42 protein-coding genes and 4 pseudogenes (1 of these 46 running past the window's edge) are annotated in these 57671 nt (G+C 64.1%); 31 read left to right on the forward strand and 15 right to left on the reverse strand.

Annotation, left to right across the window (positions count from 1 at the left end; translation table 11 throughout):
• The 5 genes in view from AC1MFL_RS01080 to AC1MFL_RS01100 are tightly spaced (at most 9 nt apart) and all read left to right on the forward strand, a layout consistent with a single transcriptional unit that may run on beyond the window.
• Positions 1-222: the end of an acetate--CoA ligase family protein gene (locus tag AC1MFL_RS01080; protein ID WP_479812757.1), read on the forward strand. Its footprint begins 1815 nt before the window's first position; the window shows 222 of its 2037 coding nt (coding positions 1816-2037); its start codon lies off the left edge, out of view; its stop codon occupies positions 220-222.
• Positions 219-1892, forward strand: coding sequence for a (2,3-dihydroxybenzoyl)adenylate synthase (locus AC1MFL_RS01085; protein WP_479812759.1), 1674 nt, complete (start codon positions 219-221; stop codon positions 1890-1892). The genes AC1MFL_RS01080 and AC1MFL_RS01085 overlap by 4 nt, the downstream gene beginning before the upstream one ends.
• 9 nt (positions 1893-1901) lie before the next feature.
• A complete protein-coding gene (locus AC1MFL_RS01090; protein ID WP_479812761.1) occupies positions 1902-3038 on the forward strand; it encodes a cupin domain-containing protein in 1137 nt (378 codons plus the stop codon).
• Positions 3035-3859 (forward strand): fumarylacetoacetate hydrolase family protein, encoded by an 825-nt coding sequence (locus AC1MFL_RS01095; RefSeq protein WP_479812763.1) that lies wholly within the window; start codon positions 3035-3037, stop codon positions 3857-3859. Before AC1MFL_RS01090 ends, AC1MFL_RS01095 begins: the two co-directional genes overlap by 4 nt.
• Complete coding sequence (locus AC1MFL_RS01100) at positions 3859-4611, forward strand: maleylpyruvate isomerase family mycothiol-dependent enzyme (protein WP_479812765.1); 753 nt, start codon at positions 3859-3861, stop codon at positions 4609-4611. The genes AC1MFL_RS01095 and AC1MFL_RS01100 overlap by 1 nt, the downstream gene beginning before the upstream one ends.
• Positions 4612-6474: 1863 nt before the next feature.
• On the opposite strand, the gene AC1MFL_RS01105 is transcribed toward AC1MFL_RS01100, so the two are convergent.
• The 5 genes from AC1MFL_RS01105 to AC1MFL_RS01125 form a co-directional block, all read right to left on the reverse strand.
• Complete coding sequence (locus tag AC1MFL_RS01105) at positions 6475-7113, reverse strand: bifunctional 4-hydroxy-2-oxoglutarate aldolase/2-dehydro-3-deoxy-phosphogluconate aldolase (RefSeq protein WP_479812766.1); 639 nt, start codon at positions 7111-7113, stop codon at positions 6475-6477.
• Between the two features lie 44 nt (positions 7114-7157).
• Positions 7158-8117 carry a sugar kinase gene (locus AC1MFL_RS01110; protein WP_479812768.1) on the reverse strand — a complete coding sequence of 320 codons (960 nt, stop codon included), beginning with the start codon at positions 8115-8117 and terminating at the stop codon, positions 7158-7160.
• Positions 8114-9022, reverse strand: a complete 909-nt coding sequence (locus tag AC1MFL_RS01115) for a carbohydrate ABC transporter permease (RefSeq protein ID WP_479812770.1) — start codon at positions 9020-9022, stop codon at positions 8114-8116. Before AC1MFL_RS01115 ends, AC1MFL_RS01110 begins: the two co-directional genes overlap by 4 nt.
• 2 nt (positions 9023-9024) lie before the next feature.
• Positions 9025-10029 (reverse strand): carbohydrate ABC transporter permease, encoded by a 1005-nt coding sequence (locus tag AC1MFL_RS01120; protein ID WP_479812772.1) that lies wholly within the window; start codon positions 10027-10029, stop codon positions 9025-9027.
• Positions 10030-10110: 81 nt separating this feature from the next.
• Complete coding sequence (locus AC1MFL_RS01125) at positions 10111-11400, reverse strand: ABC transporter substrate-binding protein (RefSeq protein ID WP_479812774.1); 1290 nt, start codon at positions 11398-11400, stop codon at positions 10111-10113.
• A gap of 249 nt (positions 11401-11649) precedes the next feature.
• Here AC1MFL_RS01125 and AC1MFL_RS01130 point away from each other — a divergent pair, with 249 nt between their 5' ends.
• The 10 genes from AC1MFL_RS01130 to AC1MFL_RS01175 all read left to right on the forward strand — a co-directional run bounded on the left by AC1MFL_RS01130 (position 11650) and on the right by AC1MFL_RS01175 (position 24710).
• A complete protein-coding gene (locus AC1MFL_RS01130; RefSeq protein ID WP_479812776.1) occupies positions 11650-12696 on the forward strand; it encodes a LacI family DNA-binding transcriptional regulator in 1047 nt (348 codons plus the stop codon).
• A 9-nt stretch (positions 12697-12705) separates the two neighbouring features.
• Positions 12706-13716 carry a Gfo/Idh/MocA family protein gene (locus AC1MFL_RS01135; RefSeq protein WP_479812778.1) on the forward strand — a complete coding sequence of 337 codons (1011 nt, stop codon included), beginning with the start codon at positions 12706-12708 and terminating at the stop codon, positions 13714-13716.
• A gap of 17 nt (positions 13717-13733) precedes the next feature.
• Positions 13734-15368 carry an acyl CoA:acetate/3-ketoacid CoA transferase gene (locus AC1MFL_RS01140; protein ID WP_479812780.1) on the forward strand — a complete coding sequence of 545 codons (1635 nt, stop codon included), beginning with the start codon at positions 13734-13736 and terminating at the stop codon, positions 15366-15368.
• Between the two features lie 33 nt (positions 15369-15401).
• Positions 15402-17669, forward strand: a complete 2268-nt coding sequence (locus AC1MFL_RS01145) for a gluconate 2-dehydrogenase subunit 3 family protein (RefSeq protein WP_479812782.1) — start codon at positions 15402-15404, stop codon at positions 17667-17669.
• A complete protein-coding gene (locus tag AC1MFL_RS01150; RefSeq protein WP_479812784.1) occupies positions 17666-18478 on the forward strand; it encodes an enoyl-CoA hydratase/isomerase family protein in 813 nt (270 codons plus the stop codon). The genes AC1MFL_RS01145 and AC1MFL_RS01150 overlap by 4 nt, the downstream gene beginning before the upstream one ends.
• A 40-nt stretch (positions 18479-18518) precedes the next feature.
• Positions 18519-20036, forward strand: a complete 1518-nt coding sequence (locus AC1MFL_RS01155) for an aldehyde dehydrogenase family protein (protein ID WP_479812786.1) — start codon at positions 18519-18521, stop codon at positions 20034-20036.
• Between the two features lie 55 nt (positions 20037-20091).
• Positions 20092-21306: a glycoside hydrolase family 88 protein gene (locus tag AC1MFL_RS01160; protein WP_479812788.1), complete on the forward strand. Its 1215-nt coding sequence runs from the start codon at positions 20092-20094 to the stop codon at positions 21304-21306.
• Positions 21306-23018, forward strand: coding sequence for a GMC oxidoreductase (locus AC1MFL_RS01165; protein ID WP_479812790.1), 1713 nt, complete (start codon positions 21306-21308; stop codon positions 23016-23018). Before AC1MFL_RS01160 ends, AC1MFL_RS01165 begins: the two co-directional genes overlap by 1 nt.
• Positions 23019-23075: 57 nt before the next feature.
• The gene (locus AC1MFL_RS01170; RefSeq protein ID WP_479812792.1) at positions 23076-24098 is read left to right on the forward strand and encodes a LacI family DNA-binding transcriptional regulator; all 1023 of its coding nucleotides are present in this window, start codon (positions 23076-23078) and stop codon (positions 24096-24098) included.
• A gap of 66 nt (positions 24099-24164) precedes the next feature.
• Complete coding sequence (locus AC1MFL_RS01175; protein ID WP_479812794.1) at positions 24165-24710, forward strand: heme-degrading domain-containing protein; 546 nt, start codon at positions 24165-24167, stop codon at positions 24708-24710.
• Positions 24711-26000: 1290 nt separating this feature from the next.
• Here the strand turns inward: AC1MFL_RS01175 and AC1MFL_RS01180 are convergent.
• Positions 26001-26408: a hypothetical protein gene (locus AC1MFL_RS01180; protein WP_479812796.1), complete on the reverse strand. Its 408-nt coding sequence runs from the start codon at positions 26406-26408 to the stop codon at positions 26001-26003.
• Between the two features lie 255 nt (positions 26409-26663).
• On the opposite strand from AC1MFL_RS01180, the gene AC1MFL_RS01185 reads away from it, so the two are divergent.
• A complete protein-coding gene (locus AC1MFL_RS01185; protein WP_024366175.1) occupies positions 26664-27956 on the forward strand; it encodes an IS256 family transposase in 1293 nt (430 codons plus the stop codon).
• A gap of 449 nt (positions 27957-28405) precedes the next feature.
• On the opposite strand, the pseudogene AC1MFL_RS01190 reads toward AC1MFL_RS01185, so the two are convergent.
• From AC1MFL_RS01190 to AC1MFL_RS01205, 4 genes and pseudogenes are all read right to left on the reverse strand, one after another.
• A pseudogene (locus AC1MFL_RS01190) lies at positions 28406-28704 on the reverse strand (hypothetical protein); the annotation flags it as partial.
• A 295-nt stretch (positions 28705-28999) separates the two neighbouring features.
• Positions 29000-30480: pseudogene (locus AC1MFL_RS01195) on the reverse strand (NAD-dependent succinate-semialdehyde dehydrogenase).
• Between the two features lie 226 nt (positions 30481-30706).
• Positions 30707-31567 (reverse strand): alpha/beta fold hydrolase, encoded by an 861-nt coding sequence (locus tag AC1MFL_RS01200; protein WP_479812798.1) that lies wholly within the window; start codon positions 31565-31567, stop codon positions 30707-30709.
• Positions 31568-31585: 18 nt separating this feature from the next.
• On the reverse strand, positions 31586-31993 hold the full coding sequence (locus AC1MFL_RS01205) for a hypothetical protein (protein WP_479812800.1): 408 nt from the start codon (positions 31991-31993) through the stop codon (positions 31586-31588).
• Between the two features lie 218 nt (positions 31994-32211).
• On the opposite strand from AC1MFL_RS01205, the gene AC1MFL_RS01210 reads away from it, so the two are divergent.
• Positions 32212-33174 carry a LysR family transcriptional regulator gene (locus AC1MFL_RS01210; RefSeq protein ID WP_479812802.1) on the forward strand — a complete coding sequence of 321 codons (963 nt, stop codon included), beginning with the start codon at positions 32212-32214 and terminating at the stop codon, positions 33172-33174.
• Positions 33175-33428: 254 nt separating this feature from the next.
• Here AC1MFL_RS01210 and AC1MFL_RS01215 read toward each other — a convergent pair whose 3' ends face one another.
• The gene (locus tag AC1MFL_RS01215) at positions 33429-34040 is read right to left on the reverse strand and encodes a DUF998 domain-containing protein (protein WP_479815611.1); all 612 of its coding nucleotides are present in this window, start codon (positions 34038-34040) and stop codon (positions 33429-33431) included.
• Between the two features lie 294 nt (positions 34041-34334).
• Here AC1MFL_RS01215 and AC1MFL_RS01220 point away from each other — a divergent pair, with 294 nt between their 5' ends.
• The 9 genes from AC1MFL_RS01220 to AC1MFL_RS01260 all read left to right on the forward strand — a co-directional run bounded on the left by AC1MFL_RS01220 (position 34335) and on the right by AC1MFL_RS01260 (position 45875).
• Complete coding sequence (locus AC1MFL_RS01220; protein WP_479812399.1) at positions 34335-34946, forward strand: hypothetical protein; 612 nt, start codon at positions 34335-34337, stop codon at positions 34944-34946.
• Positions 34947-35172: 226 nt separating this feature from the next.
• Entirely contained in the window at positions 35173-37149 is a 1977-nt protein-coding gene (locus AC1MFL_RS01225; RefSeq protein WP_479812401.1) for an APC family permease, read from the forward strand.
• Between the two features lie 527 nt (positions 37150-37676).
• Positions 37677-37775 carry a potassium-transporting ATPase subunit F gene (locus AC1MFL_RS01230; protein ID WP_084475820.1) on the forward strand — a complete coding sequence of 33 codons (99 nt, stop codon included), beginning with the start codon at positions 37677-37679 and terminating at the stop codon, positions 37773-37775.
• A gap of 7 nt (positions 37776-37782) precedes the next feature.
• Positions 37783-39450, forward strand: coding sequence for a potassium-transporting ATPase subunit KdpA (gene kdpA, locus AC1MFL_RS01235; RefSeq protein ID WP_479812804.1), 1668 nt, complete (start codon positions 37783-37785; stop codon positions 39448-39450).
• Positions 39447-41573: a potassium-transporting ATPase subunit KdpB gene (gene kdpB, locus AC1MFL_RS01240; protein ID WP_479812806.1), complete on the forward strand. Its 2127-nt coding sequence runs from the start codon at positions 39447-39449 to the stop codon at positions 41571-41573. Before kdpA ends, kdpB begins: the two co-directional genes overlap by 4 nt.
• A 9-nt stretch (positions 41574-41582) precedes the next feature.
• Positions 41583-42191 carry a K(+)-transporting ATPase subunit C gene (kdpC, locus tag AC1MFL_RS01245; protein WP_479812808.1) on the forward strand — a complete coding sequence of 203 codons (609 nt, stop codon included), beginning with the start codon at positions 41583-41585 and terminating at the stop codon, positions 42189-42191.
• 25 nt (positions 42192-42216) lie between these two features.
• Positions 42217-44865 (forward strand): DUF4118 domain-containing protein, encoded by a 2649-nt coding sequence (locus AC1MFL_RS01250; protein ID WP_479812810.1) that lies wholly within the window; start codon positions 42217-42219, stop codon positions 44863-44865.
• Entirely contained in the window at positions 44862-45536 is a 675-nt protein-coding gene (locus AC1MFL_RS01255) for a response regulator (RefSeq protein WP_479812812.1), read from the forward strand. The genes AC1MFL_RS01250 and AC1MFL_RS01255 overlap by 4 nt, the downstream gene beginning before the upstream one ends.
• Positions 45537-45683: 147 nt before the next feature.
• On the forward strand, positions 45684-45875 hold the full coding sequence (locus AC1MFL_RS01260) for a hypothetical protein (protein ID WP_479812814.1): 192 nt from the start codon (positions 45684-45686) through the stop codon (positions 45873-45875).
• Between the two features lie 530 nt (positions 45876-46405).
• Here AC1MFL_RS01260 and AC1MFL_RS01265 read toward each other — a convergent pair.
• The 3 genes and pseudogenes from AC1MFL_RS01265 to AC1MFL_RS01275 all read right to left on the reverse strand — a co-directional run bounded on the left by AC1MFL_RS01265 (position 46406) and on the right by AC1MFL_RS01275 (position 49378).
• Positions 46406-46745, reverse strand: a pseudogene (locus AC1MFL_RS01265) (YnfA family protein).
• A gap of 302 nt (positions 46746-47047) precedes the next feature.
• On the reverse strand, positions 47048-47323 hold the full coding sequence (locus AC1MFL_RS01270) for a DUF7144 family membrane protein (protein ID WP_479812816.1): 276 nt from the start codon (positions 47321-47323) through the stop codon (positions 47048-47050).
• A gap of 399 nt (positions 47324-47722) precedes the next feature.
• Positions 47723-49378 (reverse strand): GAF domain-containing sensor histidine kinase, encoded by a 1656-nt coding sequence (locus AC1MFL_RS01275; protein ID WP_479815613.1) that lies wholly within the window; start codon positions 49376-49378, stop codon positions 47723-47725.
• Between the two features lie 576 nt (positions 49379-49954).
• Between AC1MFL_RS01275 and AC1MFL_RS01280 the strand changes: the two genes are divergently transcribed.
• Complete coding sequence (locus AC1MFL_RS01280; protein WP_479812818.1) at positions 49955-50197, forward strand: hypothetical protein; 243 nt, start codon at positions 49955-49957, stop codon at positions 50195-50197.
• A gap of 247 nt (positions 50198-50444) precedes the next feature.
• On the opposite strand, the gene AC1MFL_RS01285 is transcribed toward AC1MFL_RS01280, so the two are convergent.
• Positions 50445-51287, reverse strand: a complete 843-nt coding sequence (locus tag AC1MFL_RS01285; RefSeq protein WP_479812820.1) for a tetratricopeptide repeat protein — start codon at positions 51285-51287, stop codon at positions 50445-50447.
• Positions 51288-51573: 286 nt separating this feature from the next.
• Here AC1MFL_RS01285 and AC1MFL_RS01290 point away from each other — a divergent pair, with 286 nt between their 5' ends.
• The 4 genes and pseudogenes from AC1MFL_RS01290 to AC1MFL_RS01305 form a co-directional block, all read left to right on the forward strand.
• Positions 51574-51846, forward strand: coding sequence for a DNA gyrase subunit A (locus AC1MFL_RS01290; RefSeq protein WP_479812822.1), 273 nt, complete (start codon positions 51574-51576; stop codon positions 51844-51846).
• Between the two features lie 1829 nt (positions 51847-53675).
• Complete coding sequence (locus AC1MFL_RS01295) at positions 53676-53849, forward strand: hypothetical protein (RefSeq protein WP_479812824.1); 174 nt, start codon at positions 53676-53678, stop codon at positions 53847-53849.
• A 458-nt stretch (positions 53850-54307) separates the two neighbouring features.
• On the forward strand, positions 54308-55702 hold the full coding sequence (locus tag AC1MFL_RS01300) for a hypothetical protein (RefSeq protein WP_479812826.1): 1395 nt from the start codon (positions 54308-54310) through the stop codon (positions 55700-55702).
• Between the two features lie 54 nt (positions 55703-55756).
• A pseudogene (locus AC1MFL_RS01305) lies at positions 55757-56773 on the forward strand (ISL3 family transposase); the annotation flags it as partial.
• Between the last annotated feature and the right edge of the window lie 898 nt (positions 56774-57671).

Here is a 57671-nt window from a genome sequence, read left to right on the forward strand (position 1 = left end):
GGCATGCCCGGCGACCTCCAGGCGCGCGAGCTCTTGTACGGTTTCCGTTCCGGCCCGATGCTGGACACGCAGGAGTTGGCAGCCCTGCTGGTCAGGCTCGGCGACGCGCTTGTTTCCAATGACGCAATCGCAGAAATCGAAATCAACCCCCTGCGCCTGACCCATGACGGGCTCGTGGCCCTTGACGCAGTAGTTATCAATGTCGAGGAGGACATGAAATGACCAGCCACACCAGTGAAGGCACCATCCCCTGGCCGGCGGACCTTGCGGCCGAATTCCGCAGCAAGGGCTACTGGGAAGACCGCCCGCTCGGAGCCTACATCCTGGAAACCGCCGACCGGCTGCCGGAAAAAATCGCAATCGTGGACGGTGACGTCCGGCTCAGCTACGCCGAGGTGGCCAACAGAATGGATGCGGCCGCGGAACGCCTCCTGCAGTTGGGCCTAAAACCGGACGACCGCATCATGGTCCAGCTGCCCAACGGCTGGCAGTTCACGGTGCTGACCCTGGCGTGTTTCCGGGCCGGCATCATCCCCGTGATGGCTCTGCCGGCACACCGGCAATATGAGCTTTCGTTCCTCTCAGAGCTCTCCGAATCACGGGCCATCGCCGTACCGGACGTGATCAAGGACTTTGATCACCAGGCTATGGCCGAAGAACTTGCGTCAAGCATTCCTTCGCTGGAAATCATCCTCGTTTCCGGTGCAGCGCACCCCCAAAACGCACGTCTCGAGGAAATCCTGGCACCCGGCAAGGACGTTTCGGGCACCCGCGCACGGCTGGACGCCGGTGCACCGTCGCCTGACTCGCCAGCGCTGTTTCTGCTCTCGGGGGGCACCACCGGGCTGCCCAAACTGATTACCAGGACCCACAACGACTACGCCTACAACATCAAAGCCACGTCCGTTCCCACCGGAGTCACCGAGGACACTGTCTATCTGGGCACCCTTCCGGCCAGCCACAACTTCCCGCTGGCCTGCCCGGGCATCCTCGGAATCCTGTTCGCCGGCGGCCGCGTGGTCATGCTGCCGAGCCCCGAACCGCGGAAGGCCTTCGCCGCTATCGAACGTGAGGGCGTGACACTTTCAACCGCGGTCCCCGCAGTGGCCCAGCGATGGATCGAGTACATGCAGGAAGCAGGCACCCAGCAGCTGGCCAGCCTCGAGGTGCTTCAGGTCGGCGGCTCGCGCCTTCCGGACGAGATTGCCCGAAAAGTGAAGCCAGTCCTGGGCGCGACCCTGCAGCAGGTCTTTGGCATGGCCGAGGGGCTCATCAACACCACCCGGCTGGATGATCCCAAAGACGTCATCTGCACGACGCAGGGCCGCCCCGTGTCCGAAGCCGACGAGGTCCGCATCGTCGATGAGGCCGGCGAGGACCTGCCGGACGGCGTCCCGGGCTCCATCCTGACCCGCGGACCCTACACACCCAGGGGCTATTACCGCGCCCCCGAGGCCAACTCGCGGGCCTTCACCGCCGACGGCTGGTACGCCAGCGGTGACATTGTCGAGCGGCGTCCCGACGGAAACCTCATCGTCCAGGGCCGCGATAAGGACATGATCAACCGCGGCGGAGAGAAAATCTCGGCCGAGGAAATCGAAAGCCTGGTTTACCGGATCGATGACGTGACCATGGCAGCCGCGGTCGCAATGCCGGACCAGATGCTGGGTGAACGGCTCTGCCTTTACATCACGGTCAAACCCGGACGCGAAGTGACGCTTGAACAAATCCAGGAGCTCCTGCGCCGGACCGGTGTTGCTGCCTTCAAAATCCCGGAGCATCTCGTGGTCGTCGACGAACTGCCAACCACCAAAGTCGGCAAGATCAACAAAAAAGACCTCCGCGCCGACATCGCCGAACGCCTGGCTGCCGCCGGCGCCCACGCCAAGTAGAGGATTGCCATGTCTGAGAACATCACCCATGAGTCAGTTGCCGCGGGGCACACTGCCCCGGAGCCGACGCCTGAAGAGGCGGCCCAGCTCAAAGAGCTGTACCGGGATTTTGACCGGGAGAACCTGATCCCGCTCTGGACCGAGATCGCGGATCTGATGCCGATGGTCCCGTCCCCGAAGGCGGTGCCCCATGTGTGGCGGTGGAGCGACCTGTATCCGCTGGCGGCCCGCGCCGGTGACCTGGTCCCGGTGGGCCGCGGCGGGGAACGCCGCGCGATTGCCCTGGCCAACCCGGGCCTGGCCGGGACGCCGTATGCCACCCCGACGCTGTGGGCGGCGATCCAGTACCTCGGTGCCCGGGAGACCGCCCCGGAGCACCGCCACTCCCAGAACGCGTTCCGTTTCGTCGTCGAGGGCGAGGGCGTCTGGACGGTGGTGAACGGGGATCCGGTGCGGATGTCGCGCGGGGATTTTCTGCTGACCCCGGGCTGGAACTTCCACGGCCACCACAACGACACCGATGAGCCGATGGCCTGGATCGACGGCCTGGACATCCCGTTCGTGCACTACGCCGACGCCGGCTTCTTCGAGTTCGGCACCGAGCGTGTCACCGACGAGGCGACCCCGGACATCTCCCGCTCCGAACGTCTCTGGGCGCACCCGGGCCTGCGCCCGCTTTCCGGTTTGGACGACACCACGAGCTCCCCGATCGCGGCCTACCGCTGGGAATACACGGACCGGGCCCTGACCGAGCAGCTCCTGCTCGAGGACGAGGGCCACCCGGCGACCGTGTCCCAGGGCCACGCCGCGGTCCGCTACACCAACCCCACCACCGGCGGGGACGTGATGCCGACCATCCGGGCCGAATTCCACCGGCTCCGCGCCGGCGCCACCACGGAAACCGTCCGTGAGGTCGGCTCCAGCGTCTGGCAGGTCTTCGAGGGCTCCGGCACGGTGGTCCTGAACGGCGAGACCAGGACCCTGGCAAAGGGCGACCTGTTCGTCGTCCCGTCCTGGGCTCAGTGGTCCCTGCAGGCCGACACTGGCCCTCAAACGGAGTTTGATCTGTTCCGCTTCAGTGACGCCCCCATTTTCGAACGGCTGAACTTCAACCGCACCTACATCGAAGGACGCAAGAACGCATGAGACTCCTCACCCTCCGCACCGGGAACGGCACGACGAAGGCTGTCCGCCAGGACGGGACCACCCTGACCGAGATCGACGGTTTCGCCGACGTCGGGGCGCTGCTGCGCTCCGGCAACTGGGAAGGGACCGCGAAGGCCGCCGCCGGTGCCACGCACCCGCTGGCGGGCGCGGACCTGGCCGCCGTGGTCCCCTTCCCGGGCAAGATCATCTGCGTGGGCCACAACTACCGCAACCACATCAAGGAAATGGGCCGGGACGTCCCCGAGTTCCCGACTCTGTTCGCGAAGTACCAGGAATCCCTGATCGGCCCGAACGATGACCTGGCCCTGCCGCAGGAATCGTCCACCGTCGACTGGGAATCCGAACTCGCCGTCATCATCGGCAAAAAAGGCCGCCGGATCGCCGAGGCCGACGCCGCGGACCACATCGCCGGCTACGCGGTCCTGAACGACGTGTCGATGCGCGACTACCAGTTCCGCACTATCCAGTGGCTCCAGGGCAAGACCTGGGAGAAATCCACCCCGTTCGGGCCCGCACTGGTCACCAAAGACGAGTTCAGCGGCGGCCTGATGACCACCGCGGTCGACGGCGAGATCCAGCAGCAGACCCCCACCAACGACGTCGTCTTCACCCCGGAGTTCCTGGTCTCCTACATCTCCACCATCATCACCCTGAACCCGGGAGATGTGATCGCCACCGGCACCCCGGGAGGGGTGGGCCACGCCCAGGACCCGAAGCGCTACCTGCAGGAAGGCCAGCTCCTGGTCACCACCATCGAGGGCCTCGGAGAACTGAAGAACCGCGTCATCAAGGAAGCCTGATGGTCGCCCGCCACGACCAGACCACCGACCCGGACCTGCTCGCGGCGCTGCTGCAGGCCCGCCGGGGCACGGCGTTCTTCGCCCGCAAGCTCAACGAACTCACCGACGCGGAGCTCGACGGCGACACGCTGCTGCCGGGCTGGACCCGCCGCCACATCACCGCGCACATCGGCTACAACGCCCGGGCCATCGCCCGGCTCGTCGAGTGGGCGGCCACCGGGGTGGAAACCCCGATGTACGCCTCCACCGCGGTCCGGGACCACGAGATCGACTTCGGCGCAACCCTGTCCCCGATCGCGCTGCGGCACCTCTTCGACCACTCCGCCGTGCACCTGAACGTCGAATGGCGGGACCTGCCCGAGGACGCCTGGCACCACTTAGTCCGCACCATCCAGGGCCGCGAAGTCCCCGCCACGGAAACGGTCTGGATGCGCACCCGCGAAGTCTGGATGCACGCCGTCGACCTCGACAACGGCGCGGCCTTCCACGACATCCCGGAACCCGTGCTCGAACGGCTCCTGAAGGACATCACCGGCGCCTGGCACACCCGCGGCACCGATGAGAGCCTCCTCATCAAGGTCACGGACCGGAACCTCACCTTCGGGGACACCACCTCGGCATCCCCCGCCGTGGTCTCCGGACCGCTCGCGTCCGTCGTCGAATGGGCCTCCGGCCGCGGCAGTGCCGGCGTGACAGCAGTGGACGCCGAGGCCTCGCCAGCGGCAGTTGCGGCTGCCCCGAAGTGGATCTGAGCCACAGCGCCTGACCCCACCATGACCAGGAAAGCCCCCTCAATCGAGGGGGCTTTCCTCACATCAAATTGGCACTAATGGATGGTTTGCAGGTGTCGATACTGGTCGAAACAGCGAGGACAGCGACGCTGGATAGCCATAATCCGGATGCGGCGATGACGGGAAAATGATGGCCGCAGCGGCCGGTTAACTGGTGGGAAGGCCATGGCAGCAAAGCCCATCAGTTCCTGCAAATCGCCTTCTACGCCGGCCCGCCAACCGACTGGCCAGGCTCAGCAAGCTCATGACCTGCTCCGAATCGGTTGCCATGTCATGCCGTTGCGACCGCATTCCTGCATGAACAGGTATCAAAACGGAAATTCTGGACCAGCCGCAACCCCGGGTCGATCTAAAGAATAATCAGCAAATCATGTCGTAAACCGCCGCAGCCACCATGAACTAGTGAACGCAGAAACCGACGGAAGGACGAACGAGGATGAACACCCAGAACGCACCCCGGAGGGCGGTACCCGGCCTGCCGTAGTCAGCCGCTCCCCTAACAACCGAATAGGCGGCTCGGGACCCACACACCCGGAACATCAGATCAGAGGCGAGAGTGTGGACACTGTCCACACGAAAAAACGCCAAAAAGGCCCCTGACCTGGGAAAACACTGTGCCCGAGGTGGGACTCGAACCGGGTTCCAGCCCCTGAATTTCCGCCACTCCCCCAAAAACCTCTGCAATCCGGCCCAGTCCGGCACCCGTACGACCCGATCCGAAGCCCAAGGTGTGCACATTGTGCACACCCTCTTTTCTTTCCACTTCGGCGCCCCCAACCAAGCTGCCTAAACGGCTGTCCTGGCTCGGGAGTTGTGTCTTGGGCACGATTTCGCTCCGATATGAAGAGAAGGCCTCCGGAACCGGACCGGCCCCGAACAAGCACCGCACGACGGGGCGGCCCTCATGCGGGAAATCGACGAACATCATGGCGGCCGGTTCCTCCTTTCCGCACATCTCATGGAGAAACGAACCGCAAACTACATGACCAACGGACAGCCCGGCCCTCCAGAAGGTGAGCACGCACCATCGACGGCGCATCGGAGACGACCGCAACGTCCGCCTTTTCCCCGTCCAAGAGGTACTCAACTGGCTGGCGACAGCCAACTGATAGTGGCCATTACGTCAGCCCAATCCGGATTCTTGCCTCGTTCGTCCACCCTCCGTGAGCCCGTGAGTAAAGAGACGGTAGTCGGTCGGTACAGGATCCACGACCACATCCAAACGGCCGACGCCTGGTGGGTTCCCATCTGGGTCTTTCACTGCTTAACCGCCCAATCCAATGACCGCGAACGGCCGGCAGTTTACGACCAGGCACCGCCCGGCGTGTCAGTCCAACCCCGGATCCACCGTTATTCAGACACTCCCCCTGCCTCTGCCTTCGCGGCGGCGGCCTGTGGCTCAGACGACTACCAGGGGCAACACCTCCAGCGGTCAGTCCGCTCGGTTGAAGTTATTGAGTGCGTAGTCGAGGACGATTGAGAAGTCGTCTGCTTCCACGGCATCCACGTAGCGGGCATTAGGCAGGGGGTCGCACCTGAAGGTGAGCGGTCGGCCCAGGTATGGCGCCCATATCGTCGCCACCGGTTGGCCGTAGTTGTCCAGGGCTACCCATTCCCCCGGTCCTGTCCTGCGGGCTAGTCCAAGATGCGCTGTAGCCGCACTGGTGAATTCGTCTTGAAGAGGTTGGAATGCTGTCATTTGGTAAGACTCCGTCCTGGTGAGGCTGATGATTTTGCCGTGAAATGGCACGTCTCGGGTACGACGTGTTCTGGCCGGGTCGGTCCAGGTGAAGTGCCGCTCAGCGTTAATTCATACGGACCGGGCTAACGCGCTGTGCTGGTCGCTTGGATGGATGCCAGGAGTTCGCGGACAGCAGCGGCCCCTTCCTCGGAGGAGAAGTCTGAGCTCAGGCCCACAACGCTGACCCCGGCAGAAAGGTAGGTGAGGGCAGTTGATGCTTTCATCCCACCCGTGGCGACGAACTGCACATTCGGGAAGGGTCCTTTCAGGGCCTTGACCCACTCCGGGCCGAGAAACGAGGCGGGGAATGCCTTGAGCCAGGTTAGGCCGAACGCCTGGGCGCGGAGGATTTCGCTCGCGGTGGCCACCCCCGGCAGGTGCGGGATGCCGCGGCGGATGCTCTCCTGGATGATTCCTTCATCAAGTCCCGGGGAGACGGTGAAGGAGGCGTTGGCGGATGCCGCGGCGTCCAGTTGCTCGATTCTGATGATGGTGCCGGCGCCCACGGCCACGCCGCGCTCGGCGGCCGTGCGGGCCACTGCTGCGAGGGTGGGGACGGCTTCGGGTGTTTCGATGGTGACTTCGACGTGTTGGACGCCGGCGTCCCATGCCCGGATGGCGGAGCGCACGGCTTCGCCGGGTGTGAGGCCGCGGAGGACGGCGATGACCGGGACCTGGAAGAAGTCGTCCTCGAACCAGTCGTTGAGCAGCGTGTGTGCCAAGGTGTTCTCTTTCATATGGGGTTGTCAGAGGGTTGCCGGTGTGGTCAGCTCACGCCTGCCTGATGTTCTCCGGCTTCGTAGCTGCGGGCTCTGGTCCCGTGGCCAAGGCGGTAATCGGCGCGCGTACCCAGAGTCCATGCGGCAAAGGAATGTCCGAGGGCGAGCCTGTCTTCGGGTTTGTCCCCGCGGAGGAGGCCGGCCAGAAAGCCGGCTGCGAACGCGTCGCCCGCGCCTACGGGTTCGACCACCTGGACCCGGTGTGCCGGCATCCGATGGATGCGTTCAGGCCGGTTGTGATCCCGGACGAATTCGACGGCTTCGGTTGCCGAGTCCTTGATGACCAAGTGGCGGGGATGAGGCAGGAGAGCCGACACTTGTTCTGCCGTGGTACACCCCCACAGGGTTTCTGCTTCATCGAGGCCGACGAGGACGACCGTTGCCGTGGCCGCCAATTCCAGCAGGCGCGGTCCGGCGTCGTCGATGCCCCAGAGGGCGGGGCGGTAGTTGACGTCGAAGGAGACCCTGTAGCCTTTGGCGCTGGCCTGGTCCAGGAGGTGCTCCGTCAGCGCCGAGCAGCGCTCCGACAGGGCGGCATTGATGCCGCTGGTGTGGATCCAGCCGGTCTGCTCCAGCGGCCATGCCCCGGAATCCTCCGGCGTCATGGCGGAGGCCGCTGATCCGGCCCGGTAGTAGAGAGTCCTGGCACCGCCGCCCAGGTCAGGGTCCTTGAAGTACACGCCCGTTGGGGCGGTGTTGTCGCGCGTGACCAGGCTGACGTCCACGCCCCGGGCGGCGAGGCCAGCGAGGATCCGGTCACCGAACGGGTCCTCGCCGAGGCGGCTGGCCCATCCGGTGCGATATCCGAATTCGGCCAGATGTGCCGCGACATTGGACTCCGCTCCGCCGTATCCGAGCAGGCATTCGTCGGCCTCCCTCAGCGGCTGGGCCTTGGCCGGGGTGACCACGGCCATGGTTTCGCCAACGCAAAGCACGTCCAGGGTCATTTGACGGCCCCTGCGGTGAGGCCGCTGACGAAGAACCGGCCCAGGACGAGGTAGAGCAGGACAGTGGGCGCGGCGACCAGGACTGCGCCTGCCATCAGTTCGGAGTAGTCCACGGTGGTGGTTCCGATGAGATTGTTCAGGGTCACTGTGGCAGGCCACGCGGCCGGGGAGGCCAAGATGAACCCGAAGAGAAAATCATTCCAGATGTTCGTGCACTGGAAGATCCCGGCGACAACGAACCCGGGCACGGAGAGCGGGAGCATCACGCGGAAGTATGTTGCCCAGATCCCTGCACCGTCGATGGATGCAGCTTCGACGATTGCGCTGGGGATGCCCTCGTAGTAGTTGCGGAAGATCAGGGTGGTGATTGGGATGCCGTAGATAATGTGGACCAGGATCAGGCCAAAGATGCTTCCCTGCAGGTGCAGTATGTTCAGGAACTGGAAGACCGGGATGATGACGGCCTGGAAGGGAATGAACATGCCGACCAGCAGCACCGTGAAGAGAGCGTTGGAACCTCGGAACGGGAACTTGGCGAGGATGTAGCCGTTGATCGAGCCAAGGAGGCAGGAGATCAGTGCGGCCGGGATCGTGATCTGCAGGGAGTTGGCAAGCGAGCCGTGGAGTTTCGTCCAGGCCCCTTTGAAAGCCTCCAGGCTGGGTGCATCGGGGAAGGCGAGGAAGAAGCTGGGTGCACCGGTGCTTCCGGACAGTGCCGTAGCAATGATGACGTAAACGGGTACCAGCATACCCATGGTGGCAATTGAGCAGACCGCCAGGATAATCCATCCGCCTGGAGTCTTGGGCATGCTCCAGGACCGGGGCTTTCGGGCCAGCTTTCCGGGGCGTCGGGGCGTCGCGTGGGCGGGCTGGGACGTAGTCGTTTCGAGGGTGTCGACGGCCATTTCTATGCCTTTCGCTCTTTCCGGTATCCGCGTACGAGGTAGGGGACGATCACCACGAGGGTCAACAGGAGCAGGATGATCGCCATTGCGGAGGCTTTGTCGTAACGGCTGGTGAGGTAGTTGTAGATGTAGATGCCGGGGACGTCGGTAACGAAACCGGGGCCGGAGCCTGACATTGCGACGACGAGGTCGAAGATCTTCAGGGCCACGTGAAGCAGGAGCACGAAGCAGGTGATGGTCGAGGGCCACAGCTGCGGAAGCATGATGTAGCGCAGGCGCTGCCAGAGGTTGGCGCCGTCAACGTTGGCGGCTTCGAGGTGTTCTTCGGGGATGGAGGCAAGCCCGGCGAGGTACATGGCCATGGCGAACCCGACCAGCTGCCAGGCGGCGGCGAAGATGATGGGCAGCAGTGCCACCGGGATGCCGAGCTGGACTTTTAAGAAGTCCGTGCCGGAGGGATCGTTCAATGCTCCGAGGACGGTGGGGTCCGTGGTCCAGCCGGGAGGGTTCTCGATCCCAAAGTTCCTCAGGATTTCGTTGACACCCGTGGAGGGCGCGAAAATCCAGCGCCAGGCAACACCGGTGACGATGAAGGACAGGGCGTACGGCAGGAGGAAGACCGTGCGGAACAGGCCCTTGCCGACGGTGACGTGGTGGATGAAGAGGGCTGCGACGAGTCCGCCAAGGATGGCCAGGACCAAGAAGATCACGGTGAAGATCACCACGTTGCGGATGTCGGCCTGGAAGCGCTGTTCCTGGACCAGCTCGCCGTACGTGGCCCCCAGAGGCTCTCGGAGGCTCAGATTCGGGCTCGTGCCGATCTTCCAGTTGGAGAGGGAGATATAGGCGGTGATGCCGATAAAGACGTAGACGAAGAGGAAGCTGACCAGCAGGCTGGGGGCGAAAATCCACGCCGCCCGGCGGGCTGTCTTGACGTTGTGGGGTACCTGTTTCCTGGACCGGGGGTCGGGGTCCACCGGCGTTGGCTGTGCTGTTGCTGTTGTCATGTGAGTACTGATCCTGTCCGGGGGTGTGGCTGCAGAGCCCTGCAGCCACACCCTTTGCGACTTGGTTGGCTGGCCGGCTATTTACAGCTGGGACTTCTGCGCCTGCGTCATGCTGGCGGTGAAGGCATCGATGTTTCCACTGCCGTTGAAGGTGGAAACAGCGTCGGCGAAGGTCTGGGCGAACTCCGCCCCGGCGGCCTGGGCATGGGCCAGGGATGATACAACTTTGGCTGAAGCGAAGCTCTTGGCGGCCTCCTGCTGGTATTCGGAGAGGCCGGAGATGTCGGCGGACTTCACCGCGGGGATGGAGCCCTTCTTCGCCGCGAAGTCAGTCTGGACCTTGGGATCCATCAGCGTCTTCAGCCAGGCGTTCGCCGCGTCCGCGTGCGGGATGTTGTTCGCGGGAATGGAGAAGCCGTCACCGACGTAGCTGAAGATGTCTTCCTTGCCTGGGAAGGCCACCCAGGTGAAGTCGGTGCCGGGCTTCTTCCCGGCGTTGACCAGTTCGCCGTAGGCCCAGTCCCCCATCAGGTTGACGGCGCAGACGCCGTCGGCCATCTTCTTAGCCGCTTCATCCCATGTGATGGCGGAATGGTCTTTGTTGGCGAGCGACAGGATGGCCTTGTAGTCCTCCAGGGCCTGCTTCACCTCGGGTGCGTCGAAGGAGTACTCGTTGGTGAAGAGCTTCTTCCAGTTATCGGCGCCTGTCCGCGACATGATGATGGACTCAAGCAGCTCGGCAGACGCGAAGATGTCCTTGTCCCCCAGGCATAATGGTGTGGCCCCGGACGCCTGGACCTTCTTCAGGCCGGCGATCAGCCCGTCGACGCCGGCAGCGGGGTCGATCTTGACGTTGGCCTTGGAGAGCACTGCGGGGTTGGTCCACAGCACATTGCCGCGATGCACGCCGATCGGGACCGTGTAGTACCTGCCGCCGACCTGCTGGGCTTCGGCCACGTCTTTGGGCATTTGTGATGCCCAATCGTTCTGCTTCCACAGCTCAGTCAGATCCGCGACCTGGCCACCGTCCACGTAGCTCTTGAGCTGTCCGGCCGGATGCACCTGCCAGGAATCCGGCGGGCTGCCGGCCTGAAGGCGCGCGGCCAGTGCCTGCCTTGCGTTGGCGCCACCGCCGCCGGAGACCGCGGCGTTATCCACGGACAGGCCCGGCTTGGCCGCTTTCACACCATCAATCAGAACGTTCAGGGCGTCGGCCTCCGATCCGGAGGTCCACCACGAGGTAATTTCCAGCTTGTCCGAGGCCCCGGCGGAACTACCGGCGGGCTGATTGGCGGAACATCCGGTTACTGCGATGAGGCTTGCCGCCACCGTTACGGCCAGCGAGGTCTTGAGCTTGTTTGGTGCACGCATTGACTACTCTCCTTTGGGTTGTCAGACGCCGGATAAGGGCCGGCTAGAGCCTGCGTTGTGGTCCAGATTACATAGGATGGTAGATCGATGCAATAGATCTCATACTTGTCATCTCATTAGGGTGTGCCGGTCGCGGCAAATACAGACCATTGGCCCCAAGATCCCTTATATCTAGGCTTTTCCGGCTCACGGATCTTTGTTAGATCGGTCTACCAAAGTCCATCGAATCATGATAGAAATATTGAACCGATGGTGGAGGAAGGTGCAACAACAGTGAAAAACGTGACGCTGAACGACGTCAGCAGGGCCGCGGGGGTATCTCGATCCACCGCATCCTTGGTGCTGCGGGGGAGCTCGCGAATTCCCGAGGCGACATCGGAGCGGGTCCGGCTGGCAATGTCGGAATTGGGCTACGTCTACAACCGGCACGCGGCAAACATGCGGCGCAGCGACTCCATGACTCTCGGGCTGATCGTTACTGACATCCGCAACCCCTACTTTGCCGGGCTGACGATGGCCATTGAAGAGGCCGCACACGCAGGAGGATACACGCTGCTTATCGGCTACAGCCGCGATGACGTGGATCGCCAATCGCTGCAGCTTGAGACTATGGTGCAGCAGCAGGTCGACGGGATTTTGTTACTGCCGGCCACAGGATCGGAGCTGCCCCCCGTCTGCGGCATCATTGACCGCTCCTCCGTCCCGGTGCTGCAGCTTGCCCGCTACTTCTCCGAAGAACTGGACTACGTCGGCCCCGACAACGTTTGCGCGGGCCATCAACTGGCCCGGCACGTGTCCTCCCTGGGTGCAGCGTCGGCCGTTCTGATTGGCGGCCCCGACCGCTCTTCGGCCCGCACGGAACGCATTAAGGGCCTGGAGACCGGGTTCACCGGAAGCAGTGTTGTCTTCGATGCCTCGCTTTCGGCTGCCACGACCACGAACAATGCCGCCGGCGGCTCCGAGGGCGTAGCTCGCGTGCTGGACCAGGGCATCTGGCCGGACTGCATCATCGCCTACAGCGACGCCGTCGCGCTCGGTATCTACGCCGAACTGCGCCGGCGGAACCTTGAACCGGGCCGGGACATCTCCGTGGCCAGCTTTGACGACATCGCCATGGCCGAGTTGCTGCTGCCGCCACTGACTTCGGTGTCCACTTACCCGGAACTGATCGGACACAAGGCAGCAGAGCTGCTGCTGAAGCGTATCCGCGACCCCTCACTGCAACCACAGCGCTCGCTCATCGAACCGGCCCTGAAAATCAGGGCCTCCACCGCCCAATGGCGACCACGAACCTAGGAGAACACCATGCCAGCACTGAAATGGGGCCTCATCGGCGCCAGTGATATCGCTGCCACCCGGGTCATCGCCGCGATCCATGCCAGCGGCGGCGACACTGTCGGCGTCGTCAGCGGATCTGGCGAACGGGCCAGCGACTTCGCTGCGAGCCACGAACTGGCCCGCTTCACCACCGACCTGGACGAGCTGCTGGGCTGGGACATCGATGCCGTCTACATCTCCTCGGCCAACGCCTTGCACTACGAGCAGGCAGTCAGGTCCCTGAGGGCCGGAAAGCACGTCCTGTGCGAGAAACCCCTCGCTCTTGAGGCCGCCCAGGCCGAGGCAATGGTCAAACTCGCAGAGGAAACCGGACTCATTCTCGCCGCCAACCACCACCTGCCCGGCAGTCCCCTGCACGCCAAAGCACGTGAACTCGTCACCGCCGGAGCCATTGGCACCGTCCTCTCGGCCAAAGTTGCGCACGCCGTCCTCCTGCCCGAACGGCTACGCGGCTGGCGGCTGGGCCAAGGGACCCCCGGCAGCGGCGTCATCCTGGACATCACCTGCCACGACGCTTCGGTCCTGAACCCTCTGCTGGGCACACCGGTTGCCGTCACCGCATTCGCGGTCCGGCAAGCCGGATGGAACACCGGCGGCCAGGAAGACGCCGCCATGACCATCATCCGATATGAGCGCGACGGATTACCCCCTGTCTTGGCCCAAACCCATGACTCCTTCACCGTCGGATACGCGATGACGTCACTGGAGGTCCACGGCACAAGTGGCACCATCCGGGTCTTTGACGCCATGACCCAGGACACCAAGGGCGAGATTCTCCTGACCACGGAGGATGGCACCAATACGGTCGACGTCGATTGCTCCGAGGATCTCTACGTCATCGGCATGCGCGCCTTCACGGAGGCCGTTGCCGGCACGGGTACCCCCACCGCCACCGGCCGGGACGGCTTGATGGCCCTCAAGGTCGCCCTCGCAGCCCAGGAATCCGCAGCCTCCGGACGCACCGTCCGCATCAACTAACAGCCAGGAAGAACATCATGCAGAAAGTACAAATCCTCTCAGCCCGTGCGGCCGCGGACCTCATCAACGACGACGACGTCATCACCGTCAGCTCCTCCAGCGCCCTGGGCTGCCCGGACAGTGTTCTGGCCGGAATCGGCCAGCGGTTCGAGGAAACATCACACCCGGTAAACCTGACGTCTGTGCACCCGATCGCCGCCGGCGACATGTACGGAGTCAAGGGCATCGACCACATCGCCCGCCCGGGCCTCCTGCGCAAGGTCATCGCCGGTTCCTATCCCTCCGGCCCGTCCAGCGCCGAACCACCCAGGATCTGGCAGATGATCGAACGCGAGGAGGTGGAGGCCTACAACTTCCCCTCCGGCGTGATCTACCAGATGCACCGCACCGCCGCCGCGAAACAGCCCGGCGTCTTCACCCAGGTCGGACTCGACACCTTCATCGACCCGCGCCTGCAGGGCGGCCGCATGAACGGCACCACCCCGGCCGCCCATGTCGAAACCGCCACAGTGGCCGGACAGGAATGGCTGTTCTTCCCCTCGGTCATCCCCAACGTGGCCATCATCCGCGCGACCACCGCCGATGAATACGGCAACCTGACCTTCGAGGACGAAGGCTCCCCTCTGGGCGCCCTGGACCTGGCCTACGCGGCGCACAACAACGGAGGCGTAGTCGTAGCCCAGGTCAAGCGCGTGGCTGAAGCCGGGAGCCTGCACCCCCAGCACGTTAAGGTCCCCGGCATCCTCGTGGACGCCGTCGTGATCGCCGAGGACCAGCTGCAGACCACTCTGACCCCCAACGACCCGGCCATCTCCGGGCAGCTGCGCCGGCCCCTGAGCTCCCTCCCCCACGTCGGCTTCTCCATCGAGAAAATCACCGCACGCCGCGCCGCCCAGGAGCTCAAGGCCGGTGAAATCGTCAACCTCGGCTTCGGCGTCTCGGCACTCGTGCCGCACATCCTGGTCGAAGAAAACCAGGGCCGGGAAGTCAGCTGGGTCATCGAACAAGGCGCCGTCGGCGGCATCCCGCTGCTGGACTTCGCCTTCGGCTGCGCCCAGAACCCCGACGCGATTATGCCCAGCATCGACCAGTTCACCCTTCTGCAGGGCGGCGGCTTCCACCGTTCCCTGCTCTCCTTCCTGGAGATCGACCGCCACGGCAACGTCAACGTCCACCACCTGCCCCAGAAACGCCACGTCACCGCAGGAGTTGGCGGCTTCGCCGACATCACCTCCTCCGCCCCGGAAATCATCTTCATGGGAGCCTTCACCGCAGGGCGCCGTGACATCGGCGCGGGCGAGACCGGCCTGGACATCCGTTCCGACGGGCCCTTCACCAAGCTCGTCAACGACGTCTCCGCCGTCACCTTCTCCGGGCCGAGGGCCCTCGCCCGCGGCCAAAAGGTCAAATACATCACGGAACGCGCCGTACTGGAACTGACCCCCGACGGGCTGGTCGTGACCGAAATCGCCCCCGGCATCGACTTGCAAAAAGACGTCCTGGACCGCAGCGAATTCCCACTGATCGTCTCAGAGAAACTGCGCACGATGGATCTCGCCCTCTTTGCCGAAGCACCGGTCGGCCTCCACCTTCCCCCGCTGCCGCTGCACGAGCGGATCGAACAGCGCTCCCCCTCCCTGGCCGTGCACTGACGCCCGGCCGAAACGCCTGAAAGGACCCCATCGATGAGCAGCTTCCGCATCCTGACCCCCTACGAAACCGAACTCGCCGACGCACTGTTCGAGGCCATGTTCCCCTCCGACGGAGACAGCCCCGACATCCGTGACGCCGGGGTCACCGAATACCTCGACCTGACGCTCGAAGGCTACGGCCGCAAGGACCTGCCCAGGTACCAGTGGCTCTTCGGCGCCCTGGACCGCTACGCCGAGAACAAGCACGGACGGAACTTCGCTGCGCTGACCCTGGACGAACGCACCGACGTGCTGCTCCTCCTCGAACAGGGCGAACTGAGCGACCAGCTGCCGGTCAAGGACCAGCGCGATCTCTTCGGACTCGTCGTGGCCCACATGCAGGAAGGCCTGTTCGCCGACCCGGCCCACGGCGGAAACAAGAACGCCGTCGGCTGGAAATTCCTCAAGCACCCCGGGGTATGGCTGGAAAATTCCGCCGAAGAAAACCTCAGCGCCGAACACGCGACGAAGGACGGGGTCATCAAGACCCTCGCCGACGCGATGCAGGAAATCCCGCGCGATACTGAAGGCCACAAGCTCAAGCAGCTCGGCTATGAGAACGCCGTGAACCCGCAGATGACCGACGAAGTGGACGTCCTTCTCGTCGGCGTCGGCGCCATGGGCGGACTCAGCGCCCAGGTCTTCGCCGAATCCGGCCTCAGCGTGGTCGGCCTGGAAGCCGGCCCGTTCCGGCCGCTGGACGAATTTCTCCCCGACGAGCTCGAACACGCCTACTACACCCGAGGCGGGCTGGGCCCGAAATTCCAGCAGGAAACGCCCAGGTGGCGCGAATCCACTGATGAGGAGGACAGCCGCGAAGCGACCTTCTCCCTGGGCCGTATGGTTAACGGCGTCGGCGGGTCGGCGGGTCACTACGGATCCTGGCTGCGCCGCTTCCACCCCTGGCAGTTCGCCCCCAAGAGCCACTACGACGGCCTCTACGGGGCCAGCGCCTTGCCGGAGGACTGCACGCTGGCCGACTGGCCGGTCACGTACGAGCAGCTCGAACCCTACTACACCAAGCTCGAGCACCTGATCGGCATTGCCGGGGATGAGTCCAACCCGTTCATCAAGCGCAGCAAGCCGTTACCGCTGCCGCCCACCCGCCCGTTCATTCTGGGCAACAGGTTCACCGAGACCACCCGCGCCGCCGGACTGCACCCGCACCCGGTCCCTGTCGGATTCACGACCGAGTCCTACGGCGGACGCCCCGCCACCGGCTACAGCGCCTGGAACAACGGCCTGGGCTCCTTCCGCGGGGACCGCTGGCACCCCGGCCTGGGCCCCGTGCCCGCGGCCATCGCCACCGGCAACTTCGAACTGCGCACCCACGCCCGCGTCACTCGGATCATCATGGACGAATCCGGTGCCGCCCGCGGCGTCGAATGGGTCGATCCTCTCGGTCGGGTCCGGCGCCAGTACGCCCGCGCCGTGATCCTCTCGGCCTACACCTACGAGAACCTGCGACTGATGTACCTCTCAGCCGATTCCCGCCACGAAAACGGACTCGGCAACAACACCGGCCAGCTGGGCCTGCACTACATGACGAAAATGTTCGGCCACGTCGATGCACTATTCCCCGGCACCGAATTCAACCGGCACACCGGCCCGGCCGCGCAGGGCGTGGTCCTGGACGATTTCCTCTCCCCCGAGTTCCGTTCCCTGGACCACGGCTTCATCGGAGGCGCCACCCTCGGCGCCGAGCAGCAGGCCCTGCCGCTGCAGATCGCCCGCGAAACCCTGCCTGAGGACGTCCGCCGCTGGGGCGCCGGCTACCGCGACCACCTGAAACTGTGGTCCCAGCAGGGGGTCATCCGGATCCAGCCCGACGCTCTGCCCTACGCCTCGCACCGGCTGGAAATAGACCCCCGGCACCGCGACTCCTCAGGCCTGGGCATGCCGCTGGTCCGGGTGACCTACCGACTGCGCGAAAATGAACGCCGCCTGGCCTCCTGGATGGCGGACAAGGCAACAGGCCTGCTCCAGGACATGGGGGCCACCAAAACCTGGCAGGGCCCGTATTTCACCGGCGTCGGCTCCAGCCACGACCTCGGGGGCGCCCGGTTCGGCTACGACCCCGCCGCCACTGTCCTGGACGAGAACCTCGCCGTCCATGACACCCGCAACCTCTACATGTACTCCGGCGCCGCCTTCCCCAGCTGCCCCGGCATCAACCCCACCCTCACCATATGGGCCATCGTCATGCGCGCAGCCGAACACCTCGCCGGCGAGCTCGGCGGCCAGCGAAAGGACCAGCCATGAGCACCCCGACCCCCGCGGTCACCAAAGAAGCCACCGGACAGGTCACCGTCGAATACTCAGCGGACAGCCACACCGCCACCATCCTGATGGACAGGTCTGCAAAGCTCAACGCCCTGACCCTGGGACTCCTCGAGGACCTCGCCTCAGCAGCGCGCGAAGTGGCCGCGTCGTCCGCGCGGCTGGTCATCGTCCGTACCGCCGGTGACAAAGTCTTCTGTGTCGGAGCCGACATCAACCACTTCGCGGACCTGTCCGCGGCAGGGATGTGGCGGGACTGGATCGCCACCGGCCACCGTGCCTTCGCTGCCCTCGCTGGGCTGCGCCAGCCCAGTATCGCCGTCATTGACGGCCTCGCATTCGGCGGCGGACTGGAACTCGCCCTGGCCTGCGATTTCCGCGTCATCGCCGCCGAAGCACGCGTTGCCCTGCCCGAGACCGGCCTCGGGACCGTCCCCGGCTGGGGCGGCACCGAACGCGCCACCGAACTGGCCGGCCGGGCCAGAGCCAAGGAACTGGTTCTGACCCGCCGCCAGCTCTCAGGCGAGGAAGCCCTCGCCTGGGGTTTGGCCACTGCGGTCTCACCCAAAGCCGCACTGGAGGAGGCCGTGGCCAAGCTCAGCGCCGACCTGCTCGCGGGCGCGCCGCTGGCCGTGCAGCTGGGAAAGCAGCTGATCGACGCCGCGGCCGACGGCGCACCGTCCCGCGTGCTCGAAGCCCTCGCCGGCGGCCTGGCCGCCGCCACCGATGACCTCGCCGAGGGCATCGCCGCCTTCCGGGAAAAGCGCACCCCGCACTTCACGGACAACTAGTCCGACCCGCCAACCCCCACACTTTCTAAGGACGAACGACATGGAAACCAAGAATTACACCCTTGACGACGTCGAGCCCACTTACCGGCCGATGATCATCGACGGCGAAGACGCCCAGGCCCGGAGCGGAGAGACGTTCACCCGGCTGAGCCCCGCCCACGAAGTTGAGGTCAGCTCCTACCCGCAGGGCGCGCAGGAAGACGTCGACCGTGCCGTCACCGCCGCCCGACAAGCCCTGGACCGCGGCTGGCGGCAGTCCACCGGCTCTGAGCGGTCCAAGCTTCTGCTTAAAGTCGCCGACCTCGTCCGCCGCGACGCCGAAGCACTGGCCCTGGCCGAAACCCTCGAAACCGGCAAACCCATCACGCAGTCACGCAACGAAGTCGCCGGCACCGCCGAGCTGTGGGAATACGCAGCCAGCCTCGCCCGCAACACCCAGGGTGAGGCCCACAATGCCCTCGGACGCGACACCCTTGCCATGGTCGTCCACGAACCCATCGGCGTCGTCGGCATGATCACGCCTTGGAACTTCCCGCTGCTGATCATCAGCCAGAAACTTCCCTTCGCCCTGGCCGCGGGCAACACCGCCGTGGTCAAACCCAGCGAAAGCACCTCCGCGACCACCGTGATGCTGGGACAACTCATCCGCGAGGCGGGCTTCCCGGCCGGTGTCGTCAACGTCGTCACCGGCGACCGGGTTGTCGGTGCGGCCATCGCGGAGCACCCGGGAATCGACATGATCAGCTTCACCGGCTCCACCGGCGTCGGCAAGGGCATCGCCTCCGCTGCGGGCCGGGACCTGAAGAAAGTCGAGCTCGAACTCGGCGGGAAAAACCCGCAGATCATAACCGCCAACGCGGACTTCACAGCCGCGGTCGACGCCGGCGTTTTCGGCGGATACTTCAACGTCGGGCAGTGCTGCAACTCCGGCAGCCGCCTCATCGTGCACCGCTCCATCGCCGACGAATTCGCCGCTGCCGTCGTCGAACGCGCCAAGCACATGCGCGTCGGCGATCCCCTGAAGGCCGACACCCTCGTTGGATCGCTCGTCAACGACGCCCAGCTCGCCGTCGTCGAACGTTACGTTGCCGAAGGCCGCGAGGCCGGAGCGCACCTGCTCACGGGTGGAGACCGGCTCGAGACCGGCCTCAACGGCCGGTTCTTCGAGCCCACCGTCTTCACCGAAGTCACAGCAAAGATGTCAATCGCCACCGACGAAATTTTCGGCCCCGTCCTGTCCGTGTTGCCCTACGACACCCTTGAGGAAGCCATCGGAATTGCGAACTCCACTTCCTTCGGGCTCTCTGCAGGGATCTGGAGCAACGACATCAACGAAGCACTCACCGCCGCCCGTGACCTGCGCGCCGGTACCGTGTGGGTCAACCGCTGGATGGACGGCTACCCCGAAGTGCCGTTCGGCGGCTACGGACACAGCGGCATCGGCCGCGAACTCGGCCGGCAGGCCCTGGCCGAATTCAGCGAACTGAAGACCATCCAGCTTCAGGTCGGCATTCGCGAAAACCGCTGGGTCGATGCCCCCGACGCACCCCGCTCCTGAACCCTTCTGAAAACCCTGATCCGCCTAAATCCCGCACCCTCCAAAGGAAACGAACATGACTGCCCCCGCCACCACCGCTCCGGCACACGCGCCCGCCGTGCTGCCCACGATGCTGCCGCTCACGCTCCCGGCAGGCTACGAAGTCCCGGCGGAGTTTGCCGAAGCCGCCGCCAAAGCCTGGAAGAGCGCCTCAGCAAAACTCACCGGACTCATCACCACACACCCTGACCGGTTCCCCCTCTACACCGAGGGCGGCAAGTGGGTCGTCGAGGGCGAAGCCTGGACCAACTGGTGCGAAGGGTTCCTCGGCGGCCAGCTCTGGATGCTCTCCCGCCGGGCCGAGGAGGCCGACCAGGCCCGCTTCCGCGCCGCGGCCGAGCACTACTCCGAACTCATCGAAGAGCGAAAGAGCGACGACACCGTCCACGACCTCGGCTTCCTCTTCTGGTCCACATATCGGCGCTGGTTCGAAGCCACCGGCGACACCGCCAAGCGCGACGTCGTCGTGGAAGCGGGACGCACCACCGCCAGCCGGTACCGCGAAGCCGGCCGCTACATGCCCAGCTTCCGCCAGCCCGACAGCCTGTTCATCGACATCATGATGAACATCCACATGGCCCTCTACGCCGCCCAGCAGACCGGGGACCAGGACATGGCCCGCAAAGCCGTGGACCACTGTCTCACCACCCGTCGGTTCCTCATGCGCGGGGACGGCTCCGCCTCCCACGAAGGCATGTTCGACCTGGAAACGGGCGCCTTCCTGAAGCAGACCACCCAGCAGGGTTTCTCCGACGACGGCTCCTGGGCACGCGGGCAGGCCTGGGCCCTCTACGGCTTCGGCACGGTTTACCGCTTCACCGGCGACCGCCGCTTCCTCGAAACCGCCATCGCCGCCGCCGACTTCTACATCGAAAAGACCGGCGACCGCCTCGTTCCCCCCAACGACTGGGAAGAACCCGCCCCAGTCCGGCCCCACGAAACCTCAGCCGCAGCCGCCGCAGCAGGCGGCTTCTGGCAGCTCGCCGGGCTCGTCCAGGACCGCACCAAGGCCCAGGTCTACGCCGACTACGCTGTGAACATCCTCCGCCGACTCACCGAGGGCGACTTCCTCGCCAGCCCGGAAGAGGAATGGGAAGGCCTGCTCAAGCACGGCAGCTACCACGAAGGCAAGGACCTCGGCGTCGACGAATCCGTCATGTGGGGCGACTACTGGTTCCTCGACACCGTGGACCAGATCCAGCAGTTCGCCGAAGCCCAGCGGAGCCGGTGATGACCATGTCCTGGGCGACCATCGACAACGCACCTCAGCCGAAAACCCCGGCAGAAGGCGCGGTCCCGGACGAGGTGATCCGCACCGACATCGCCATCATCGGATCCGGCATGGGCGGCGGAACCATGGCCTACGCCCTGAAAGACTCCGGCGCCAAAGTCCTCATCATCGAACGCGGCCACCGCCTCCCCGCGGAACCGCAGAACTCCGACCTGGAGGAGGTCTATCTCAGGGGCCGCTACAAAAACGCCGACACCTGGTACAACGGGCAAACGGGCGATCCCTTCAAACCAGGCGTCTACTACTGGGTGGGCGGGAACACCAAGGTCTATGGAGCCTGCCTTCCCCGCTTCCGCGCCAGCGACTTCGAAGAAACACAACACCACGACGGGACATCCCCGGCCTGGCCTTTCAGCTACGCCGACCTCGAACCCTATTACACGCGCGCCGAGGAACTCTTCCAGGTCCGGGGACAGATCGGGGAGGACCCGACCGAGCCGTTCCACTCCAGCACCTACCCTCACCCGGCGCTGGACCATGAACCGGCTATCCAGGACCTCGACGACTCATTGCGGCGGCAAGGGCTGCATCCCTTCCGGATGGCCAACGGACTGGATGCGGACACCCCCGCAAAGCGCGCCCTCTGCGCCACCAGCGACGGCGCCCCCAACCAGGCCGGGCTGAAGTCCGACGCCGAAAAGATCACCATCAACCCGGCACTCGACAGCGGCAATGCCACCCTGATGACCGACACCAAAGTCATCCGGCTCATCCCGGGACCGGACGGACGCACCATCGTCGCCGCCCTGGCCGAACGCCACGACCAGATCATCCGCATCGAAGCCGACAGGTTCATCCTCGCCGCCGGAGCCGTGAACTCGGCAACGCTGCTGCTACGGTCAGCAACGAAGGAACACCCCCACGGAGTGGCCAATTCTTCCGGGCTGGTCGGCAGAAACTACATGGTGCACAACAGCACCTTCTTCATCGGCGTCAACCCGTTCAAAATCAACAAGACCCTGTGGCAAAAAACCCTGGGACTGAACGACTGGTACGAGGCCGGACCCAGCAACCGGTATCCCCTGGGGAACCTTCAGATGCTCGGGAAGCTGCGGGCCAGCATGCTGAAAATGGCCCGCAGCTGGGCACCCAACCCGATCCTCAAAGCAATGTCCGACCGCAGCATCGACATCTACCTCACCACAGAAGACCTGCCCCGCCGGAGCAACGGCGTCACCCTGGTCAACGACAAAATCCACGTCTGGTGGGAGCCGAACAACCTCGATCCCCACAGGGAACTGGTCCGCCGGGTAAAAAGGGCGGTCCGGAAAGCCGGATACCCCGTGATCTTCACGGAACGAATGGGTATCGAAACCAACTCCCACCAGTGCGGCACAGCAGTGGCGGGACACGACCCCCACTCCAGCGTCCTGACCCCGGACTGCCGCGCACACGACCTGGACAACCTCTGGGTGGTCGACGGCTCGTTTTTCCCTTCCTCCGCGGCGTTGAATCCCGCCCTGACCATCGCAGCCAACGCCCTCCGCGTCGCGGAGATCCTTCTCTCCGAAGCCAACACGCCCGGTCGGGCACACCAGGCCGCCACGAAGACAACCCAGGTAGATTGCAGTGACCCTCAGCCACAGCCCTGCACATCTCCGCCGCCCCGGAAGGCAGCGTCTGACCCGGGTTTTAGAGGTGAGGATTGGTAAAGTCAGGGACGGGGAGCGCCGCTTCTCCGCCTATCGAACCACCGGCAGGATTCCAGCATGGCCCCGCGCATCACCCTCGAAGACGTGAGCAAGGCTGCCGGCGTCTCACGTTCAACCGCTTCGCTCGTCGTTCGCGGAGACTCACGCATCCCGGAGTCCACCGCCGTCAAGGTCCGCGACGCCATGAACGCGCTTGGCTACGTCTACAACCGGCAGGCCGCCAACCTGCGGCAAAACCGGTCAATGACCATCGGGCTCATCGTCACCGAGATCATCAACCCATACTTCGCCGAGCTGGCCATGGCCGTCGACCAGATTACCCACGACGCCGGCTACACGATCTTCATCGGCTATAGCCGGGACGACGCCCAGCGACAGCACGAAATCATCGCCTCCATGATCGAGCGCCAGGTCGACGGGCTCCTCCTGCTCCCGGCCCCCGACACCGACCCGGAAAAGCTCGCCAAGCAGGTCAACGCCGCCAACGTCCCTGTTGTTCTGCTCGCCCGCCAGTTCCCTGGTTTCGACTACGTGGGGAGTGAAAACGTCAAGGGCGCGGCGATGCTGGGGCAACACCTTGCCGCTCTGGGCTGCAAGAGCGTGGCGTTCATCGGTGGCCGCGCAGCTTCCTCCCTCGCTGAGCGGGAGGAGGGCCTCCGGAGGTCACTGGAGCCCAACGGATGTGAGGTGTGGAGCACGGATGATTTCCGCAGCCCCATCACCCCGGAAGGAGGCACCGACGCTGTAGGCCGGCTCTTGGATCTGGGCCGTCTTCCGGACGCGGTCGTCGCCTATAACGACGCCGTTGCCCAAGGCATCTACGACGAACTGCGGCGCCGCGGGCTAGAACCCGGCCGGGACATCGCAGTAGCCTCCTTCGATGACACGCGTATTGCCCGCAGCCAGATCCCCCCGCTCACGTCCGTAGCAGGATTCCCCCAGCAAATCGGCGCCAAGGGCAGCGAGTTGCTGATGAACCGCTTGACCGACGGAAACGCCGACCTACCAAACCAATTGGCCCTTATCGAGCCTCAACTAAGGATCCGGTCCTCAACCGCCACCTGGCGCCCCCGGACATGATCACACCATGCGTGGCGCTGCGGCCTTGAGTCCAGGCAACCAACTGGTCCAGCAGACAGGAAACTCATGCTCCACGAAAAGATCCTTGCCTCCGGGACAGAATTCGACCCGGACTCTCCTGACAGGCAGGCAGAGTCCGCACTGCAGTCTCTGATAGAACGCATCGAACACGAAGTCAGCACCATGCAGTTGAGCAGATTCAGCCAAGCCGATGCCCTCTCCCTCGGCCTGTTGCTGGTCAATCTGGCCACCGAGCGAAAGCTCCCGATTGCCATCGATATCCGCAGGAACAAGCACGTCCTCTTCCACGTCTCACTCCCCGGGGCGACACCTGACAACGACATCTGGATCCAGAGAAAGAGCAGGACAACGGAGCGGTACGCCGAACCGTCACTACTTGTGGGGCTCAAGGGTCGGCTCGGCGGCGGAAGCTTGGAGGACAACGGATGGTTCGACCAGACGCGCTTTGCCTCCCACGGCGGGGCCTTTCCGATTCATGTGGAAGGTACCGGGCACGTCGCCACAGCAACCGTTTCCGGACTGCCACAAAAAGCCGACCACGACCTGGTCGTGGAGGCATTGACGTTGTTCCGCGACCGCAACAAGGCCTGAGAAGGCCTCCGCCAGCCTGTTGTAGAGGGGTGACTTGGGGCACCCGCATAGGTCTAGGCCGCCGGAGCAGCATCTTGTGAGACAGCGAAGCGAAACGCAGTCGCGGCGGTAATCTCCTAGTGACACACTGTCTCGTTGCAGGTCTCGAATCCTTCGGTGCAAGACGCTTTCTCATCGAGTGTCCTGCCGTCGCTTAGGATCTCGCCGCACCGGAACCACGCCATCAGGCGGATGCACCTCAGCCACAATGGGGAAAGGAACCTCCGAGCCGCTTCTGCCAACTCTCAGCAGAACCCGTAAACAAGACGCATACAGTCATGCGCTTAGCTGAGAACGTCGCCATGAACAGTCATGAACAGTCATGACATCAAGAAATGCATACCAGCCAACGCAGCACCGCTCCCCCAGCCGGCGTCAGGTCATGCCGTTAGCGGCCCTCCCCACCATGAACAGATAACCAGCGACAACGCCACCCAACCCCCGAAAGGAGGCAACGGCCACCAACAAAAAAGCCCCCGAAGGAGCCATAAGTGAACAGCTTGTGCACACTCAGAGGCTCTCAAGCCCCTGAACAGGGAAAACACTGTGCCCGAGGTGGGACTCGAACCGGGTTCCAGCCCTTGAAAACACTGGACTCCCGCCCAAACATACGGGATCCGGGCCAGTCCGGCACCGGTACGGCCCAGTCCGCGGCCCAAAGTGTGGACACTGTCCACACCCCCGATTCTCCCCACCCAAGGCCTCCCCCAAATTGCCGCACCCGCATTGACAGGGTGCGGCGCTTCTGTTCCCTGAAAAACTCGATCTTGCTGGAGAAGTAAAACGGCGGCTACAACCGAGTCGCGCCCACGCGCGTTGCGGACTCCTCGGCGAGCCGCGCGGCCCACTGCGCCTCTAGGCTCTTCATAACAATTCCACCTCCCTTCATCCCCTTCATGGTCCGAACAGCGGACGGCCGCATGACCAGCAGACTCGAAACGCTGCCCCGGAATGAAAGTATGACCGGCCAATGGTTCCCACAGATTTTTGGTCGGCAAACGCTCTGCCAGCCTGGCATGAGTATCCGTGCCACGACATCGTCCTACGGATGCTCGGGCACAGTTCCAGCAGCCGAACGCGAGTCGCCGCCGGGCATCCCAACTGCCCAGGCAACTCGTTACCTAGACCTTTGAACTCGTGCAGCCCCGCGCGCGGTGCCGCTGCCAGGAAGTGCAGAGCGCACGCCAGGCGATCTGGGCAGCACACACCTGAAAACAGACAACCCACGCGCGGACGTCGCGATGGCCCCGGCTAAGCTGATGCGCTCTCGTCGGCCCGTCTGAACACCCATCGCACGCCACCTCGCGCGAGCATGAGAACGATGATCAGTGCAGTCACTTGAAAGAAGCCGCCGAGACGGACAGCGTCGCCGAAGACCAGGTCAACCAGTCCGAGCACCATGAACTTGCTCCCCGGCAGGACCAGCAACAGGGTGATTGCACTGACGATTCGAACGCGCCGAGTATCGGCCGACCGTATCCGCGCAACGATTTTCTTCTTCGCCCACAGCACGACTTCAAGGACGACCTTCAGCAGGATCGCCGACAAGAGCGCCAACAGGAATGTTTCGGATATGACATCGGGAAACAGCTGGATGAACACTCCCAGCACCACAAGATAGACCAGCACATCGACGAGACCTATTGGGCGGATCCGCATCCCGCGAGTATATCGATGGCGCCCGGACCGCCCACCTGCCCGCCTAAAGTTTCCTTTCGCTTCGCTCCGCTCGTGCCGTGCAAGTGCCCCACGCAGACCCAGAGCAGTTCGATTGCCCCCACCTGCCCGGGATGCCACTTCATCCCCGGCGGACGCCTCCGCCCGCCGGACGTTCAGCTCTTTCGGGGACTGTGTAAATAACGGTGTATCCGGCTCGACACGCCGGGCGGTGAGCCTGGCGGGGAGGAGCCCGATATGGCCGCAACACTTGAGGCTGTGCCGAGTACCAAGACCGTTGAAAAACTGACAGACACTTCCGAGGTCGATGCCGCCCGTGAGCTGGTGAGGATGGCCAAGGAACAGGGCCTGGCGCTGACCGGCCCTGATGGGCTGCTCAAGCAGTTGACCAAGACCGTCATCGAGACCGCGCTGGATGAGGAATTAACCGAGCATCTCGGTTATGAAAGGCACGATGCGGCGGCCAAGGACACTGCCAACTCGCGCAACGGCACCCGGTCAAAGACCGTGCTGACGGAGACGACCGGCCCGGTGCAGATCGATGTTCCGCGGGACCGGGAGGGCACGTTCGAACCGAAGATCGTCGCCAAGCGCCAGCGGCGGCTGACCGGGGTCGATGAGATGGTCCTCTCGCTCTACGCCAAGGGCCTGACGACCGGGGAGATCAGCGCCCATTTCGCCGAGATCTACGGCGCCTCGGTGTCCAAGGAGACGGTCTCGCGGATCACCGACCGGGTGCTTGAAGAGATGGCCGCGTGGCAGAACCGGCCGTTGGATGAGGTCTACGCGGCGATCTTCATCGACGCCATTGTCGTCAAGGTCCGGGACGGGCAGGTCGCCAACCGCCCTGTCTATGCCGCTATTGGTGTCACTCTGGCCGGGGAGAAGGACATCCTGGGCCTGTGGGCCGGCACTGGCGGGGAGGGCGCGAAGTTCTGGATGAGCGTGCTCACCGACATCAAGAACCGCGGCGTGAAGGACAGCTTTTTCCTGGTCTGCGACGGGCTCAAGGGCCTGCCCGAGGTCGTGGCGAACGTGTGGCCGCTGACGACCGTCCAGACGTGCATCATCCACTTGATCCGCAACACCTTCCGGCTGGCCTCGAAGCAGGACTGGGATGCGCTCAAACGGGATGTGAAGCCGATCTACACAGCCGTGAACGCCACGGCGGCCCGGGCAGCGTTCGAGGAGCTGACGGAGCGCTGGGGCAGGAAATACGGGGCGATCGTGCGGCTCTGGGAAAATGCTTGGGAGGAGTTCATCCCCTTCCTGGACTACGACGTGGAAATCCGGCGCGTGATCTGCTCGACCAACGCGATCGAATCGTTGAACGCCCGGTACCGGCGGGCCGTGAAGGCACGCGGTCATTTCCCGACCGAGCAGGCTGCGCTAAAGTGCCTGTATCTGGTCACCCGATCCCTCGATCCGACCGGTGCCGGCAGGACCCGATGGACAATGCGCTGGAAGCCCGCTTTGAACGCCTTCGCCATCACTTTCAGCGACCGATTCCCGGCAGCTGAAAACTACTAAAACAAACCGCCGGATACACCGTTTATGAGATAGTCCCCTCTTTCGTGGTCCTCGTCCCGTTCGTGTGAGACGTCGCGGGCGAGACCGTCGACGGCAAAGAAGTGGTCATCGGCTCCAGACAGGGATGGAAGCACGCCTTCATCGTGCACCGGCTGGAGTTCATCGACTGACCGCTGTCCTGAAGCTGCCCGCGCCGTTCTGGGGTGAGGGCACTCAGCCGAGTCCCGGGAGATGTGACTTGGTCCGCGGGCGCACGCGGGTCCGGGTCCGTTCCCGCCGGGAGACCGCAGCAGGTGACCCATGTTCCTGGCGCGGGAGACTCCGAGCATCTTGCCGATGTCGGAAGCGCAGCGTTCCACCTTAACGGGCCTGCACGTCGTATGTGAATCTCAGTAGTCCGTCGTCCCGAGTCGAGGCTGGTGCTGGACGAGTACCGGCAGCCGGCTCCCGCTCACCTCTAACTGGTGGCGCAAACGCGCGTTCTCAGCCTGATCCGCCGACAGTTTCCCAATCGATTCCCCGGCCTTCTTCCCGGCCAAGACCCCGGCGTCCCGCAACCGCCGCCACTCGGACATCTGCGAGGAATACAGACCCTCCCGACGAAGGAACGCACCGCCCTCACCGCTCTCACACGCGCCCTCGTACGCGGACAGGAACTCGAGCTTCTGAACCGGGTGAACGACCGGCGAGGCCGCGGACCACCAGCCCGCGGATCGGAACCACCACTGCTGTTACGGCTACTACTCACAGCGCTATCTTCGCGTACTGCACTCAAAACTGGACTGGACATGATTACTGGATTCCTGGCTCTCGCCCCACGCGATTAAAACGGACTTGCTATGAGCCGTTGGTACCGTTCCAGCCTGGCACGTAGGGTTGCGGCTCGTTGAGTCGAAGACTCTGATTAATGCGCGACCTTCTAGCCCTACACGGCTATATGTTGCCCGCACTCGATGTCCAGAATCGTGCACGCAACAAAGGGCCTCCCGTCTTCCGAGGACGGGAGACCCCTTGCGGTTTGGGGTGTAAGTCGGCGGCCGCACTTAGCCGGCGTACGGGTCGGCGATGCCGATGTACTGGGTGTAGAGGTATTCCTCGATGCCTTCGAGGCCGCCTTCACGGCCCAGGCCGGACTGCTTGACTCCGCCGAAGGGCGCCGCCGCGTTGGAGACGACTCCGGCGTTCAGGCCCAGCATGCCGGTCTCGAGGCGTTCGCCCATCCGGATGCCGCGGTTGAGGTCCCGGGTGAAGACGTAAGCGACCAGGCCGTACTCGGTGTTGTTCGCCAGCCGGACCGCCTCGTCCTCGGTGTCGAAAGTGATGATCGGTGCGACGGGTCCGAAGATTTCCTCGGACAGGATCCGGGTGCCCTCCGTGACGCCCTTGAGGATGGTGGGCTGGTAGAAGTAGCCCGGGCCCTCGACGGCGGCGCCGCCGATGACCGCGACCGCACCGGCGGACACGGCATCCGAGACGAGCTCGTGGACCTTGTCGCGGCTCTTCGCATCGATCAGCGGGCCGACCTTGGACTCCGCCTCGGTGCCGCGGGCGGTGGTCATGTCCTTCATCTTCGCGGCGAACTTCTCCGCGAACTCGTCGGCGACAGATTCGTGCACGATGAACCGGTTCGCGGCCGTGCAGGCCTCGCCCATGTTCCGCAGCTTCGCCAGCATCGCCCCGGCGACGGCGGCGTCGACGTCGGCGTCTTCAAACACCACGAACGGGGCGTTGCCGCCGAGTTCCATCGAGGTCCGCAGCACGTTTTCGGAGGCGTCGGCGAGCAGCCGGCGGCCGACCTCGGTGGAGCCGGTGAAGGACAGCTTGCGCAGCCGGGAGTCCTTGATCAGCGGACCCGTGGTGGCGCCGGCGGTGGAGGTGGGGATGACGTTCAGCACCCCGGCCGGCAGCCCGGCCTCCATCATCACGGCGGCGAACAGCTGGGAGGTCAGCGGGGTCAGGTTCGCTGACTTCAGCACCATGGTGCAGCCCGCGGCGACGGCGGGGGCGACCTTGCGGGTCGCCATGGCCAGCGGGAAGTTCCACGGCGTGATCAGCAGGCACGGGCCCACCGGCTTCTTCGTCACGAGCAGCCGGGACTTCCCGTCCGGGGAGACCGAGTAGGGCCGAAGGCCCGGACGGCTTCCTCGGAGAACCAGCGCAGGAACTCGGCGCCGTAGGTGACCTCGCCGCGGGCCTCGGCCAGCGGCTTGCCCATTTCCAGGGTCATCAGCAGTGCGAAGTCCTCGGCGCGTGCGGTGACGAGCTCGAAGGCCCGGCGCAGGATCTCCCCGCGCTCCCGCGCGGGGACCTTCGCCCAGGACTCCTGGGCAGCGGCCGCCGCGTCCAGGGCAGCGGCGCCGTCCTCGGGGCCGGCGTCGGCGATGCTCAGCAGGACCTTGCCCGTCGAGGGGTCCTCCACGTCGAAGGTCTTCCCGGACGCGGCCGGACGCCACTGGCCGCCGATCAGCAGACCGGTGGGAACAGAGGCCAGCAGGGTGCTCTCATGCTGGGCATTTGTTGACATCGTTCGCTCTCCAGGTATTTTGAAGGAAGCCGTGGCGGTGTGCAGCACGACTTTCGGCATTTTGGTGCGGCAGAGCCGCCAGAAGCAGGGCATAAGTTGGTGCGGCAGAGCCGCCAGAAGCAGGGCATAAGGACGTCAAAGATTCTCGTGTCTCCTGCACCCATTGGGGTGGCAGGGTCGGTGCCGACGCTCTTGGGCCGGCACCGACCCCGTAGGTGAGAATCGGCTAGGCTCGGACGCTTGTCTTGGCCCGGATCAGGTCCAGAGCCTGAACGAGGTATCCCTTGAAGACCGGGTAGTTCTCGCTCATCGGGAAGTGCCCGATGTCCTTCATTTCGATGAATTCGCCGTTTTGGATTTGACCTGCCGTACGGGCGCTGTCCTCAGGGGTGGTGAGGTAGTCGTAATCGCCGGTCATCAGGACGACGGCGCACTTGTCCGTATCGATCTCCCCCAGCTTGCCGCGCAGGTCGTGGTCGACAGAGTAGAAGTACAGGTCACCCTTGAAGGCTTCCGAACCCTGGCTGTAGTAGAACCAGGTCTTCCAGCGGTCTGCCTCCGGTGACTGGGGGGCCATGAGATCCCACGTGCCGCTGGCGCACACCTGAGCGGCATTGGCATGGGGGTGCTGCCACCAATCAAGGTAAAAGCCCGGTGAATGGTCCGCCCCCTCTACCGGGATGACGGCGTCGAACCTCTCCGGGAAGCGGTGGGCTAGCTGCAGCGCGATGTTGCCGCCGAAGGAGGATCCCATGAAGATGGGGTCAACCAGTTCCAGTGCATCGACGAGGGCGATGATGAAGTTGGCGTAGTGGTCAGCTGTGAGCTGGTATTCCTCAGTCCACCACTGGGTGTTTTCCGGCGGATCTGATTTGCCGTGCCGGGGAAGGTCGTAGGCGATGACGCGGTAGTTGGCGGTGATTTCCGGGTCCTCCAACAGGCCGCGCCATTGGTGGTTGTGTGCTCCGGCGGTGTGCTGGCAGACCAGGGGCTGCCCCTGGCCGTTCTCCAAGTAGAAGACCTTGTATTCGAGGCCGTCGACGTCGACGGTGACGTAGTGGCCGGTAACGGGGGAAATTTTGCTCATGTCAGGAACTCCTATGGTCTAGACGGGTGCGCCGGTGGAGCGCAGCAGTTCAATCTGGCGGGTCATGCAGCGCAGGTTCTGCATCAGGATCAGGACGTCACCCTCCAGCTTCATGTCGCGCTGGAAAGAAGCTGCCCAAATGCCGTGGTACATGGGAGCCGGGATGGGCTTACCGAATTCGCCCCAGGTATGGGCGCTGGCCCGGATGGCGAACTGGTAGGGCACGTCGATGGGGCCTGGGTCCACGGAAATCTCGGTGATCTTGCCGGACACCACCCGGACAACAAAGGTGTGCGACTCCATGTCCAGCAGGTAGGAGCAGGTGAAGTACTTTCCATGGGCCTGGATTTCCGGGTCCTGGTTGTTGGTCTCGGTGAAGCTCTGAACCCAGGCTTCTACAGAAGGGGCACGTGTTGCGACCGTCATCTCATTGTTCCTCTCATTGGACTCGCGGAGGGTCGGACTTCTCTGTCCGAGCCTCGAAAGCGGGGTTCCTGGAGTGCCTTGGCGGCTGTCTCCGTTGGCAACCTTTCGCTGCTTCCATTGCAGCCCCGGAGACCCCGTACGGTCCAATACCTGTCCCCTAACCGGCGATAGCCTCAAACTATTGGACCCGGGATTGTGGCGGAGCTTACAGTTGAAGGATGCAGCAGCCCCAGCTTGACCTGCGCGTCCTGCAGTACTTTGTCGCCGTGGCGGAGGAACTGCACTTCGGTCGAGCCGCTGCCCGGCTTCACATCGCGCAGCCGTCCCTTAGCGTCCAAATCCGGAAGCTTGAACACTCGTTGGGCACCCCTCTGCTGATCCGAACGAGCCGCAGTGTAGTACTGACAGGCGCCGGCGAGGTCCTGCTGAGCGAAGCCAAGCGCCTCCTATCCGCCGCTCAGCGTGCCGTTTCCTTGACCAGGGAGGCAGCCAGCGGTGTGAGGGGCACCCTGATTGTCGGTTTCCAGGCCAATGCTGCTGCTGAACTGACGCCGCGGATCCTCGCCGCTTTCAAGAACAACCACCCGGAAATTCACGTGCAAATGAGGTCTTTTGATTTTGCTGACCCCACCGCGGGGTTGGCCGACGGAAGCGCCGACGTGGCATTCGTGCGGCCGCCCCTGCCAGCGGCGGACTGGCTCGCCATGGAGACACTGTTCATCGAGCCGCGGGTCCTCGTGGTCGCCAGCAGTTCCCGCTTTGCCGGGCTGTCCGAGGTTTCGGTGGAACAGGTGGTTGATGAGCCCTTCGTCGCCCGCAAGGCTCCGGAGAGGTGGAGGGATTTCTGGCTCGCAACCCAGGCCCGCGGCGGCCAGCCGGTCCGTCTGGGCACTCAGGTAGCCACGGTCGACGAGTGTTTCGAAGCCATCCTGGGCGAGCGGGGCATTGCGTTTACCCAGGCCTCCACACAGCGTTTCTATGACCGTCCCGGGCTGTCTTTCATCCCGGTAAGCGATGTCCCGCCGTCTCCGCTGTCGATTGCGTGGCGCACCGATGTCAATGACGGGCTGGCACGCGAGTTCGTGGAGACCGCCCGGACCCTGGCCTCCTTCGGAGGCGTCCCGAACCTCGTCGACCCCCGCCTGTCTGACGCGCTATCTTCTTCGCTCCAGTCCAATTAGCGCCGCTGACGATCGCAGTGCAGCCAAAAAATACCGCCGATATTCCGTCTGGTGGACGGGTTGCCCGCCAAGGCACCGGCTGAGGGCGCACCTATGGGCAACCACTTTGACGGCGTCGACGTCGATCGCGCGGAGGGCGACCTTGCCGTCGTCGATCAGCAGGGGCGTGTTATCAAAGCTTGCGGTTGCCGGTCCGAACGTGGAGGAAATCTGCCGCAATTCCCGGGAACAAGCCACCATATTTGCCCGCAAGTTTATCTGCGTGGATGCCGCCCATGCCGCTGGCCCCGCTGCCACGGCGGGCCTTGTGGGCCGGGGTTCCCGTTCCGATAGAGGTGGCACAAGCGGGACGCGACGGCAAAAATCCAGGCCATGATCGTGACCAGGATGACGCGTTGCACCAGGCCTTTCCACTGGAATAGGCCGTTGGCGGGCTGCTGGCTGAACTTGAGCAGGACGATCCCGAGACTCAGAACAATGCCCGTGGCCAGAGTCCACCCCGCCAACGGGCGCCAGGCTTGGTCTCTGCGGAAGCGCCGGTAGAAAACGGAACAACTTACGGGCGCGAGCGTGCAGAAAAGCGCCCCGAATATTCCGTGCACGACGCCATGCGCTGTTACCTGGTCGGATATCGCCGACGGATCGGTGGCGAACAGCCCGGACACCATCAGGCTGACTCCCATGCATTGCACCAGCACCGGTCCGGCCCGGGAAGCCGCTCCGGTGCTGAGGTGGGCGGCGAGGCCGCGGCCGAAGACCACGACCAAGGCACCGGTCAGGACGAAGTTGAGCACCTGGACCCAGCCGTAGGGGCCAAGGGACAGCTCGCTGACGAACATGAGCGTCGGGGAGTAGCCCGGGCACAGCCACCCTAAACGGTGAAGACGGAGACAAAAAGCACTGCCCCCACCATCCCCGCCTCAGCGGCCACTCTGGAACGTCGAAGTCCGGGCGCTGCTTGGTCTGCGATGGGATTCGAGTGCATAGCGTGAATTTTAGTGCGTCGAAGCCTCATTGCCTGGCTGCTGAATCCTCTCGCTTGCTGGCGTATGGAAACCGTTAAGGGCCGTTCCCGCAGGGCTTCGCCCGTGGTGTCATGAATCAAGAGAACACCGCAGCCGCCGTGGCTGCAATCCGATCCCAGCCAGGAGCCAGCCAGAATGAACACCACGTCCCGGATACCGGGCACGTCAGGGCGGCCCGCCGAAGCCGGTGCCGGCCGGGATTTCGTCGCGGTCGATGACAGCGGGGAGTTTTCGTATCACCGGTCCGAACAGGAGCTGATCGCGGCGTTTGAATACGTCGGCGAAGCTGCCTGCATCATTGATCGTAGCGGTTGCGCCTACCGCCTGGCTTTGGATCCGCAACGTCACCTGATGCTTGGGCCCTCGCTGGGCCCGGCGGAATTCCATTGGCTCCGCCAGGCATGGATGGACGCGCAAAACGCACACCCCGAAAGTCACCGGCTCCGGCGCTTCTTCCCCATCACTAAAGAAGAAGTGGTCTCGGATGTATTCGAAATCCTCAACCTGGAACACAGGGCGGAGGGTGCCGGGGGAACCTGGGCGCTGGAGGTCAACGGCGTCGAATCACATCCCGCCAATCTGGAGGACATTGATCACCGGCTCGCTCACCAGGACCGGCTGGAGCATGTGCGTGTGAGGGACCCTTCCGGACACATCTACCGGCCGTTGCGGCACCGCAGGCACTGGTACGTGCCAGCAAGTGCCGGATTCAATCTTTACGTTGAAATCCCGGGCCCGTCCCACTGAAATCCGGGCCCACTCCGCCGCCGCAACAGGCGGCAGCGGCCGTCCCGGACCCCGTGGTTCCCGAGCCGATCCACGAGTATCTCCTGCACCAAACACCCGTCGTGCAGGCCGACAAGGGGGCCGCGTTAGGGATCCATCAAGATTGACACCGGGCCGGCCAGCGGCGGAAGAGCCGGTGTTATCGTCGGCTGTGAACACGATGCGGGCATCGGGCGGGGAGGTACGGATGACGACGATGAGCAGGCCGCCTGCGGATCCCTCAGCGGTGCCGCCGGGAGCCAGGGAAAACTTCAGGAGCTGGCTGCTGTTCGGCCTTCAGGACGCCAAAGGCACTCATCAGGGTCCCGGCGCGGTGGGCGACCCGCATCTGAAGAAGCATGCGTGGTGGCAGGTGATGTGCCTGACCGGTGTCGACTACTTCTCCACCCTGGGCTACCAGCCGGCCATCGCCGCCCTGGCTGCGGGCGTGATCTCCCCGCTGGCGACCATGGTGCTGGTGGCTGTCACGTTGCTGGGCGCCCTCCCGGTCTACCGCCGGGTTGCCGGCGAAAGCCACCGCGGCGAGGGCTCCATCGCCATGCTGGAGCGGCTAATGCCCCGCTGGGGCGGGAAGCTCTTCGTGCTGGTCCTGCTGGGGTTTGCCGCGACGGACTTCATGATCACCATGACCTTGTCGGCAGCCGACGCCACCGCTCACGCTATCCAGAACCCCTTTGTACCAGGCTGGATGCAGGGACAGAACGTTCCCATCACATTGTTTCTGCTGGCCCTGCTGGGCGCGGTGTTCCTCCGCGGGTTCAAGGAAGCCATCGGTGTTGCGGTTGTCCTGGTCGGCATCTACCTGAGCTTGAATGTCGTGGTCGTGTTCACGACCATCCTTGAAGTGCTGACGCATCCCGCTGCCGTGGGCGACTGGTGGCTTGCCCTGACGACCTCGCACGGGAATCCGGTCATGGTGGTCGGGATCGCCCTGCTGGTCTTCCCCAAGCTGGCATTGGGTCTGTCCGGCTTTGAAACAGGGGTTGCTGTGATGCCGCAGATCCAGGGACGCCCCGGTGACACCGATGAGAAGCCGGTGGGCCGGATCGAGGGCGCCCGACGACTGTTGACCACTGCCGCCGTCATCATGAGCGCGTTCCTCATCACGACCAGCTTCACCACCGTGATCCTCATCCCGGAGCAGGAGTTCCAGCCAGGAGGGCAGGCCAATGGCCGCGCACTGGCGTTCCTGGCCCACGAATACCTCGGGGCCGGCTTCGGCACCGTGTACGACATCAGCACCATCGCCATCCTCTGGTTCGCCGGGGCCTCCGCCATGGCGGGACTGCTCAACCTCGTCCCCCGGTACCTGCCCCGCTACGGCATGGCTCCCGGTTGGGCACGGGCCGTGCGCCCTCTGGTGCTCGTGTTCACGGGCATCGGGTTTCTGATCACCTGGCTGTTTGATGCCGACGTCGATGCCCAGGGCGGCGCGTACGCCACCGGCGTGCTGGTACTGATGACCTCCGCCGCAGTGGCCGTGACACTGTCCGCCCGGCGCGGAAAACAGCCCAAACGCACCATCGGGTTCGGCGTCATCGCAATGGTGTTCATCTACACCACGGTGGCGAACATTTTTGAACGCCCCGAGGGAATCCGGATCGCAGCGTTCTTTATCGTGGGCATCATCGTCATTTCCCTGCTCTCACGCATCCGGCGGTCCTTTGAACTCCACGCCACCCACGTCCACATGGACCGCCAGGCCCTGGAGTTCATGTCCTCAAATCTGGACGGGCCGATATCGATCATCGCCCACGAACCGTTGCGTCTGAGCCCCGAGGCCTACCGGGACAAACTGGGCTCCGCCATCGAAGTCAGCCACCTTCCGGTGGACTCCCAGGCGTTGTTCCTGGAAGTGATCGTGGATGATTCCTCAGACTTTGAAACGGCACTGGAGGTCCGTGGGGTGACCCGGCACGGGTACCGGATCCTGGAAGTCCACGGACCCGTGGTGCCGAACACGATTGCCTCGGTGCTGCTGCACATCCGGGACGTGACCGGCCTGATGCCCCACATCTACTTCCGCTGGACCGAAGGGAACCCGGTGACCAACCTGCTGCGCTTCCTCGCGTTCGGCGAAGGCGAAATCGCACCCGTCACCCGCGAAGTGCTCCGCGAAGCTGAACCGGATGTGACCAAACGCCCCTGGGTCCACGTCGGCTGAACGCTGCCAGCCAGAGGTCGCTGCCCGCGCCATCGGAAATCCTGGTCCCGCGCTGTCAGCGCAATGGATGAGATTCGCACCTGCCTTCCGGGCGGCAGCCGGGTGGTGCCCTCCCGCCGTGATCCCCTGCCCTGAACCGATAGTCGACGGACGGGCCATCAATACCGCCAGCCCCCGTTATGCCAGCGTCCTGCCACCCAGTCCGGCGACGGGTTCCGGCCCGAGCGGCGACGGCCGCTGCAGATCGGCAGGTACGGGACGCGAATGGTCCGGACTTTCCGCACCCGTTAAGGCGGCGTCAAGATCCGGCGCCCGGGCGTTAAGAAACCGTCAGGAACCGGCTTTTTCCCTCTGGACGGGAGTTGACTTTCAGTAGCCCCGCAAACGGGGTGCGGATGAAAGGAACCTGAAATGGCCGATGTGGCTGTTATTGGAATTCTCATGGTGTCCATGGGTTTCGTGATGTGGATCGGCCACGTTCTGGCCGGGATGGTCGGCGCTGCCGAGGACCGGCCGGAGGGCGGGCAATGAGCGCCGACGCGATCATGTGGCTGGTCCTGCTGATTGCGGGACTGTGCCTCTTCGGCTACCTGCTGGCCGTCCTGATCCATCCGGAAAAGTGGTGAGCCGATCATGACCTTCAATTCCGCATCCTTTGTCATCCAGGTGGCGGCACTTCTCATTGTTCTGGCAGCCCTGCACAGGCCCTTCGGCATTTACCTGTCCCGCGTATTCGAGGGCACGACGTCCAGCCGGCCCGAGCGTCTGTTCTACCGGCTGGCCGGGATCGACGCCGGCACAGACCAGACCTGGTCCGTGTACCTGCGCAGCATTCTGGCGTTCTCGGCCGTCTCCATCCTGGCCGTGTTCGGCCTGCAACGGCTGCAGGGTGTCATGCCGGGCAGCGGTTCCCTGCCCGGCGTGGATCCGTGGATTGCCATGAACACCGCCATTTCCTTTGTGACCAATACGAACTGGCAGACCTACGTACCGGAGACCACGGTAGGCATTTTCGTGCAGATGTGTCTGCTGGCGGTACAGAACTTCCTCTCGGCCGCGGTCGGCATCGTCGTCGTCGTCGCCCTCATCCGCGGCATCGCCCGCACCCGGACGCAGCGGCTGGGCAACTTCTGGGTGGACCTGACCCGGACCTCGTTTCGGATCCTGCTGCCGATCGCGTTCGTCGCGGCAGTGGTGATGGTCCTCGGCGGGGTGGTGCAGAACTTCTGGCCCACCGACGTCACCAACCACGCGGCCGGGATCAGCCAAACCATCCCCGGCGGGCCCGTGGCGTCCCAGGAAGCCATCAAGGAGCTCGGAACCAACGGCGGCGGCTACTTCAACGCCAATTCGGCCCACCCGTTCGAGAACCCCAACGCCCTCATCAGCCTCTTCGAGGTGTTCCTGCTCCTGCTCATCCCCTCGGCGTTGCCCTACGCCTTCGGCAGGATGGTCGGGGACCAGAAACAGGGCTACACGGTCGCCGCCGTGATGGGCACCCTGTGGCTGGCTTCCATCTCCCTGATGGGATGGGCCGTGGCTTCCGGCCAGGGGACCGCGACGGCGGCAGCCGGAGGGCTGGGCGAGGGTTTTGAACAGCGCTTCGGTCCGGTGCCGAGCGCGATCTTCGCAACCTCGACCACGCTGACCTCCACCGGCGCCGTCAACGCCGCCCATGATTCCCTGCCGCCGCTGGCCGGCGGCGTGGCCATGGTGAACATGATGCTCGGCGAGGTCGCCCCCGGCGGAACCGGTTCCGGGCTCTACGGGCTGCTGATCCTGTCCATCATTTCCGTCTTCATCGCCGGTCTCATGGTCGGACGGACCCCGGAGTACTTGGGCAAGAAGATCGGCCCGACGGAAATGAAGCTCGCCGCCATGTACATCCTCGTCACCCCGACCCTGGTCCTGGCACTTGCCGGCATCACCGTCCTGCTGCCGGACGCCATGGCCAACGCCCCGGCCACCGGCCCGCACCAGTTCAGCGAGGTGCTCTACGCCTTCACCTCCGGGGCCAACAACAACGGCTCCGCGTTCGGCGGCATCACCACCTCGGGGCCCTACCTCTCGGTCATGATGGGCCTTGCCATGCTGCTGGGCCGCTTCCTCCCGATTGCCCTGGTCCTCGCCCTGGCCGGCTCCCTCGCCCGTCAGGGCAAGATTCCCGCCTCCGCCGGCACCGTCCCCACCCACGGCCCGCTGTTCGGCGGCCTGCTGCTCGGCGTGACAGTGATCCTGACCGCCCTGAGCTACTTTCCGGCCCTCGCCCTGGGCCCCCTCGCAGAAGGACTCCTGAAATGACCCCGTCCCAGACGGACCTCGCCGCCCAAACCTACGCCGACGGCAACCCGCTCGGCACCCCCGGCGAACACAAGCACCACACCAAGGCCCCGGCGAAGCTGACCCTCACGTCCGTCGCCGCCGCACTGCCGCTCGCCGTCAGGAAACTCTCCCCGCGGCAGATGATCCATTCCCCGGTCATGTTCACCGTGCTGGTGGGGGCCGCCCTGTGCACGGCGATCTGCCTGTACCGGCCATCCGTTTTCGGCATCGCCGTCACGGTTTGGCTGTGGCTTACCGTCCTGTTCGGCACCCTGTCCGAATCCATCGCCGAGGGCCGCGGAAAGGCCCAGGCCGACAGCCTCCGCGCCAGCCGCAAAGGCGTCCAGGCCCGGCTCCGGCAAGCAGACGGCACCACCAAAGAGATCCCCGGAACAAAGCTGCGGCAGGACGATGTCGTGATCTGCGAAGCCGGGGACGTCATCCCGTCTGACGGCGAAATCATCGAAGGCCTCGCCAGCGTCGACGAATCGACCATCACCGGCGAATCAGCCCCGGTCATCCGCGAATCCGGCGGCGACCGCTCCTCGGTCACCGGCGGCACGAAGGTCCTCTCGGACCAGATTGTCATCCGGATCACCGCCGAGCCTGGACAAACGTTCATCGACCGGATGATCAAGCTGGTCGAGGGCGCCGTGCGGCAGAAAACCCCCAACGAGATCGCCCTTCATGTGCTTCTGGTGTCCCTGACCATCGTGTTCCTGGCCGTCACCATGTCGCTGGCCCCGTTTGCCGCCCTCGCCGGCGCCACCCCTTCCCCGATCGTGCTGGTCGCCCTGCTCGTCTGCCTGATCCCCACCACCATCGGTGCCCTTGTCCCGGCCATCGGCATCGCCGGGATGGACCGCCTCGTCCAGCACAACGTGCTGGCCACCTCGGGACGAGCCGTGGAGACCGCCGGGGACATCACCACCCTGCTGCTGGACAAGACCGGGACCATCACCTACGGCAATCGGCGCGCCGTCAACTTCTTCCCCGCCAACCATGTGGAGCGGACCCGGATGATCGAAGCGGCCCGGGTCTGCAGCCTGGCCGATGAAACCCCCGAGGGGCGCTCCATCGTGGACCTCGCTGCGGACAAGGGCGTGACCGGGCCCGACCTGACCACACTTGAACGCTCTTCCGGCAATTTTGCCGTGGTCCCCTTCAGCGCCAGCACACGCATGAGCGGGCTGGATCTTGACGGGCTGCAGATCCGCAAAGGCGCCGCCTCCACGGTGGCGGCCTTCGTTGCCGAATACGGCGGCCACACCCCGGCGGAGGTCGACGACCGGGTTAAGGAAATCTCCGCCCAGGGCGGCACGCCCCTGCTGGTCGCCCAAGTGGACAAGGGCGGCCGTGCGGAGATCCTGGGAACCATCCACCTCGCCGACGTCGTCAAACCCGGCATGCACGCCCGCTTCGCTGAGCTGCGGCAAATGGGCATCCGGACCGTCATGATCACCGGGGACAACCCCATCACCGCCAAGGCCATCGCCGCCGAGGCCGGCGTCGATGACTTCCTGGCCGAAGCAACACCGGAGGACAAGCTCGCGGTCATCAAGAAAGAGCAGGTTGCAGGCCGGCTGGTCGCCATGACCGGCGACGGCACCAACGACGCCCCGGCCCTGGCCGCTGCCGACGTCGGCGTCGCCATGAACTCCGGCACCCCGGCCGCCAAGGACGCCGCCAACATGGTGGACCTCGACTCCGACCCCACCAAACTCATCAACATCGTCGGCATCGGCAAGCAGCTGCTCATCACCCGCGGCGCCCTGACCACCTTCTCGGTCGCCAACGACGTCGCCAAATACTTCGCGATCGTCCCGGCCCTCTTCACCTCCGCCTTCCCGGGGCTGGGACTGCTGAACATCATGGGCCTGGCCACCCCGTCCTCGGCCATTCTGTCCGCGGTGATCTTCAACGCCTTGATCATCATCGCCCTGGTCCCGTTGGCCCTGCGCGGAGTGAAATACCGTGCCGTGTCCGCCAACCAGGCGCTGGGGCGGAACCTGCTGATCTACGGGCTCGGCGGACTCATCGCACCCTTCATCGGCATCAAGATCATCGACCTGATGATCTCCCTCATCCCCGGAATCGGCTAGGAACATCACATGAACCCACTCACCGGCTACCTCCGGCAGGCAGGCACCGCCGTCCGGTTCCTGCTCTTCGCCACACTGGTCCTCGGCGTGGCCTACCCCCTGGCCGTCTTCGGCGTCGGGCAACTGATCGCCCCGTACGAGGCCAACGGATCCATCCTGAAGGACGCCGCCGGCGCACCTGTGGCGTCCGCCCTGATCGTCCAGACCTCCGCCGACACCGGCGCCCAGGACCCGCGGTGGTTCCACGCCCGGCCCTCGGCCGTGAAGTGGGACCCGGCGTCGTCCTCGGCGTCCAACCTGGGCCCCAACGATCCGAAACTCCGCGACGCCGTCACCGCCAACCGGTCCACTGTCGCCGCCGCGGAAGGCATCAGCGAGGAACTGGTGCCCGCCGACGCGGTAACGTCCAGCGCGTCGGGACTGGATCCGGACATCTCCCCGGCCTACGCCCGGCTGCAGGTCCCCCGTGTCGCCGCATCCCAGCACCTGAGCGCCGACACCGTGATGTCTCTGGTCAACAAGCACACCACCGGCGGTCTGGAGGCCTTCCTGGGCCAGCCGTCCGTGAACGTGACGGCCCTCAACGCTGATCTGAACGCTGCGGTACGGTCCAAGTGAGAGTCCAAGCGGAGGGATGACGGCGATGGCACGGGGAACGCTGCGGATTTTCCTGGGGGCCGCCCCCGGGGTCGGCAAGACGTACGAGATGCTCGAAGAGGCGCACCGGCTGGGCGAACGCGGCGAGGACGTCGTTGTCGCCTGGGCCCTTGACCACGGGCGTGACGATACCCGCGCGCTTCTGGAGGGCCTCGAAGTCATCGCGCCGCGGCGCCTGCCCTACCGCGGGACGGAGTTCGAGGAAATGGACCTCGATGCCGTCCTCGCCCGCGCCCCCGGGACTGCGATCGTGGACGAATACGCCCACTCCAACATTCCCGGCAGCCGCCACGCCAAGCGCTGGGAAGACGTCGATGAACTGCTCAACGCCGGCATCAACGTGATCTCCACGGTCAACATCCAGCACCTGGCCTCGCTGGGGGACGTCGTCAGCGCCATCACCGACGTCCGGCAGGCCGAGACCGTTCCGGACGACATCGTCCGCCGCGCAGACCAGATCGACCTGGTCGACATCTCCCCGGAGCTGCTCCGCCAACGCCTGGGCGACGGCAAGATCTACGCGGCCGACAAGATCGATGCGGCCCTCACGAACTACTTCCGCCTCGGCAACCTCAGCGCATTACGGGAACTGGCGCTGCTGTGGCTCGCGGACCGGGTGGATGAAGGCCTCGCCAGATACCGGGCCGAACAGGGCATCGAAGCCAGCTGGCCCGCCCGCGAACGCATCGTCGTCGGACTGACCGGCAGCCCCGAAGGGGATGTTCTCATCCGCCGCGGCGCCAGGATCCTCAACCGGGTCAACGGCGGGGACCTTCTGGCGGTGCACGTCCGCGCCGCCGACGGTATCGCAGAGGAGTCGCCGCAGGCGCTGGAGTCCCAGCGCCGCCTGACCCTGGACCTTGGAGGCAGCTACCACGTCGTCACCGGCGAGGACCCGGCCGCAGCGCTCCTGGACTTCGCCCGCAGCGTCAACGCCACCCAGATCGTCGTCGGAATCTCCCGCCACAGAAAACTGGCCGGCCTGTTCGGCGCACTCCTGGGCGGAGGCACCGGAAACAGGGTCGTCCGCGACTCGGGGGACATCGACGTCCATATGGTCTCCCACCCCCTCGGCGGCCGCGGCGCCGGCCCGCGCCGGCAACGGGACCTCGGCAAAATCCGTGTCGCCGCCGGCTTCATCCTGGCCGTAGTACTCCCGGTGCTGCTTCAACTTCTACTGGCCCTGAACCCGGACCGGAACATCGCCACCTCAGCCCTGGTCCAGCTGGCCGGGTCCGTCGCGGTCGCCCTCGTCGGCGGATTCTGGCCAGCCATCCTTGCCGCCCTCTGGAGCAGCCTCCTGGTCAACTACTTCTCCACACCCCCGGTCGGCACCCTGACCATCAGCGACCCGCAGAACATCCTCGCCCTCCTGGTCTTCGTGGGCGTCTCGGCGGCTGTCGCCGTCGTCGTCGACCTCTCCGCCCGCCGGTCCAAAGAGGCCGCCCGCGCCCAAGCGGAAGCCGCCACCCTGGGAGACCTCACCCGCGGCGCAGCCCGCACCGAGGACACCCTGAAAGGACTCCTCGAACAGGCCCTGGACGTGTTCCAGGTCAGCGGCGCGGCCCTCTACACCTCCACCGGGCACACCGGAACAGGAACAGGCGGCAATGCGGGCTGGAGGCTGGTTGCAAATGCCGGGACAGTCCCTCCCGCTGCCCCGGATGGTGCCGAAAACATCGAACAGGTCGACCCCACGACCCGGCTCGTGCTCTCCGGCCGGACGCTGCCGGCCAGTGACAGACGGCTGCTCGGCGCATTCGGGGTGCACCTGTCCGCGCAGCTGGAACGCCGGCAACTGGCGGCCAGCCGCCGCGAAGTCGTGCGGCTTGCCGAAAGCAACACGATGCGCACCTCGATTCTCCGTGCGGTCTCCCACGACCTGCGTACGCCCCTGGCCGGAATCAAACTGGCCGTCGGAGGCCTCAGGCAGCCGGACATCCATTACACCGCGGAGGAGGAACAGGAGCTGCTCGCCACCATCGACGAGTGCTCCGACCGGTTGGACGCGCTGGTCGGCAACCTTCTGGACATGTCCAGGATCACCTCCGATTCCGTCAACCCGCTCATTAAGCCGGTGCGCTGGTACGAGGTCATCCCCGCCGCACTGCAGGGGATCCCGGCCGGCAGGGTACGCGTCGAGCTGCCGGGAAATATGCCCGAAGTCGACGCCGACGCCGGAATGCTCGAACGCGTCATCGCGAACATCGTCGAAAACGCCGTCAAATACGCACCGGACTCCGACGTCGTTCTCGTCGGAGCAGCAGGCGGTCTCAGCCACGCAACCCTGGGCGGCCGTCCCGCGGGAGAACTCTGCATCATCGACCACGGCCAGGGCGTCCCGGCAGAAAGTGTCGTCCGGATGTTCCAGCCCTTCCAGCGCCTCAACGATGTGCCGCAGGCCACCGGCGTCGGGCTCGGCCTGGCCGTCGCCAAAGGATTCACCGAAGCGATGGGAGGAACACTATCCGCCGAAGAGACACCAGCGGGCGGACTGACCATGGTGATCCGGCTGCCGCTCTCCGCCGGCGCCGAGGTCAACCAAAATGCCGTCCAAGCGCCTCTCGAGGCCCAGTCAGCCCTGCTGCAACGCCACCACACGCAGCCCGCGTCCATGACGGAGGGCACGCTGTGAACGACGTACTAGTGGTCGACGACGACCCCCACCTCCTCAAAGCCCTCAAAATAACCCTGCACGCCCACGGATACACCGTCGTGACAGCCCCCGACGGTGAATCCGCCCTCCAGTCAGCGGCCCAGCAAGCCTTCGGAGTCATTGTCCTGGACCTGGGCCTGCCCGACATGGACGGAACCACGGTCATCAAACGCATCCGGCAATGGAGCAGCGTCCCTATTCTGGTCCTCTCCGCCCGGCACGGCTCCGACGATAAGGTCAAGGCCCTGGACGCCGGAGCCGACGACTACGTCACCAAACCCTTCGGACTGGACGAGCTCCTGGCCCGGCTGCGGGCGGTCCAACGCCGGAGCATCGAGGCCGACGAGGCGCCAGTCGTGACCACAGACTCCTTCAGGATCGACCTGGCCATGAGACGCGTCACCCGCAACGGGCAGGACGTCCGGCTGACCCCCACGGAATGGGGCATCCTGGATCTCCTGGTCCGGAACCCCGAAAAACTCGTCACACAGCAGCAACTCCTCACCGAAATCTGGGGCCCCGCGTACGCCAAGGAAGCCAACTACCTCCGCGTCTACATGGCCCAACTCCGCCGCAAACTCGAACCAGAACCCGGCAACCCCCGCCACTTCCTCACCGAGGCCGGCATCGGATACCGGTTCCAACCATGACACGATAGCCGTCATCACCCCGGCACCCGGTCACACTCCCGCTGGCCACCCCAGGATCACCCGGCAGCCACGACACCCACACCGGCGGCCGCTGTCACGACTCGCAGAAGCAGACGGCCGACCTCACAAACTGACATACTGTCTGCCATGGCTGTCGGATTGAAATTAGACATCGAGTTCTCAGGCCCCGAGGGGCAACGCGCCACGTTCGGGGACCTTAAACGTTTTGTGGCACGTGCCGAAGCTGGCGGTTGCGCAGACGGCGACGAGCTGCACCTCGAGATGAACGAAAACGACGAAATCACGGGATTCTCGCTGTACCTCGATCCAAACTCCTGAACGAGACAACGGCCGTGTTCACCAGACTCTTCGTCTGTGCTGGCGCTGTCGATACGCCCAAACACTGACATCGGCTGTAACCCCGGCCTTCATTGCCAGGGACGATGTGAACCGGCTACCGCCGGCTGTATGGCAGTTTGAGTGGGGACCGGTTCTGCAGTCTGAGTTGAGCCCACTTCGCGGCTCGCCGGTTGATGAATGGCAGTTTCAGTTGAGCCCACCCCACGGTCGATTCCATCAGAGTTTTCCCCAGCGGTGGAAGGCGGTGATGGAGTCGAGAGTGGACTATTCGCGAGGATCCGCCGGGATGCCAGGGTCAAGGGCTCATCGATCCGCTGCCTTGCCCGGGAGCACCGGGTCTCCCGGAGAACCGTCCGGCAGGCGCTGGCCGCGGCGGAACCACCGAAGCGCAGGATTCCTGCCCGGGAGGAACCGAAACTGGGGCCTGCTCAAAGGCGTCATTGATGCGATGCTCCTGGCTGACTTGGACGTTCCGCGGAAGCAACGCCATACCGCTCAACAGGTGGAATTCACGCCACGTTGCGAGGCGCGAACATGATCACGGCCACCCCGAGCAGGCAAATCACCGAGCCGGTGATGTCCCACCGGTCGGGCCGGAAGCCATCGAAGATCATGCCCCAGGCCAAGGATCCCGCCACGAACACGCCCCCCGTAGGCGGCAAGGATGCGGCCGAAGTGGGCGTCGGGCTGCAGGGTCGCGACAAAGCCGTAGATCCCCAGAGCGACTACCCCGAGCCCGGCCCACCACCATTCCTTGCCCTCTCGGACCGCCTGCCACACGAGCCACGCCCCACCAATTTCTGCGGCGGCCGCCAGTACAAACAGCAGGATCGTTTTTGCAATTGTCACGCATTCATCATGTCAGTGCGTGGTGCCCTATTCGTGGCGGACTTCTCCGGCGGCGAAGTTACCTGTGATTGGGGACTTCCTCGACACCTGACCTGGAGCCGAAGGCGTTTCAGTTCCCAGGAACCGGACCACTCGGAGGGGACGCTCCCCCGCTGCAAGAATCCGCGGCGTGCCGGGTAACCTGGCTGGCCCGCTAGTTGTCCCACAAGTCCAGCGACAATGACCAGTCACGGATGCAACTTTTGGGACCGGGACGCCCCTTTGCCTCCCGGTTCGAGTGGATTCCCTTTTGCGTTTCCGGTTTAGGAGTTGACGTTGGGCGGCGTTTCTCCGGCCCGTAGTTTCTCGCCGTGGGCGATGACCGCGTAGATGATCAGCACGTCGATGATGATCACGATAACGGACCACCACGCCTGCATCGGGATGAGCATAAGTTGAACGAGCGCGCTGAGGCCGGCAACGACGACAGCGACGATTCGGGCCCACGTTGCGCCGGAGATGAGCGCGAGGGAGGTGATGATCAAGAACACTCCGAGGGCCACCTTCCACCAGCCCCACCCCGGCTGCTGGCGGAGCATCGCGTAGCTGTGCCCGACGGAGCCGGGGCAACCCGAAAGGGCAAGCAGCGGATGGATTGTGGGAGGAAATATGCGCGGCGCCGACCCAAGGCATCCGGTGCGCAGCCGTCCGCAGGACGGTTGCAGCGGTGGAGCGGGCACGTATGATCCAACGGACGGCAGCAAAAAAGGAAAAGAAAAACGCTTGTGCTGCCCGAGCGCAGCGAGGCCCGAGACCATTCTCCGGGGCTGCCCAAGGGAAGATAGGAATCTGACTGGTCCGAATTGGGGTTGGCTGTGACAGGTTCGGATACGGTGTCCGGCGGTCGTTTCGAAGCCGGGTGGGCGTGAGGTGCCTGACTCGGGGACGGGGATTCGCCAGGCGGCAGGATTCTTCCCACCTGGGCGGCGCGCTTGAAGTCAGGTCGTGGGGGCGGTCCAGCATAGCCGGGTGCCGTGGCCGGGTGGGCTGTCGATGCTGAAGGTTCCGCCCAGGGATGCTGCGCGCTGTTCCATGTTGGCCAGGCCGCTGATTCGTTCAGGGACTTCGAAGCCGCAGCCGTCGTCGGTGATGAGCAGCTCCACGTTGTCCTGGTTGGCTGTGAGGCTGATGCTGATGTTTTTCGCTCCGGAGTGTCTGATGGCGTTGCTGAGTCCCTCTGAGAGGACACGCAGCAGGTGTGATGCCAGCTCCTCGGGGACCGTATCGTCCAGGGGCCCGGTCAGCTGGACTGTTGGAGTGAAGCCGAGATCGCGTGCCCCGGCCTGGACAGCGCGCAGGGCACGGTCGGTGAGCAGCCCCGCACCGTCTTGGCCGTCCTGGAGAGAGTAGATCGTGGCCCGGAGTTCACGGATCGTTGCATCGAGCTCGGAGGTGGCTACGGCGATGCGTTCATGGGCGACCGCGTTCTCGGTGTAGCGGCGCAGGCTCTGGATGCTCAGACCGGCGGCGAAGAGGCGCTGGATCACCAGATCGTGGAGGTCTTTGGCGATTCTGTCCCGGTCGGCGAAGAGCAGGTGTTCTTCCCGGAGCTGGTTGGCCCGGACCAGGTCAAGCGCCATGCCGATCCGGGATCCGAACAGGGCACTGGTTTCCAGATCAGACCGCGGGTAGCGGTCGGCGCCCGCCGGCCGGCCCAGAATGAGCAGGCCGTTATTGGTCCCGGTGTGGCCCAGGGCGGCAATAAGGACCGGGCCCAGCTTCCCGGCCGACTCAGGCCCGAAGAGTTGTCCGGGGTCCGGGAAGACCGCTGATTCCCCTGTCTCCAGTACGCCCGTGATGGCCCCGGAGGCCGGGATCTCGAATCCGGCCGGCAGCGATTGCTCCCCGAGGGACGCCCGGCACCGGAGGACGCCGTCCGGATCGGGAACCGCAATGACTGACAACGTGGAGCCCGAAACCATCCCGGCACGTTCGGCAACCAGATCGAGGTACTCTGCCGCGTCCGGATGTGCCGTGGTGATCAGTTTGCCGCTGATTTCCATGCCGGCCTCCAGCCACACCTGGCGGCGGCGGCTGTCCTCGAACATTCCGGCGTTCTCGATGGCGATGCCGGCGGCCGCAGCCAAGGCCACGGCGAGTTCTTCGTCCTCCTCGGTGAAGTCTTCCCCGTCCTTCTTTTCGGTCAGGTACAAGTTCCCGAAGACCGTGTCACGGACCCGGACGGGGACGCCGAGAAAAGTCTTCATGGGCGGATGGTTGAGCGGGAACCCGGCCGCGGCGGGGTGCCCGCCCAGATCGTGCAGCCGCAACGGCTGCGGATCCCGGATCAGATGCCCGAGAACCCCCATTCCCGGGGGAGGCGCACCGATCATCCGGATGCCGTCCTCGTCGATGCCGACGGTGATGAATTGGCTCAGCGCCTGGTCCCCGCCAATGATGCCCAGGGCCCCGTATCGGGCCCCGGTCAGTTCGCACGCCGACCTCACCAGCCGGTCCAGGACGGCCTCCAGGCTCAGATCCTCGGTGAGGGACACCACCGCAGAAAGCAGACCCCTCAGCCGTTCCTGGGTATGGAGCAGCTCATCGGCCCGCCCCACGGACTCCCGCAGCAGATCCCCGACCCGGCGCTTCATCGGGTCACGCCACTTCAACGGGCATCCCTTCGGCAGAGAGGGGACCCGGGGCCCCGACAAGCCGTCGGGGGTTTGGTGCTCCGCACAGGCCGGCGACATGGTCCAGCTCAGTTGCGCATGCGTTCTTCACAGTCTGCAGGGCCAAGAGTGAGGAACCGGCCGGCAGGTCCTGGCCGGGCTGGCTTCGGGCCCCGCCGCGGGGACGGGGCGCATTTACGGACAGGCCGTCCGGCCGGCTACGAGAGGCTCCGGGCCAAGAGCCTGTCTGGTCCGTGATAGGCATGGCAGCTCCACCATAGAGTTCCATGGCCGCTTCCTGACCGTCTGCTGACTATACGCCCCGTGCCCTGGACTCCTGTTCAGGAAAGTAACACCAACTAATGCTCCGCAAAGGGTCCCCTCCTGTGTTTTGGCTCGCCATCTGGCTTTCCCTGGGAACGGGTCTGTACTCGCTAGCTCGAACCGATCACCTCCACTGTTTACCGCAGATCATCTCTGCCTACTGGAAGATCGATCGCGGTAACGGCATGGATATTCGATTCGCCGCCTCCCACGGTGGAGGTGGCATAGATTTCTTTGTTTGAAGCCCCAGTATGGGCGAAGTCTCTGGAAATTCCGTTCACTCTTGAACGTTACGGACGCCGTGAATGGAGTTTTGAAATGAGCCTCGCGGGCATCAAGGAGCAGGAGGGCATACTCCGCGCCCGTCCGGTGGTGGATTTCACTTCACGGAAGAAGATGGAGCTTGCTCGCGGGGCATGGCAGCCGTCTCAAATCGCCCTGACGGCACGTCGTCTCCATGAAGAGGCCCAGCAGTAGACCGCGTTCGCGGCACTGAATTCAATGTTCGACACTCTGAGACTCAGCCGCTCAGTAAAGCCTGCCCCGATTGCCTACAACCCCTGACCAGCGCGGCTCAGTTGGCCAGTGAGCGCACTACTCGTGCAGGCGAGCCCACAACAACGGACTTTTCTTTTCTTGAAGAGACCAAACATGTGCGCTCCTTAGCGATCGAGGATTTCTTGAAGCACCAACCATGAAGCCCACAGGGCGGGACTGGCAGGGATTACCAGAGCAGGTCGAGGTTGAGCACGTCTATTCCGTGTCTGCCGGCCAGCCATGTCTCCATCACTTCGCCGAGCTCTGACTCATGGCCGGCGAGTCCAAGTCGTTTCGCATCCGACGTCGATGGGATGTGATCGTGTCCATCCTGGGGTGCGCCATGCGAGCAGTTCGAGCACATCAACCTGATCCCGGACCAATCGTCGAGTCCGAGCCCCCGCGGTCCCAGTAGGTCCGACAGCACCTGAACATCGTCTGCGGTCGCACCGATTACCTGGGCCTGCCATGTCGGCAGGCCGGATTCTTCGAGACGTCCCAGCTCATCGAAGACCGACACCTCCTGTCCGTCGAGCTGTCGGGTCCCTTTGGGTTCGCCGTCGTGCAGGACCGTGTCCCTGAACCGGTGGCCGGACTCCGGCAGCGGAACGCTCGCGATGACCGCATGGGCCGGGCTCCGGCGCCAGCACCAGACCACCTCCGTGTTCCCGGCCGAAAACAGCACCTGATGAGGGAGGCTGTGCTGGTCGGGGTTGAGCCTGACCGGAGCCATCCCGCAGTCTACGTCGATCGGCCCGATCTCGGCCCGAAACGTCTCCAGTCCGTAGGCGACCCATGCGTGCCGGGCGGCGGACCAGTCACCCAGAGCTGTTGACGCAATGCCCAAGTTCCAGGCTGCCGGGTTCGCTCCATGGAACTCTTCAGCATCCTTCGGAGTGAAGAGTTCCAGCGCCCGAGCGTTGCGCTCCAGGCTTTCCGGCCAGTTGCCAAGGGCCTTGGACAGGAGGCCGGCTTGAAACCAGCTGTAATAGCACTTCGGAGTCAGATCCAGCAGCTCGGAGGCCAGCATCGCCGCCTGGCCGGCGTCTCCGGCCTCATCCGCAGCCTTCCAGCCTGACCACACGTCGTGAGGTGTCCGCTTCTTCCTAAACCCCGCCCAAGTTCGTCCCATCATCCAAACAATAGGCAGCCCTCACGGCCTTGCCTCAACGCCACGCGCAGCACGAAACCGCGCTGTCGCTTTTCGAACTCAGCTGCACCCATTCGTCAAAGTCGTCTGCACGGCGGCCGTGCCCACTAGGGGAACCGCAGCCGGACGCAATGCCGAATGACCTCCGTAGTGCAAGAATCGCGGTGTGGATGAGGATGAGCGGCGGATCAGGGACCACTTGATGGTCATCGATGCCCTTGTGCGGGCGATAGATCGGCGTGACGAGGTCTTTCAGGTGATTGAGGATTCAGAGGACGCGGACGAAGCAATCCGTCGGGTAGGTCAGCTGTTGGGTGTGGACGAATTTGGCAGCCGGGTAGTCCTCGACCTGCAGTTTAGAAGACTCACGCGAGACCAGCGTCAGGCCCTCGCTTCCGAGGCAGAAGAACTCAGATCAAAGTTGCCGGATGGCCGCTGAGGACTTCGTGCTCTCCGTCGATTACTGGTTCTGCCAGCGCCAAGCTACTAAAAAGCGGCTGGTCACCGTCGAGCCCGCGCACTTTCACGACTCGGGGCTCGCAATCCCTTTCCCTGTGGGGCCTGCCGTCAGAAGCGCTTCCTGCAGTTGCCTGCTTGGGTCTTCGCGTCGATTCTCTGTCCCTATCCTCTGCCCGTAAGCCGGTCCCCCACCGGCGAAAGCGCGCCCCAAAAGTTTCCAGATCACGATCGCCGCTTTTCTGCGGCCGGTCGATTCCCGTAAGACCCGCCCGCAAAAATGCCCGGTGACGGAGGGCTATACGGTACACACAACGCGATGGCAGGACTCCTCATCTGATATGCCCTCGTATCCACGAACGACCGCCGCGATCGCACAGGCGATCGGAAAGATCCGGTGTGGGTCGTCGACACGCTTCTCGACCAGCATGCGTTGACTGCGGCGGAGCCAGAGATCGTCGGGATCTGATTGAGGGCAGGGTGGCGTGGCCAGCTCCCACGGTCAAAAGAGCGAGGACAGCGATGCAGGATAGCCAGAAGCCGGATGCGCGATACCGGGAAAAATGATAGCTCCGGTGGCGGGCTCACTGGTGGGAAGGCCATCGCAGCAGGGCCCACCGGTTCCTGCAACTCGCCCCGAGGCTGGGCCGCCTGCTGACTGGCCAGGCTCAGCGAGCTCATGATCAGCTTCGGATCAGTGGCCTTGTCATGCCGTTCCCCCCGCAGTCCTGCATGAAGAGGTATTAGAGCGGAAGTTCCGGACCGCCGCAACCCAGGTCAATCTAAAGAATATTCAGCAAGTCATGTTGTACGCGGCCCTGGCCGCCATGAAGTGGTGAACGCGAAAACCCAACGGAAGGACGAAAGAGGATGAACCCCCACCAGAGACCCCGCAAGGAGGCAACCGGCCGGCCGTAGGCAGCCGCTCCCCCACACAACCGAATAGGCCGTTTCCGGGAACCCACACACCCGGAACACCAGATCAGAGGCGAGAGTGTGCACGATGTGCACACGAAAAAGGCACCAAAAAGCCCCTGACCTGCGGAAACACTGTGCCCGAGGTGGGACTCGAACCGGGTTCCAGCCCTTGAATTTCCGCCGCTCCCGCGAAAACATCCGCAATCCGGCCCAGTCCGGCGCCAGTACGACCCGATCCGAAGCCCAGGGTGTGCACATTGTGCACACCTGCTTCTGTCCACTTTGATCCGACAACCAGCAGCGGGCCGCAGCCCAGCCGGCATGGAGAAGCCTGTCTGCTCCGCGCCGATATTCCGCCCTGTGTCACCCCGCCTACACGAGTTTTGGCCGGGGCTTGGCTTGGTCCGAGCACCAGCATCCTGGCAAGCGGAAGACGGGGAATCAACGAGCGCCATGGTGTTGCACCTCCTTTCGTACATCTCATGGCGGAAAGAGTAGAACCGCGCATGACGACTACCCTTTGCACGGGAGCACGGGCTGACCCATCGGTTTCCCAAAGCGACGGAAGGTCCAGTATCGGCGTTGCGGCATCAGTCAAAAGAGGCTGATGTGGAGTGGCGAATAGTGAGGTCCCAGGGGGCAAGGTTGTCTTTCTTGCTGCTCGACGACGTGCGCGGGCCGTCCGCGCCGCACGGCGGCGCTACAGCGCACGGTGGTACTGACTCGGCCAGTATTCCTTCGGCTGGCCGCCGACCAGCCGAAGCGCATAGTAGGGATCGCGCAGCATGGCCCTTCCGACGAACACGGCATCGACGCTGGATGACTCGAAGACCTTCCTCAGGAGTTCAGGGTCCGCAGGCGGACCCTGCCACGAAGGGTGGGGTCGAGGCGTCCGTGGAACTCGCCAAAGCCGACATCGTGCCCAAAAACACCAACCTCCGAGAAATGTCGGCAACCGATGCGCGCAAGAAGCAAGTTGACCCAATCGATCGAGCGATCGCAGGTCTGCCGTTTCTTGAAAGTCTGTCTTCATGGCATGCACAGGGGAATCGTCGTTGCAGCGTATGAAGCAGTGGGCAAAGGGCGCATAGTAGGACGATGACGTTCTTACGACTGGGGAGGCTTCAGAAGCAGCGGGGCGTCCCGGGAACATATCGACCGAGCGCTCCTGGGCTGTGGGCGACAGATGTTCTTTTCAGTCAACTTGGAGACCGGAGCGCTATCGATTTCAGGGCCGACGGGACGCAATACCGTCTCGCCCGAAGAACTGCGGCTCGGGCTCTCCCGCAACGTGCCGCCAGGCATCCGGTTCGATGCTCGAACGAGAACCCTGACTTCCCCGCCCGCCCAAACATCAGCCCCGGTTATCCCACGAGTCACCCTGCGCCAGACTTGCGCTCCACGGCTCACCCTGAGTTCTCGGCTTCTACCTAGTCCCCACCACGCGCACCCTACTCGAGCCCTCAGCCGCCTGCCTTTGAAGGCGCACTGACATTGAATACCAATGCAGAGGAAAGTAGCCAACCATGGAACCATCAGTAAAAGAAGTTGCCGAACAGTCTGCGCCATATCTATTTGACTTGCTTCGCAATTCCCGCATATGGGTAAGACGACGCATAACACGAGTAGAGTTCAAGAATCCCGAAACTGTTCATATAAAGGTCAGCCTGGACCTCGACCTAAATGCGGCCTGGGTCCTCGAGGACCATGAGGGATGCCGGAAATACCTTTCTCAAATAAGTTCCCAGCATTTATCCTGGATACCCGTTCCCCTCCTTCTTCAACAGCCAAGGCTCGCCTCATTCCATGTGACCGACTTCCAAAATCGGCACCTGAGCCTACTAAGTACAAACGACTCCGGGTTTTTCAAAGAGGCAGTCCAGGATTACGTAAGGAAATTACGTTCCTTCCCATTTTGCCCTCCAAGCCTTGTAGACGCTTGTAATGAAGTTGAGCGGGTGCTGGAAAGCAGACTGGCGATTCTTCAAGCCCCGCTCGATTATTTACACCGCCACGTCATAAGCTATTCGTACTGGGGGCCATTAGGGATCGAGGAAGGACAAGGTGGATCTGTATGGAAATTTAGACGTGAACCAGGAACAGATGCGGGCTACCCTGATTTGATTAGATTTCATTTACTGCACGCACAATCCGCAGAGAGTTACCACTTTGAAGTGGAGGCTCCCCCCGGTACCGTCATATATGATCGGCGATTGGACAAAAATGTCCCCATGGCAATCCAGTGGGCCGCTCGAGGAGGATACGCCGAATCAGTCGGGACTCTGCCGGGCACCGATCCAGTGGAGCGTTGGCCATCTCGGGATCACGCAACGCTGTTTTTAGGGAATTCTGCGGATGATAATGCCCCTAGACTTTCAGAAGTGTGGATCAATTTATGGATGGGCATTGAACGCAAAAGCGTTTGGCGCCCTCTTCTAATTTCTTTATTATTAAGCGTTGTTTTAACGGCATCTCTATATATGTCGTGGGCGACATGGCAAGTATTTGGATCAAGCGATCAAGACAAATTCGTTTCGAGTCTAAATGGCCATTATCCTATAGTACAAGGCCTTGCGGCTGGCGTCTTAGCTATCGGGAGTACCTACTTCAGTTATTATTCCGTACCAGGCGATCACCCCGTTAGCAACAGGCTTTATTTGGGGATCCGAAGGCCGATCACATGGGCAGCGATTCTCGGAATTATTGGTTTTGTTCTTACTTTGCTTTCCTTGGATGAAACAACCCAGCATTTTGCCACGTACGGACTAGGGGTCGTGCTTGTCCTGTCATTGATCGTGAATGTCATTTTTGTCATTATCTCAATACGAGGTGGTAGTACGAGATCTCTCGAGCAAATTTCGAAGGTTCACGTAAGCGGGGATTATGCGTCTCTTGCTATTGCGTCTAGGAAGGTAGGATGAAGAAATCGAAATTTGCTTAGTTATGATCTATGATGCATGTGAACCGAGGAGCACCCGCTGGCCGGACCCCGGGCGAAACTGACCGCCCGTGCCGTGAACTGGGCAACCGATGCACTCCAGCATTTCGACACCTCGGTCTCGGCCCTGGCCCACCAGCTCGGCGTCTCCTGGCACACCGTCTGGCACGGGATCAGGGCAGAGGCCGCGCGCCGGATCGGCGCCACAGGCCGGCTGAAGGGGGTGGATGCGCTCGGCGTCGACGAACATGTCTGGGCCCACACCGGCCCGCCGGGCACCGGCATGGTCACCGGGATTGTGGATCACACCCGCGACACGAACGGCACGGTTCACGCCCGGCTGCTGGACCTCGTCCCGGGACGCTCCGGAAAGGCCTACGCCGACTGGCTCAAAGACCGCGGCCCCGGGTTCACCGCCGGAATCAAGACCGCCGCGCTGGATCCGTTCCGCGGCTACGCCAAAGCGATCCGCGACGAACTGCCCGAAGCCATCACCGTTCTGGATGCCTTCCACGTCGTGAAGCTCGGTTCGTCCATGGTCGATGAGGTCCGCCGCCGCGTCCAGCAAGACACTCTCGGACACCGGGGCCGCAAGGGAGATCCGCTCTACGGAATCCGCCGGACCCTGCAGATCGGCGCCGAACACCTCACCGAGAAACAGGCTTCCCGGCTGGACCCGAAGCTCACCGCCGGGGACCCGGACCACGAAGTCACCCTCGCCTGGCAGTGCTACCAGAAGCTGCGCAACATCTACCACACCCGCCCGGAGCGGGGCAGAGAACTCGTCAACGAAGTCATTGCTTCATTCCCGACCTGCCCCATCCCGGAAGTCGCCCGCCTCGGCCGGACACTCAAACAATGGAAGTCCGCGATCATCGTCTACTTCGACACGAACGGCGCCTCGAACGGCCCCACCGAAGCGATCAACGGCGTCATCGAAACCACACGCCGAATCGCCAGAGGCTTCCGCAACTTCACCAACTACCGGCTCAGATGCCTACTCGCCGCCGGCGGCCACCGCCCCTACCGGGCGAAACCAACCAACCATGCCTAAATACTAAGGGCGCATTTTGTCCACTTCAGGCCCCCGACTGCCTCTCAGTCCGCTCACACCATGGTCAGATCTGGTGGCAGCCTGCGGCCTGTAACGCCGAATGCTGCAGAACCGACTTCTGGTCTACGGTTCTGACCCTGGCATAACCGATGCTTCCCATGCCGCCTGTCCTCACACTCATCCAAGGCTAGAAAGCAGGAAGGACAGGGGTTCGGTCAGCCGGTGGCAGGCTTCTGGGGCGAACCTGGGTCGAGCTGAGTCCGACGCCCGTGAAAATTGCCCGCGTCTATCGTGCATTACGGACAGCCGACGCCGCGCTCCTGGCGGCAGGACTCGTCGGGGTCCTCGTCTGGTGGCCGGATCACATTGGCAGCGTTTTGCTCCTGACGGCAATATGGCGTTTTGGCGCAGTGGAGTACGTCAACTATTTTCTGGTTCGGCTCGCCTACCCCGTTCTCCGCTGGTTTACCGCAGTCCGTGGAAGGCGCCTCCCACAGCTCGCTCGGGACCTGAGGGCGGCCGAACAGTGACCAGCTTTGGTGCCTCAGTCTGAGAGCCCTGCTACAAAGGATCCGAGGTACCTTCGCGGGCACCCGTGGGAACTCATCAGCCGGATGCGGCGATGACGGGAAAATGATGGCTGCGGCGGCGGGCTAGCTGGTGGGAAGGCCATGGCAGCAAAGCCCACCAGTTCCTTCACCTCACCCTCGAAGCCGGCCACGCATACCGACTGGCCACGCTCAGCAGGCACATGATCTGCTCCGATCAGTGGCCATGTCATGCCGTTCCCCCGGCAGTCCTGCATGAACAGGTATCAGAGCGGAAAATCCGGACCAGCCGCAAACCCAGGTCCATCTAAAGAATAATCAGCAAATCATGTTGTGCGCGGCCCTGGCCA

It is taken from the genome of Arthrobacter sp. BG3, assembly GCF_056680185.1.

Bases quoted from the DNA above. Each gene is read 5' to 3' on its own strand.
- AC1MFL_RS01085 (WP_479812759.1), top strand. From the start codon at position 219: ATGACCAGCCACACCAGTGAAGGCACCATCCCCTGGCCGGCGGACCTT.
- AC1MFL_RS01090 (WP_479812761.1), top strand. From the start codon at position 1,902: ATGTCTGAGAACATCACCCATGAGTCAGTTGCCGCGGGGCACACTGCC.
- AC1MFL_RS01095 (WP_479812763.1), top strand. From the start codon at position 3,035: ATGAGACTCCTCACCCTCCGCACCGGGAACGGCACGACGAAGGCTGTC.
- AC1MFL_RS01100 (WP_479812765.1), top strand. From the start codon at position 3,859: ATGGTCGCCCGCCACGACCAGACCACCGACCCGGACCTGCTCGCGGCG.
- AC1MFL_RS01110 (WP_479812768.1), bottom strand. From the start codon at position 8,117: ATGACCCTGGACGTGCTTTGCGTTGGCGAAACCATGGCCGTGGTCACC.
- AC1MFL_RS01115 (WP_479812770.1), bottom strand. From the start codon at position 9,022: ATGGCCGTCGACACCCTCGAAACGACTACGTCCCAGCCCGCCCACGCG.
- AC1MFL_RS01120 (WP_479812772.1), bottom strand. From the start codon at position 10,029: ATGACAACAGCAACAGCACAGCCAACGCCGGTGGACCCCGACCCCCGG.
- AC1MFL_RS01125 (WP_479812774.1), bottom strand. From the start codon at position 11,400: ATGCGTGCACCAAACAAGCTCAAGACCTCGCTGGCCGTAACGGTGGCG.
- AC1MFL_RS01130 (WP_479812776.1), top strand. From the start codon at position 11,650: ATGGTGGAGGAAGGTGCAACAACAGTGAAAAACGTGACGCTGAACGAC.
- AC1MFL_RS01135 (WP_479812778.1), top strand. From the start codon at position 12,706: ATGCCAGCACTGAAATGGGGCCTCATCGGCGCCAGTGATATCGCTGCC.
- AC1MFL_RS01140 (WP_479812780.1), top strand. From the start codon at position 13,734: ATGCAGAAAGTACAAATCCTCTCAGCCCGTGCGGCCGCGGACCTCATC.
- AC1MFL_RS01145 (WP_479812782.1), top strand. From the start codon at position 15,402: ATGAGCAGCTTCCGCATCCTGACCCCCTACGAAACCGAACTCGCCGAC.
- AC1MFL_RS01150 (WP_479812784.1), top strand. From the start codon at position 17,666: ATGAGCACCCCGACCCCCGCGGTCACCAAAGAAGCCACCGGACAGGTC.
- AC1MFL_RS01155 (WP_479812786.1), top strand. From the start codon at position 18,519: ATGGAAACCAAGAATTACACCCTTGACGACGTCGAGCCCACTTACCGG.
- AC1MFL_RS01160 (WP_479812788.1), top strand. From the start codon at position 20,092: ATGACTGCCCCCGCCACCACCGCTCCGGCACACGCGCCCGCCGTGCTG.
- AC1MFL_RS01165 (WP_479812790.1), top strand. From the start codon at position 21,306: ATGACCATGTCCTGGGCGACCATCGACAACGCACCTCAGCCGAAAACC.
- AC1MFL_RS01170 (WP_479812792.1), top strand. From the start codon at position 23,076: ATGGCCCCGCGCATCACCCTCGAAGACGTGAGCAAGGCTGCCGGCGTC.
- AC1MFL_RS01175 (WP_479812794.1), top strand. From the start codon at position 24,165: ATGCTCCACGAAAAGATCCTTGCCTCCGGGACAGAATTCGACCCGGAC.
- AC1MFL_RS01180 (WP_479812796.1), bottom strand. From the start codon at position 26,408: ATGCGGATCCGCCCAATAGGTCTCGTCGATGTGCTGGTCTATCTTGTG.
- AC1MFL_RS01185 (WP_024366175.1), top strand. From the start codon at position 26,664: ATGGCCGCAACACTTGAGGCTGTGCCGAGTACCAAGACCGTTGAAAAA.
- AC1MFL_RS01200 (WP_479812798.1), bottom strand. From the start codon at position 31,567: ATGAGCAAAATTTCCCCCGTTACCGGCCACTACGTCACCGTCGACGTC.
- AC1MFL_RS01205 (WP_479812800.1), bottom strand. From the start codon at position 31,993: ATGACGGTCGCAACACGTGCCCCTTCTGTAGAAGCCTGGGTTCAGAGC.
- AC1MFL_RS01210 (WP_479812802.1), top strand. From the start codon at position 32,212: ATGCAGCAGCCCCAGCTTGACCTGCGCGTCCTGCAGTACTTTGTCGCC.
- AC1MFL_RS01220 (WP_479812399.1), top strand. From the start codon at position 34,335: ATGAACACCACGTCCCGGATACCGGGCACGTCAGGGCGGCCCGCCGAA.
- AC1MFL_RS01225 (WP_479812401.1), top strand. From the start codon at position 35,173: ATGACGACGATGAGCAGGCCGCCTGCGGATCCCTCAGCGGTGCCGCCG.
- AC1MFL_RS01230 (WP_084475820.1), top strand. From the start codon at position 37,677: ATGAGCGCCGACGCGATCATGTGGCTGGTCCTGCTGATTGCGGGACTG.
- kdpA (WP_479812804.1), top strand. From the start codon at position 37,783: ATGACCTTCAATTCCGCATCCTTTGTCATCCAGGTGGCGGCACTTCTC.
- kdpB (WP_479812806.1), top strand. From the start codon at position 39,447: ATGACCCCGTCCCAGACGGACCTCGCCGCCCAAACCTACGCCGACGGC.
- kdpC (WP_479812808.1), top strand. From the start codon at position 41,583: ATGAACCCACTCACCGGCTACCTCCGGCAGGCAGGCACCGCCGTCCGG.
- AC1MFL_RS01250 (WP_479812810.1), top strand. From the start codon at position 42,217: ATGGCACGGGGAACGCTGCGGATTTTCCTGGGGGCCGCCCCCGGGGTC.
- AC1MFL_RS01260 (WP_479812814.1), top strand. From the start codon at position 45,684: ATGGCTGTCGGATTGAAATTAGACATCGAGTTCTCAGGCCCCGAGGGG.
- AC1MFL_RS01270 (WP_479812816.1), bottom strand. From the start codon at position 47,323: ATGCTCCGCCAGCAGCCGGGGTGGGGCTGGTGGAAGGTGGCCCTCGGA.
- AC1MFL_RS01275 (WP_479815613.1), bottom strand. From the start codon at position 49,378: ATGAAGCGCCGGGTCGGGGATCTGCTGCGGGAGTCCGTGGGGCGGGCC.
- AC1MFL_RS01285 (WP_479812820.1), bottom strand. From the start codon at position 51,287: ATGCTGGCCTCCGAGCTGCTGGATCTGACTCCGAAGTGCTATTACAGC.
- AC1MFL_RS01300 (WP_479812826.1), top strand. From the start codon at position 54,308: ATGGAACCATCAGTAAAAGAAGTTGCCGAACAGTCTGCGCCATATCTA.